This window comes from Microvirgula aerodenitrificans DSM 15089 (genome assembly GCF_000620105.1).
Taxonomy (GTDB): Bacteria; Pseudomonadota; Gammaproteobacteria; order Burkholderiales; family Aquaspirillaceae; genus Microvirgula; species Microvirgula aerodenitrificans.
On the sequence record NZ_JHVK01000009.1, the window covers coordinates 57,102 to 113,110 of the forward strand.

The 56,009-nt window shown below is 64.4% G+C and carries 55 protein-coding genes (2 of these 55 cut by a window edge); 36 read left to right on the plus strand and 19 right to left on the minus strand.

Annotated features, from left to right (window positions below):
• On the plus strand, positions 1-2,310 hold the 3' portion of the coding sequence (gene acnB / locus Q352_RS0109355) for a bifunctional aconitate hydratase 2/2-methylisocitrate dehydratase (protein WP_028499116.1). The gene continues 276 nt to the left of window position 1, outside the view; only the last 2,310 of its 2,586 coding nucleotides appear in the window; its start codon lies off the left edge, out of view; the stop codon is at positions 2,308-2,310.
• A gap of 146 nt (positions 2,311-2,456) precedes the next feature.
• Positions 2,457-2,912 carry an SgcJ/EcaC family oxidoreductase gene (locus tag Q352_RS0109360; protein ID WP_028499117.1) on the plus strand — a complete coding sequence of 152 codons (456 nt, stop codon included), beginning with the start codon at positions 2,457-2,459 and terminating at the stop codon, positions 2,910-2,912.
• Between the two features lie 76 nt (positions 2,913-2,988).
• Here Q352_RS0109360 and loiP read toward each other — a convergent pair whose 3' ends face one another.
• On the minus strand, positions 2,989-3,750 hold the full coding sequence (loiP, locus tag Q352_RS0109365) for a metalloprotease LoiP (protein ID WP_036385846.1): 762 nt from the start codon (positions 3,748-3,750) through the stop codon (positions 2,989-2,991).
• Positions 3,751-3,963: 213 nt separating this feature from the next.
• Between loiP and Q352_RS0109370 the strand changes: the two genes are divergently transcribed.
• From Q352_RS0109370 to Q352_RS0109380, 3 genes are read left to right on the plus strand one after another with little or no spacing between them, the layout of a single operon-like run.
• Positions 3,964-5,391: a coniferyl aldehyde dehydrogenase gene (locus Q352_RS0109370; protein ID WP_028499119.1), complete on the plus strand. Its 1,428-nt coding sequence runs from the start codon at positions 3,964-3,966 to the stop codon at positions 5,389-5,391.
• A gap of 8 nt (positions 5,392-5,399) precedes the next feature.
• A complete protein-coding gene (locus Q352_RS20495; RefSeq protein ID WP_036385848.1) occupies positions 5,400-5,951 on the plus strand; it encodes a twin-arginine translocation signal domain-containing protein in 552 nt (183 codons plus the stop codon).
• Positions 5,948-7,558: a GMC family oxidoreductase gene (locus Q352_RS0109380; RefSeq protein ID WP_028499120.1), complete on the plus strand. Its 1,611-nt coding sequence runs from the start codon at positions 5,948-5,950 to the stop codon at positions 7,556-7,558. Before Q352_RS20495 ends, Q352_RS0109380 begins: the two co-directional genes overlap by 4 nt.
• On the opposite strand, the gene Q352_RS0109385 is transcribed toward Q352_RS0109380, so the two are convergent.
• Genes Q352_RS0109385 through Q352_RS0109395 form a run of 3 tightly spaced genes read right to left on the minus strand, consistent with a single transcriptional unit; the run spans position 7,536 to position 10,621 of the window.
• Positions 7,536-8,201: a hypothetical protein gene (locus Q352_RS0109385; protein WP_028499121.1), complete on the minus strand. Its 666-nt coding sequence runs from the start codon at positions 8,199-8,201 to the stop codon at positions 7,536-7,538. The genes Q352_RS0109380 and Q352_RS0109385 overlap by 23 nt on opposite strands.
• A gap of 6 nt (positions 8,202-8,207) precedes the next feature.
• On the minus strand, positions 8,208-8,711 hold the full coding sequence (locus Q352_RS0109390; RefSeq protein ID WP_028499122.1) for a C40 family peptidase: 504 nt from the start codon (positions 8,709-8,711) through the stop codon (positions 8,208-8,210).
• A complete protein-coding gene (locus tag Q352_RS0109395; RefSeq protein ID WP_028499123.1) occupies positions 8,708-10,621 on the minus strand; it encodes an ATP-binding cassette domain-containing protein in 1,914 nt (637 codons plus the stop codon). Before Q352_RS0109395 ends, Q352_RS0109390 begins: the two co-directional genes overlap by 4 nt.
• Positions 10,622-10,935: 314 nt before the next feature.
• Between Q352_RS0109395 and Q352_RS0109400 the strand changes: the two genes are divergently transcribed.
• From Q352_RS0109400 to Q352_RS0109435, 8 genes are all read left to right on the plus strand, one after another.
• A complete protein-coding gene (locus tag Q352_RS0109400; protein WP_028499124.1) occupies positions 10,936-11,286 on the plus strand; it encodes a hypothetical protein in 351 nt (116 codons plus the stop codon).
• 5 nt (positions 11,287-11,291) lie between these two features.
• Complete coding sequence (locus Q352_RS0109405; RefSeq protein ID WP_028499125.1) at positions 11,292-11,744, plus strand: protein YgfX; 453 nt, start codon at positions 11,292-11,294, stop codon at positions 11,742-11,744.
• Positions 11,741-13,015: a bifunctional tetrahydrofolate synthase/dihydrofolate synthase gene (gene folC, locus Q352_RS0109410; protein ID WP_028499126.1), complete on the plus strand. Its 1,275-nt coding sequence runs from the start codon at positions 11,741-11,743 to the stop codon at positions 13,013-13,015. The genes Q352_RS0109405 and folC overlap by 4 nt, the downstream gene beginning before the upstream one ends.
• A 22-nt stretch (positions 13,016-13,037) precedes the next feature.
• Positions 13,038-13,874 (plus strand): SPOR domain-containing protein, encoded by an 837-nt coding sequence (locus Q352_RS0109415; protein ID WP_028499127.1) that lies wholly within the window; start codon positions 13,038-13,040, stop codon positions 13,872-13,874.
• Between the two features lie 9 nt (positions 13,875-13,883).
• Positions 13,884-14,435, plus strand: coding sequence for a CvpA family protein (locus tag Q352_RS20500; protein ID WP_051528822.1), 552 nt, complete (start codon positions 13,884-13,886; stop codon positions 14,433-14,435).
• 80 nt (positions 14,436-14,515) lie between these two features.
• Positions 14,516-16,048: an amidophosphoribosyltransferase gene (gene purF, locus Q352_RS0109425; RefSeq protein ID WP_028499128.1), complete on the plus strand. Its 1,533-nt coding sequence runs from the start codon at positions 14,516-14,518 to the stop codon at positions 16,046-16,048.
• 99 nt (positions 16,049-16,147) lie between these two features.
• Positions 16,148-17,320, plus strand: coding sequence for an O-succinylhomoserine sulfhydrylase (locus Q352_RS0109430; RefSeq protein ID WP_028499129.1), 1,173 nt, complete (start codon positions 16,148-16,150; stop codon positions 17,318-17,320).
• 2 nt (positions 17,321-17,322) lie between these two features.
• Complete coding sequence (locus tag Q352_RS0109435; RefSeq protein WP_084300023.1) at positions 17,323-17,664, plus strand: diacylglycerol kinase; 342 nt, start codon at positions 17,323-17,325, stop codon at positions 17,662-17,664.
• A gap of 48 nt (positions 17,665-17,712) precedes the next feature.
• Here Q352_RS0109435 and Q352_RS0109440 read toward each other — a convergent pair whose 3' ends face one another.
• Both Q352_RS0109440 and Q352_RS0109445 read right to left on the minus strand, forming a co-directional pair.
• On the minus strand, positions 17,713-19,140 hold the full coding sequence (locus Q352_RS0109440) for a heavy metal sensor histidine kinase (protein WP_028499131.1): 1,428 nt from the start codon (positions 19,138-19,140) through the stop codon (positions 17,713-17,715).
• Complete coding sequence (locus tag Q352_RS0109445; protein WP_444542978.1) at positions 19,121-19,846, minus strand: heavy metal response regulator transcription factor; 726 nt, start codon at positions 19,844-19,846, stop codon at positions 19,121-19,123. Before Q352_RS0109445 ends, Q352_RS0109440 begins: the two co-directional genes overlap by 20 nt.
• Before the next feature lie 121 nt (positions 19,847-19,967).
• Here Q352_RS0109445 and Q352_RS20505 point away from each other — a divergent pair, with 121 nt between their 5' ends.
• The 6 genes from Q352_RS20505 to Q352_RS0109475 all read left to right on the plus strand — a co-directional run bounded on the left by Q352_RS20505 (position 19,968) and on the right by Q352_RS0109475 (position 27,522).
• The gene (locus Q352_RS20505; protein WP_084300025.1) at positions 19,968-21,632 is read left to right on the plus strand and encodes a phosphoethanolamine transferase; all 1,665 of its coding nucleotides are present in this window, start codon (positions 19,968-19,970) and stop codon (positions 21,630-21,632) included.
• 361 nt (positions 21,633-21,993) lie between these two features.
• Entirely contained in the window at positions 21,994-22,713 is a 720-nt protein-coding gene (locus tag Q352_RS0109455) for a response regulator transcription factor (protein WP_199489814.1), read from the plus strand.
• A gap of 16 nt (positions 22,714-22,729) precedes the next feature.
• Positions 22,730-23,461, plus strand: a complete 732-nt coding sequence (locus tag Q352_RS0109460; protein ID WP_028499134.1) for a fimbrial biogenesis chaperone — start codon at positions 22,730-22,732, stop codon at positions 23,459-23,461.
• Positions 23,458-24,000 (plus strand): CS1 type fimbrial major subunit, encoded by a 543-nt coding sequence (locus Q352_RS0109465; RefSeq protein WP_156952515.1) that lies wholly within the window; start codon positions 23,458-23,460, stop codon positions 23,998-24,000. The genes Q352_RS0109460 and Q352_RS0109465 overlap by 4 nt, the downstream gene beginning before the upstream one ends.
• A gap of 90 nt (positions 24,001-24,090) precedes the next feature.
• The gene (locus tag Q352_RS0109470) at positions 24,091-26,577 is read left to right on the plus strand and encodes a CS1-pili formation C-terminal domain-containing protein (protein WP_084300027.1); all 2,487 of its coding nucleotides are present in this window, start codon (positions 24,091-24,093) and stop codon (positions 26,575-26,577) included.
• Positions 26,578-26,820: 243 nt separating this feature from the next.
• Positions 26,821-27,522 (plus strand): response regulator transcription factor, encoded by a 702-nt coding sequence (locus Q352_RS0109475; RefSeq protein ID WP_051528823.1) that lies wholly within the window; start codon positions 26,821-26,823, stop codon positions 27,520-27,522.
• Positions 27,523-27,535: 13 nt separating this feature from the next.
• Here Q352_RS0109475 and Q352_RS0109480 read toward each other — a convergent pair whose 3' ends face one another.
• Complete coding sequence (locus tag Q352_RS0109480) at positions 27,536-27,991, minus strand: MarR family transcriptional regulator (protein WP_028499138.1); 456 nt, start codon at positions 27,989-27,991, stop codon at positions 27,536-27,538.
• Complete coding sequence (locus Q352_RS0109485; protein WP_028499139.1) at positions 27,988-28,386, minus strand: DUF488 domain-containing protein; 399 nt, start codon at positions 28,384-28,386, stop codon at positions 27,988-27,990. Before Q352_RS0109485 ends, Q352_RS0109480 begins: the two co-directional genes overlap by 4 nt.
• A gap of 305 nt (positions 28,387-28,691) precedes the next feature.
• Here Q352_RS0109485 and Q352_RS20510 point away from each other — a divergent pair, with 305 nt between their 5' ends.
• Both Q352_RS20510 and Q352_RS0109495 read left to right on the plus strand, forming a co-directional pair.
• Complete coding sequence (locus Q352_RS20510) at positions 28,692-29,345, plus strand: ureidoglycolate lyase (protein ID WP_199489813.1); 654 nt, start codon at positions 28,692-28,694, stop codon at positions 29,343-29,345.
• 95 nt (positions 29,346-29,440) lie between these two features.
• The gene (locus Q352_RS0109495; protein WP_028499140.1) at positions 29,441-29,905 is read left to right on the plus strand and encodes an HIT family protein; all 465 of its coding nucleotides are present in this window, start codon (positions 29,441-29,443) and stop codon (positions 29,903-29,905) included.
• Here Q352_RS0109495 and Q352_RS0109500 read toward each other — a convergent pair whose 3' ends face one another.
• The 3 genes from Q352_RS0109500 to Q352_RS0109510 are packed head-to-tail and all read right to left on the minus strand — an operon-like array spanning position 29,906 to position 32,482.
• Entirely contained in the window at positions 29,906-31,240 is a 1,335-nt protein-coding gene (locus tag Q352_RS0109500) for a sensor histidine kinase (RefSeq protein WP_028499141.1), read from the minus strand.
• 1 nt (position 31,241) lies between these two features.
• Positions 31,242-31,901: a response regulator gene (locus tag Q352_RS0109505; RefSeq protein ID WP_028499142.1), complete on the minus strand. Its 660-nt coding sequence runs from the start codon at positions 31,899-31,901 to the stop codon at positions 31,242-31,244.
• A 20-nt stretch (positions 31,902-31,921) separates the two neighbouring features.
• Complete coding sequence (locus Q352_RS0109510) at positions 31,922-32,482, minus strand: undecaprenyl-diphosphatase (protein WP_036385850.1); 561 nt, start codon at positions 32,480-32,482, stop codon at positions 31,922-31,924.
• A gap of 237 nt (positions 32,483-32,719) precedes the next feature.
• Between Q352_RS0109510 and Q352_RS20515 the strand changes: the two genes are divergently transcribed.
• The 4 genes from Q352_RS20515 (at position 32,720) to typA (ending at position 39,905) form a co-directional block, all read left to right on the plus strand.
• Positions 32,720-34,408, plus strand: a complete 1,689-nt coding sequence (locus Q352_RS20515) for a SulP family inorganic anion transporter (RefSeq protein WP_036385852.1) — start codon at positions 32,720-32,722, stop codon at positions 34,406-34,408.
• 12 nt (positions 34,409-34,420) lie between these two features.
• On the plus strand, positions 34,421-36,127 hold the full coding sequence (locus Q352_RS20520) for a SulP family inorganic anion transporter (RefSeq protein ID WP_156952516.1): 1,707 nt from the start codon (positions 34,421-34,423) through the stop codon (positions 36,125-36,127).
• Between the two features lie 116 nt (positions 36,128-36,243).
• Positions 36,244-37,941 carry a glutamine--tRNA ligase/YqeY domain fusion protein gene (locus Q352_RS0109525; RefSeq protein WP_028499144.1) on the plus strand — a complete coding sequence of 566 codons (1,698 nt, stop codon included), beginning with the start codon at positions 36,244-36,246 and terminating at the stop codon, positions 37,939-37,941.
• Positions 37,942-38,087: 146 nt separating this feature from the next.
• Entirely contained in the window at positions 38,088-39,905 is a 1,818-nt protein-coding gene (gene typA, locus Q352_RS0109530; RefSeq protein ID WP_028499145.1) for a translational GTPase TypA, read from the plus strand.
• A 99-nt stretch (positions 39,906-40,004) separates the two neighbouring features.
• Here the strand turns inward: typA and Q352_RS0109535 are convergent, their stop codons facing one another.
• The 3 genes from Q352_RS0109535 to Q352_RS0109545 all read right to left on the minus strand — a co-directional run bounded on the left by Q352_RS0109535 (position 40,005) and on the right by Q352_RS0109545 (position 43,464).
• The gene (locus Q352_RS0109535; RefSeq protein ID WP_199489812.1) at positions 40,005-40,682 is read right to left on the minus strand and encodes an alpha/beta hydrolase; all 678 of its coding nucleotides are present in this window, start codon (positions 40,680-40,682) and stop codon (positions 40,005-40,007) included.
• 156 nt (positions 40,683-40,838) lie between these two features.
• Positions 40,839-42,035: a branched-chain amino acid ABC transporter substrate-binding protein gene (locus Q352_RS0109540; protein ID WP_028499147.1), complete on the minus strand. Its 1,197-nt coding sequence runs from the start codon at positions 42,033-42,035 to the stop codon at positions 40,839-40,841.
• 229 nt (positions 42,036-42,264) lie between these two features.
• Positions 42,265-43,464 (minus strand): branched-chain amino acid ABC transporter substrate-binding protein, encoded by a 1,200-nt coding sequence (locus Q352_RS0109545; RefSeq protein WP_028499148.1) that lies wholly within the window; start codon positions 43,462-43,464, stop codon positions 42,265-42,267.
• 348 nt (positions 43,465-43,812) lie between these two features.
• On the opposite strand from Q352_RS0109545, the gene Q352_RS0109550 reads away from it, so the two are divergent.
• On the plus strand, positions 43,813-44,274 hold the full coding sequence (locus Q352_RS0109550; RefSeq protein WP_028499149.1) for a YaiI/YqxD family protein: 462 nt from the start codon (positions 43,813-43,815) through the stop codon (positions 44,272-44,274).
• 9 nt (positions 44,275-44,283) lie between these two features.
• On the opposite strand, the gene Q352_RS0109555 is transcribed toward Q352_RS0109550, so the two are convergent.
• Positions 44,284-44,544 carry a hypothetical protein gene (locus tag Q352_RS0109555; RefSeq protein WP_028499150.1) on the minus strand — a complete coding sequence of 87 codons (261 nt, stop codon included), beginning with the start codon at positions 44,542-44,544 and terminating at the stop codon, positions 44,284-44,286.
• Positions 44,545-44,795: 251 nt separating this feature from the next.
• Between Q352_RS0109555 and Q352_RS0109560 the strand changes: the two genes are divergently transcribed.
• Positions 44,796-45,077: a DUF1883 domain-containing protein gene (locus tag Q352_RS0109560; protein WP_028499151.1), complete on the plus strand. Its 282-nt coding sequence runs from the start codon at positions 44,796-44,798 to the stop codon at positions 45,075-45,077.
• Positions 45,078-45,111: 34 nt separating this feature from the next.
• The gene (locus Q352_RS0109565; protein WP_028499152.1) at positions 45,112-45,459 is read left to right on the plus strand and encodes a nucleotide pyrophosphohydrolase; all 348 of its coding nucleotides are present in this window, start codon (positions 45,112-45,114) and stop codon (positions 45,457-45,459) included.
• Between the two features lie 16 nt (positions 45,460-45,475).
• On the opposite strand, the gene Q352_RS0109570 is transcribed toward Q352_RS0109565, so the two are convergent.
• Positions 45,476-45,670 carry a hypothetical protein gene (locus tag Q352_RS0109570; RefSeq protein WP_028499153.1) on the minus strand — a complete coding sequence of 65 codons (195 nt, stop codon included), beginning with the start codon at positions 45,668-45,670 and terminating at the stop codon, positions 45,476-45,478.
• Between the two features lie 52 nt (positions 45,671-45,722).
• Complete coding sequence (locus Q352_RS0109575; RefSeq protein WP_028499154.1) at positions 45,723-46,703, minus strand: pepsin/retropepsin-like aspartic protease family protein; 981 nt, start codon at positions 46,701-46,703, stop codon at positions 45,723-45,725.
• 314 nt (positions 46,704-47,017) lie between these two features.
• On the opposite strand from Q352_RS0109575, the gene Q352_RS0109580 reads away from it, so the two are divergent.
• Positions 47,018-47,707: a helix-turn-helix transcriptional regulator gene (locus Q352_RS0109580; RefSeq protein WP_028499155.1), complete on the plus strand. Its 690-nt coding sequence runs from the start codon at positions 47,018-47,020 to the stop codon at positions 47,705-47,707.
• A gap of 103 nt (positions 47,708-47,810) precedes the next feature.
• The gene (locus tag Q352_RS0109585) at positions 47,811-48,176 is read left to right on the plus strand and encodes a VOC family protein (protein WP_028499156.1); all 366 of its coding nucleotides are present in this window, start codon (positions 47,811-47,813) and stop codon (positions 48,174-48,176) included.
• A gap of 20 nt (positions 48,177-48,196) precedes the next feature.
• Here the strand turns inward: Q352_RS0109585 and Q352_RS0109590 are convergent, their stop codons facing one another.
• Positions 48,197-49,831 carry a methyl-accepting chemotaxis protein gene (locus tag Q352_RS0109590; RefSeq protein ID WP_028499157.1) on the minus strand — a complete coding sequence of 545 codons (1,635 nt, stop codon included), beginning with the start codon at positions 49,829-49,831 and terminating at the stop codon, positions 48,197-48,199.
• 214 nt (positions 49,832-50,045) lie between these two features.
• Positions 50,046-50,384 (minus strand): zinc ribbon domain-containing protein YjdM, encoded by a 339-nt coding sequence (locus Q352_RS0109595; protein ID WP_028499158.1) that lies wholly within the window; start codon positions 50,382-50,384, stop codon positions 50,046-50,048.
• Between the two features lie 120 nt (positions 50,385-50,504).
• On the opposite strand from Q352_RS0109595, the gene Q352_RS0109600 reads away from it, so the two are divergent.
• The 6 genes from Q352_RS0109600 to Q352_RS0109620 all read left to right on the plus strand — a co-directional run.
• Positions 50,505-50,966, plus strand: coding sequence for a MaoC family dehydratase (locus Q352_RS0109600; RefSeq protein ID WP_028499159.1), 462 nt, complete (start codon positions 50,505-50,507; stop codon positions 50,964-50,966).
• A gap of 119 nt (positions 50,967-51,085) precedes the next feature.
• Positions 51,086-51,598 carry an extracellular solute-binding protein gene (locus Q352_RS24070; RefSeq protein ID WP_244879570.1) on the plus strand — a complete coding sequence of 171 codons (513 nt, stop codon included), beginning with the start codon at positions 51,086-51,088 and terminating at the stop codon, positions 51,596-51,598.
• Positions 51,561-52,097, plus strand: coding sequence for an extracellular solute-binding protein (locus Q352_RS24075; protein ID WP_244879571.1), 537 nt, complete (start codon positions 51,561-51,563; stop codon positions 52,095-52,097). The genes Q352_RS24070 and Q352_RS24075 overlap by 38 nt, the downstream gene beginning before the upstream one ends.
• A gap of 64 nt (positions 52,098-52,161) precedes the next feature.
• Positions 52,162-53,256, plus strand: coding sequence for a putative 2-aminoethylphosphonate ABC transporter ATP-binding protein (locus Q352_RS0109610; RefSeq protein WP_051528824.1), 1,095 nt, complete (start codon positions 52,162-52,164; stop codon positions 53,254-53,256).
• The gene (locus tag Q352_RS0109615) at positions 53,253-54,944 is read left to right on the plus strand and encodes a putative 2-aminoethylphosphonate ABC transporter permease subunit (RefSeq protein WP_036385855.1); all 1,692 of its coding nucleotides are present in this window, start codon (positions 53,253-53,255) and stop codon (positions 54,942-54,944) included. Before Q352_RS0109610 ends, Q352_RS0109615 begins: the two co-directional genes overlap by 4 nt.
• Before the next feature lie 39 nt (positions 54,945-54,983).
• Positions 54,984-56,009 carry the 5' portion of a 2-aminoethylphosphonate--pyruvate transaminase gene (locus tag Q352_RS0109620; protein ID WP_028499162.1) on the plus strand. The gene runs 75 nt beyond the window's last position, so the window shows 1,026 of its 1,101 coding nt (coding positions 1-1,026); it begins with the start codon at positions 54,984-54,986; its stop codon lies beyond the right edge, outside the window.

Sequence of the window (56,009 nt, forward strand, 5' to 3'; positions counted from 1 at the left end):
ATGCTGGGTGGCTTCAACATCAAGCCGCTGATCGACCTGCTCGGCGATGCCGAAGTGGGCGTCGTCGCTGCCGACGGGCTGAAAAAGACCCTGCTGATGTTCGACTACTTCCACGACGTCAAGGAACTGGCCGACAAGGGCAATGCCAATGCGCGCGGCGTGATCGAATCGTGGGCGAACGCCGAATGGTTCACCAGCCGTCCGTCCGTGCCGGAAAAGATCACCGTGACCGTGTTCAAGGTGACCGGCGAAACCAACACCGACGACCTGTCGCCGGCGCCGGATGCCTGGAGTCGCCCGGACATCCCGCTGCACGCGCTGGCCATGCTGAAGAATGCGCGTGACGGCATCACCCCGGACCAGCCGGGTACGGTCGGCCCGATCAGCCTGCTGGAACAGCTGAAGGGCAAGGGCAACCTGGTCGCCTACGTCGGTGACGTGGTCGGTACCGGTTCCAGCCGCAAATCGGCGACCAACAGCGTGATCTGGCACACCGGCGAAGACATTCCGTTCGTGCCGAACAAGCGCTTCGGCGGCGTCTGCCTCGGCGGCAAGATCGCCCCGATCTTCTTCAACACCCAGGAAGACTCGGGCGCGCTGCCGATCGAAGTCGACGTGTCGGCGCTGAACATGGGCGACGTGGTCGAGATCTACCCGTACGACGGCAAGATCGTCAAGAATGGCGAAACCGTTGCCAGCTTCGCGCTGAAGAGCGACGTGATCCTCGACGAAGTGCGCGCCGGCGGCCGCATCAACCTGATCATCGGCCGTGGCCTGACCGCCAAGGCCCGCGAGTCGCTGGGCCTGCCGGCCTCGACCACCTTCCGTCTGCCGAAGGACCCGGCTGCAGCCAGCAACGGCTTCACCCTGGCGCAGAAGATGGTCGGCCGCGCCTGCGGCCTGCCGGAAGAGCAGGGCGTCCGCCCGGGCACCTACTGCGAACCGCGCATGACCTCGGTCGGCTCGCAGGACACCACCGGCCCGATGACCCGTGACGAACTGAAGGATCTGGCCTGCCTCGGCTTCTCGGCCGACCTGGTCATGCAGTCGTTCTGCCACACCGCTGCCTACCCGAAACCGGTCGACGTGAAGATGCACCACGAGCTGCCGGAATTCATCCGCAACCGCGGCGGCGTCAGCCTGCAGCCGGGCGACGGCGTGATCCACAGCTGGCTCAACCGCATGCTGCTGCCGGATACCGTCGGCACCGGCGGCGACAGCCACACCCGCTTCCCGATCGGCATCTCGTTCCCGGCCGGCTCCGGTCTGGTGGCGTTTGCCGCTGCCACCGGCGTGATGCCGCTGGACATGCCGGAATCGGTGCTGGTCCGCTTCAAGGGCAAGATGCAACCGGGCATCACCCTGCGTGACCTGGTCAATGCCATCCCGCTGTACGCCATCAGGCAGGGCCTGCTGACCGTGGCCAAGGCCGGCAAGAAGAACATCTTCTCGGGCCGCATCCTGGAAATCGAAGGGCTGCCGGACCTGAAGGTCGAGCAGGCATTCGAACTGACCGACGCCTCGGCCGAGCGTTCCGCCGCCGGTTGCACGGTGCAACTGAACGAAGCGCCGATCGCCGAGTACCTGACGTCGAACATCACCCTGCTGAAGTCGATGATCGCCAACGGCTATGGCGATGCCAAGACGCTGGGTCGCCGCATCAAGAGCATGGAAGCCTGGCTGGCCGCGCCGAAGCTGCTGAAGGCCGATGCCGACGCCAGCTACGCCGCCGTGATCGAGATCGACCTGGCCGACGTGACCGAGCCGATCCTGGCCTGCCCGAACGACCCGGACGACGTGAAGATCCTGTCCGAAGTGGCCGGCACCAAGATCGACGAAGTGTTCATCGGTTCGTGCATGACCAACATCGGTCACTTCCGCGCTGCCGGCAAGCTGCTCGACGGCAGGACCGACATCCCGACCAAGCTGTGGATCGCCCCGCCGACCAAGATGGACGAGAAGCAACTGACGGAAGAAGGCTACTACGGCATCTTCGGCCGCAGCGGCGCCCGTACCGAAATGCCGGGCTGCTCGCTGTGCATGGGCAACCAGGCCCAGGTGCGCGAAGGCGCGACCGTGGTGTCGACGTCGACCCGCAACTTCCCGAACCGTCTGGGCAAGAACACCAATGTGTACCTGAGCTCGGCCGAACTCGCGGCGATCACCTCGCGCCTGGGTCGCATCCCGACCGTGGCCGAGTACATGGCTGATGTCGGCGTGATCGATGCCAAGGCGGCGGAAGTCTATCGCTACCTGAACTTCAACGAGATCGAGTCGTACCAGGAACAGGCCGACAGCGTGAACGTGTGATGCCTGCCGTCAGCTGACGGTAGCGTCACCCCGGAACTGCCCCGCTTCTGCGGGGCAGTTTTTATTTTAAAGTCATTGTTTGGCGGAAAAATTTCCTTGTGTCATATTGAGGGTGTCGCCTTTCACCCCGGTCAAGGATATCTTTCATGAAATTCCGCCTGTTTTATGTTGCTCTCACCCTCGGTCTGGTCTCCGGCCCGGTCCTTGCCCGTTCCGTGGTCTGCCACAAAGCGGGGGAGCGGGAAGTGGCCGCGCTGTTCGATCGCTGGAACGACTCGTTGAAGACCGGCGATCCGGCCAGGGTGGTGGCCAATTACGCCACGAATTCCATACTGCTGCCGACCCTGTCCAACCAGCCCCGGCTGACACCGGAAGCCAAGGCCGACTACTTCGAGCATTTTCTGGCGAAGAAGCCGGACGGGAAAATCGACAGCCGCTGGATCGAGGTCGACTGCAATACGGCGGTGGATGCCGGTCTGTACACCTTTACCTTCGGCGATGGCAGCGTGGCTCACGCGCGCTACAGTTACAGCTACAAGTGGAATGGAAAAAAATGGCTGATCACCAGCCACCACTCATCGCTGATGCCGGAGAAAAACTGATCGCAAGACCGCCGGTTTCCGGCATGACAATAAAAACGCCCCGGACCATGCCGGGGCGTTTTTGCTGGTGCCAGGCTTACTTGCCGCTGGCGAGGCGGTCCTGGATATGCTTGGCGCGTGCGGCCGAACCCGGGTGCGAGCTCATCATGCTGCTCTGGCCGCCGTCCATGTCGGCCAGCTTCTGGAAGGCGGTGACCAGGCCTTCGCGCTTCATGCCCTTGCGGGTCAGCAGATCGAACGAGTAATCGTCGGCGGCGCTTTCCTGCGACTGCGAGAACTGGGCATTGATCAGCTTCTCGGTCAGATCGCCGAGTTGCGACGTGCTCAGCGCGGTCACGGTGGCATTGCCGGAGGCAGCGGCGGCGCTGCGGGCGGCGGAGACGGCATAGGCGGTTTGCATCGCCTTCTTGCTGTGGCCGAGCGCCACGTGGCCGATTTCATGGCCGATGACGCCGCGCAGCTCGTCGTCGTTCATCTTGTCCATCAGGCCGCTGTACACGCGCACGCAGCCATTGGCCATGGCCCAGGCGTTCACATCACTGGTCAGATAGACCTTGAAGTTCAGCGGCTGGCCGTCCAGATTGTTGCCGAACGGCTTGACGACCTTGACCAGACGCTTTGCATACTTGTTGCCGGCCGGTGCAATCTTCGACTGCTTGTCGCTCTGGGCGCAGGCCTGGGCCGACAGCGACTTGACGTCGGCGTCGCTGAGCGTTGCCGCCTTCATCGCCAGGCTGCCGGTCTGGACCAGTGCGTCCGGGTTGAGCTTGCCGCCGGCGCAGGCGCCCAGGGCAAGGGCGAGGGTAATCGGGGTGAGGATCGTGAGTGTCCGCTTCATGTTGGGCTCCATGGGGTTTTTGTAATACTTAGTGGGTCATAATTGTATAAGGTTAATTTGATGTCGTTGTCCATGTTGTCCGGCACTTCAATGACACTGGCTATCGATCATACGTTTGAAATTCGTTGCCGGTTACGATTAGAGTTGCTACTCTAATCGCATGCCGCATGGGCCGCACCGTACCGGGGCGAATGGCAACACAAGGAAGCTGTCATGGACAGGGAAACGACCGATCCGGCACTGCCGGCGGTGATGCTGGAACCTTTTGCGCATCTGCGCGCGCAGGCGGTGCACACGCCGTACCCGGCGCTGGCCGAACGGCTGCAGTGGCTGTCGGCACTGCGGGCGATGGCGCTGGATGGCGAGGCGCGCTGGGTCGATGCCGTCGCCAGCGATTTCGGGCATCGCTCCCCGGTCGAGACCCGCATGCTGGAGCTGTTTCCGGCCGTGGCCGGGCTGCGCCATACCCAGCGGCACCTGATGCGCTGGATGCGGCCGCGCCGGCGCGGGGTTGACCTGCTGTTCATGCCGGCGCGCAACCGGGTGATACCGCAGCCGAAGGGCGTGGTCGGCATCATGGTGCCGTGGAATTACCCGATCTATCTGACCCTGGGGCCGCTGACCGCCGCGCTGGCTGCCGGCAACCGGGCGATGGTGAAAATGAGCGAGTTCACGCCGGCCACCGGTGAACTGATGCGCGAACTGGCCGACAAGTATCTGGGCCGCGACGTGATCAGCGTGCTCGACGGTGATGCGCAGCAGGCCAGCCAGTTTTCCCGGCTGCCGTTCGATCATCTGCTGTTTACCGGTTCGACCGCCGTCGGCCGGCTGGTCATGCGCGCGGCCAGCGACAATCTGACCCCGGTCACGCTGGAGCTTGGCGGCAAGTCGCCGGCGCTGGTCCTGCCCGGCTACCCGCTCGAGAAGGCGGCCGAACGCATCGCCTTCGGCAAACTGATCAACGCCGGCCAGACCTGCATTGCGCCCGACTACGTGCTGGTCCACACGTCACAGCGCGACGCGTTCGCTGCAGCCTATGCGTCAGCCGTCGCACGGGCTTACCCGACACTGGTCGCCAATCCGGATTACAGCGCCGTGATCAATGACCGTCACCGGCAGCGGCTGGGCGAACTGCTCGACGATGCCCGCGCGCACGGCGCCGTGGTACGCGAGATCAACCCGGCGGGAGAAGACCTGGCCGGCAGCGGCAAGCTGGCGCCGGCACTGCTGCTGGAGGTGGCCGACACGGCACGGGTCCTGCAGGAAGAGATCTTCGGCCCGCTGCTGCCGGTCGTCAGCTATGACAGCCTGAACGATGCCGTCGACTACCTGAACGCCCGGCCGCGGCCACTGGCCATGTATGTCTTCGACGAGGACAACCGCCGCCTGTCGCAGATTCTGGCCTGTACCCATGCCGGCGGGGTCACGCTGAACGACACCATGCTGCACATTGCCCAGGACGATTTGCCATTCGGCGGCATCGGTCCGTCCGGCATGGGCAGCTACCATGGCCGTGACGGCTTCGACACCTTCAGCCATCTGAAGGCAGTGTGCACGCAGGCACGTCTGAACGGCACCGGGCTGATCCGGCCACCGTATGGCCGGGCGGTCAGCGCGCTGCTGCGCTTCATGCTGCGCTAGGAGCGGGCATGCCATCCCGACGCACGGTACTCAAGGTGGGAGCGGCCGGCGGCGTGCTGCTGGCGCTGGCCGGCCTTGGCGCGGATCTGCTTGCCACCGATGACGGCCCGCTGCCGTCCGGTCCGGCGCTGGCGAACGTGCCGGCCGATGCGGTCATTGCGCTGGCCGCCATCGTGCCGGTCATGCTGGGCGGCGTGCCGGCCGGACTGACGGCGGCCGATTTTTCCCGCATCGTGCTGGCCGGTATCGACACGGCGCTGGCGGGCCTGACGCCGGCGCAGCGCAACGAGGTGACGCAGCTGTTCTCGCTGCTGCGCCTGCGTCCGGCCCGGCGCTGGCTGCTGGGACTGCGTGCGCCCTGGCATGCTGCCGCGGCCGCCGATATTGCCGCCACGCTCGACCGCCTGCGCCATAGCCGCCTGCAGGTACTGCGCGCGGTCTACCAGGGTCTGCACCAGCTGATTGGCGCGGCCTGGTACGGCAACCCGGCCGCATGGCCGGCGATCGGCTACGGTGGTCCGCCGGCCACGGTACTGGCCGCACTGGGGAGGACCGCATGATTGCCGACCCGATTGTCGACGGCCTGGCCCGCGGCTGGAAAGTTACCGATGCCGCAACCCTGAGCGGCGATCTCGACCTGACGGCGGACGTGGTCATCGTCGGCAGCGGCGCCGGTGGCGGCATTGCCGCCCGGGTGCTGAGCGAAGCCGGCCACGACGTCCTGCTGCTGGAGGAGGGCGGACTGTGGTCATCGCGTGATTTCGACCTGCGCGAAGCGACTGCCTACCCGCGCCTGTACCAGGAATCGGCCGCGCGCCAGACGCGTGACAAGGGCGTGACCATTCTGCAGGGACGCGCCGTCGGCGGCTCGACCGTGGTCAACTGGACCAGCTCGTTCCGCACCCCGACCGATACCCTGGCCTGGTGGCGCAGTGAGCTGGACCTGCCGTTTACCGCCGAGTCGATGGCGCCATGGTTCGAGCGTGCTGAAGCGCTGGTCGGCGTGGGCGACTGGCTGCCGGCGCCGAACGGCAACAACGAGGTGATTGCGCGCGGCTGCCACGCGCTCGGCCTGTCATACGGCCATATCCGTCGCAATGTGCGCGGCTGCTGGAATCTCGGTTACTGCGGCATGGGCTGTCCGACCAATGCCAAGCAGTCGATGCTGGTGACGGCCATTCCGGCCGCGCTGGATCGCGGCCTGCGTCTGGTGCACCGGGTGCGGGTCGAGCGGCTGCGGTGGCGCGACCGGCAGGCGGAGTGGCTGGAAGGGGTGGCGCTGGCCGCCGACGGGCTGACGCCGACCGGGCACCGGGTGCGGGTGCGCGCCCGCCATGTGCTGCTGGCCGCCGGGGCGATCAATACCCCGGCCCTGCTGCTGCGCAGCGAGACACCGGACCCGTTGCGGCTGATCGGTGCCAATACCTGCCTGCACCCGACCGTGTTGTCCGGCGCGCTGTTCGCCCGCGAGATTCATCCGTATGACGGTGCCCCCCAGTCGATTTATACCGACCATTACCTGCATGCGGGGCCGGTCGATGGCGAACCGGGATTCAAGATTGAAGCGCCGCCGGTGCATCCGCTGCTGGCTGCCGTGACCCTGACCGGCTTCGGCCCGTCCTATGCGTCCACGCTGCGGGCGTTGCCGAGACTGAACGTACTGATCGCGCTGGTTCGCGACGGTTTTCATCGCGAACTGCCCGGCGGCCGGGTGTCACTGCGCAGCGATGGCTCGCCATTGCTCGATTACCCGCTGAGCGAGACCTTCTGGCGCGGCGCCCGCCACGCCTTCGAGGCAATGGCGGAAATCCAGTTTGCAGCTGGTGCCGGTCGGGTCATGCCGCTGGATGAGCGCGCCGGTTTCTGCCGCAATCTGGCCCAGGTCCGCGAGGCGACCCGGGTGCTGTCACCGGTGGCGACCCGGGTCGTCAGCGCACATGTGATGGGCGGCTGCCGGATGGGACGCGATGCCGGCAGCGGCGTGACCGACAGTGACGGCCGGCTGTACGCGGCCGACAACGTGACCGTGTGCGACGGATCGCTGTTGCCGACCAGCCTCGGCGTCAATCCACAGCTGACGCTGTATGCACACGCATGGCGGATTGCCGACGGGGTGTCGAAACGCTTGTCGTCGGGGGGGCGACCTACTTCATCCAGCCCAGCTTGACGCGGATTTCGTCGTCGGCCGTCCGCAGTTCGCGGATGCCGACGTAGTCGAATACCGGATAGCCGGCGACATTGCTTTTCATCTTGTCGGCCAGCGACGGTACCTGGTCGAGCCGTACCGACAGCACGTCGCCGTCGACCTTCGCCCACGGTTGCTTGTCGGCGAGTTTCTCCACCGGGTTACCGACCGCCAGCCCCATGATGCCGATGGTGATATTGCCGAGCGTTTGCGCGATCAGGCCATTGTCGGCCGCCGTGGTATGGCGCTCGAAGCGGATCTTTATCGTCCGGTTCGGCCAGTCGACCGGCAGGAAGCAGAAGTCGACCGTGTGCAGCGCGCTGACGCCGGACGTGGTCTTGAGCAGCAGCGTGCCCTTTTCCGGTGTCAGCTTCAGGTCCTCGACGCTGACATCCTTGCGGTTGATGTCCTTGCGCAGCGTGTCCAGCAGCCAGTCGCGCTTGATGGCGATGCCGTCCTTGCGCACGCCCGGCATCTTGCCGACGCTGTCCTTCAGCTGCAGGTAGAGCAGGATGGCCTTGTCGCTGGACAGTTCCGGCGGCAGTTTTGCCGCACTGTCGGCGAAGGCGGGCAGGGCGGCCGCCGCCAGCGTGGCGAGCAGCAGGGTGGTCGGGATCAGTCGCATGAGAACTCAGTTCAGAACGGCACGCGCGCCATCGTAGCGGGCGGCGAAATAGCTGTTGTCGAGGCTGTCGACGCGGATGACGCTGTTGGTGCGTGGTGCGTGCACGAACTTGTTGTCACCGATATAGATGCCCATGTGCGAATAACGGCGATTCATGGTGTTGAAGAACACCAGATCGCCGGCCTTCAGCGCACCGCGGTCGATCTCGCGGGTTCGCGACGCGATTTCGGCGGCATTGTGCGGCAGTGCCACGCCGACGGCATTCTTGTAGATGAAGGCTGCCATGCCGGAACAGTCCAGCCCGGCATCCGGATTGCTGCCGCCGAACTGGTAGCCGACGCCGAGCAGACCGAGCGAGTACATGACGATCTCGCGTCCGTCGCCGCTGGCCTGGATGCGGGACAGCGACACGTCCGGTCGCGGGCGGGCGGGTTTCCGGGTCGGCGCCGTCGAGCACGCGGCAATGGCCGCGACCAGTCCGAGTACGATCCAGCGGCGAACGTGTGTCATCCCTGTTTGCTCTCCAGTTCTTCCCAGCGCGCGAGCTTGTCCAGCAGCAGCCCGTCGATGGCTTCGATCCGCGCCTGCCAGGCGCCGGCCTCGGCAGCGCGGTCCTTCCACACCGACGGGTCGAGCAGGCGTTCGTTCAGCGCGGCCTGTTCGGTTTCCAGTGCGGCGATCTGGTCGGGCAGTTGCGCCAGTTCGCGGGTTTCGTTGAACGACAATCGGGTGCGGGCCTTGTCCCGCGCCGGCTTCGCGGGCGCCGCTGCCTGGGGCGCCGGCTGCGAAACTGCCGGTGCGGGTGCCAGTTCTGCCATCCGTGCCCGCGCGGCGACCCAGTCGGCATAGCCGCCCGGGTATTCCTCCAGCTTGCCGTCGCCCTCGAATGCAATCACCTGGGTGACGACGTTGTCAAGGAAGGCACGGTCATGGCTGACCAGGAAGACCGTGCCGTTGTATTCGGACAGCAACTGCTCCAGCAGTTCCAGCGTATCGATATCGAGGTCGTTGGTCGGTTCGTCCAGTACCAGTACATTCGCCGGCTGGGTAAACAGTCGCGCCAGCAGCAAGCGGTTGCGCTCGCCCCCTGACAGAGAACGGACCGGGCTGCGTGCACGGGCCGGCGCAAACAGGAAATCTTCCAGATAGCTCATCACATGGCGGCGCTGTCCGCCGACATCGACATAGTCCTTGCCGTCGCCGATCACGTCGACGATGGCCATGTCTTCCGGCAACTGGGTACGGAACTGGTCGAAATAGGCGATCTGCAGATTGGTGCCGCGCCGCACGCTGCCGCGATCCGGCTCCAGCTCGCCGAGAATCAGTTTCAGCAGCGTGGTCTTGCCGGCGCCATTCGGGCCGATCAGACCGATCTTGTCGCCACGGATCAGGCGGGTGGTGAAATCGCGAATCAGCGTGCGGCCGTCGAAACCCTTGTCGACATGTTCGAGCTCGGCCACCAGCTTGCCGGAGCGGTCGCCGGCATCGAGTTTGAAATTGACCTGGCCGACGCGTTCGCGGCGCGATGCGCGCTCGCGGCGGATCTGCTCGAGGCGGCGGACCCGGCCTTCGTTGCGGGTCCGGCGTGCCTCGATGCCCTTGCGGATCCAGACTTCTTCCTGGGCATGGAATTTGTCGAACTTGCGGTTCTGTTCGGCTTCGGATGCCAGCTCGTCGGCCTTGCGCGTCTGGTAGGCGGAGAAGCTGCCCGGGTAGCTGCGCAGCATGCCGCGATCGAGTTCGATGATGCGGGTGGCGACATTGTCAAGGAAGCGCCGGTCATGGGTAATCAGCAGCACGGCGCCGCTGAAGCCGTTCAGCAGGCCTTCCAGCCATTCGATAGCCGATACGTCGAGGTGGTTGGTCGGTTCGTCCAGCAGCAGCACGTCCGGGGCGCTGGTCAGGGCGCGCGCCAGCGCGACACGCTTCTTCCAGCCACCGGACAGCTCGGTGATGCGCGTGTCCGGCGACAGACCGAGATGCGACAGGGTGGTGGAGATGCGGTTCTCGAAACTCCAGCCGTTGCTGGCCTCCAGCGCCGACTGGATCGCCTGCATGCGGGTCAGCAGCTCCTCGTGATCGGCATCGGGGCTGGCCAGCGCCTGGCTGATGCGGTGGTAGTCGCCGAGCAGGTCCTTCAGTTCGCCGAGGCCTTCGGCCACGGCGTCGAACACGGTCTGGTCCGGATCGAACTCCGGCTCCTGCGGCACGTAAGCGACGGTGATGCCGCTCTGCTGCAGGATGCGGCCGTCGTCGAGACGGACGGTACCGGCGATGGCCTTCAGCAAGGATGACTTGCCGGCGCCATTGCGGCCGATCAGACCGACGCGCTCGCCCCCGTCAAGGGCAAAATCGACGGCGTCGAGCAGGGCGACGTGCCCGAAGGCGAGGGAGGCTTTTTCTAAAGTCAGGAGCGGCATGTAGGCAGACTGAAAACGGCAACAAAACCGGTAGATTCTAGCATGCGACCGCGCAGTGCCCCGAACGGGCTGATACAATCGTTTCAATAAGCCAATAACAAGCCTCGCATTGCGGGGCCTCAGACTGTTCATGAAGGCGGGCACCGGTGGTCATCGCGGCGTCGGTGCGCGCCAGACAGCATCTGCCGGTAAGCACGGCACCTGCCTGATTGAATCCTGCCCCTTCCGTTCCCGCCGCCGCGGAGTATGGACAGTCTGACGCCTCGCGTTGCGGGGTTTTTATTTTGATGATCCGCATTATCCAGGAGCCAGCCATGTACTTCGTCGATCGTTCCGTCGCCGTCATCAAGCCCAAACAACCGTTTGCCGACTGGCTGAACGGGGTGCCTGACAATGATATGGAGCTGTCGCTCGACAGCCTGCGCGCCGACTGCACCGTTATCCTGATTCCCGAGTTTGACGAGCCGGAAGAAGGCGTCAGCCATATTGACGACATTGCCCAGCGCCTGTTCGAAATGGAACTCGCTACCTGGTACGAAGACAAGAGTCTGTGGCCGACCGACCGCTCGCTGAAGACGTTCTGGGAATGGTTCGATGTCGAGATCCACTCGATGGTGATCGACACTGTCGACGACGAGCTGGAAAACACGCCGCTCGACGACTGAATCCGGTGCGCACACGCCGTTTCGCCCCGCTGCGCATCGTGCCTGTCCCCAGCCGCTGCGGACTGGCCCTGACCCTGCTCGCCGCACTGGCGGCGGCAGTGGCGCTGTGCGCGACCGATGGTCTGCATGCCGGTCTGCTGCTGTTGCCGCTGCCGGTGCTGTGGCAGGGCCGGCAGTTCGGCGGCTTCGGCGCGACGCTGCCGGTGCTGGATATCGATGCCGCCGGCCGCCTGCTGCTGAACGGTCAGCCAGTCCGGCTGGCCGCGTCCACCGTGGTGCTGCCGTGGCTGATCGTGCTGCGCGGCCGGGCCGCCGGCCGGCGCTTCAGCATGGTACTGTGCGCCGATTCCGCGCCGGCCGCCGCACTGCGGACCCTGCGCGTGCTCTTGCATTGGCATGTTTCGCCCCGACTTGCCCCCCGTCCCCCCGACCTGGAAAGCCTCAAGACGTCATCATGAGTCAAGACCGTACGCTTGCCGACTGGCTGCACTATCTCGAAACCCTGCATGTCTCCACCATCGACCTCGGCCTCGACCGGGTCCGCGTGGTCAAGGAGGCAATGGGGCTGGACCCCGACTTCCCCGTCATCACCGTCGGCGGTACCAACGGCAAGGGCTCGGTGTGCGCGATGCTGTCGAAAACCTTTGCCTGTGCCGGATTCCGGGTCGGCACCTATGCGTCGCCGCACCTGCTGCGCTACAACGAACGCATCGCCATCGATACCGTCCCGCTGGACGACGCGGCGATCTGCCGTGCCTTTGCCGCCATCGAGGCCGCGCGTGGCGATACGCCGCTGACCTATTTCGAATTCGGCACGCTGGCGGCAATGTGGAACTTCATCGACGCCGGCGTCGATGTCGCGGTGATGGAAGTCGGCCTCGGCGGCCGGCTGGATGCGGTCAACCTGTTCGAGCCCGACTGTTCGCTGGTGGTGTCGGTCGACCTCGACCACCAGGACTGGCTCGGTGATACCCGTGAGCTGATCGGCTTCGAGAAGGCCGGCATCTATCGCGCCGGCCGGCCGGCCATCTGCGCCGACCCGAATCCGCCGCAAAGCCTGCTTGACCATGCTGCCGCCATCGGCGCCGACCTGCGCTGCATCGGTCGCGATTTCGGCTTCACCCGCACCGACTCGCTGCAGTGGGAGTTCTGGCATGGCGACGCGCGCCGCCATTGCCTGCCGACGCCGGCGCTGCGCGGCGGCTACCAGATGATGAACGCGACCGCGGCACTGGCGGTACTCGAAGCCATGAAAACCGCACTGCCGGTCGGCGCCGGTGCGATCCGCCGCGGCCTGCTGGAAGTCGAATGGCCGGGGCGGTTCCAGGTCCTGCCGGGACGCCCGGTCACCGTCATGGACGTCGGCCACAACCCGCATGCAATGCGGGCGATGGTGGCCAGCCTGCAGACGCTGTCTTACGCGGAAAACCGCTATGCCGTGTTTTCGATGCTGGCCGACAAGGACATCGACAGCGTGATCGAACTGGCGAAATCCGAATTCGACGTGTGGTATGTTGCGCCGATTCTGGACACGCCGCGCGGTCTGCCGCTGGCCGAACTGCAGGCGCGGCTGGCCGCCCACGGCATCAGCCAGGTGAAGGCGTTCCCCGACCTGGCTGCCGCCTGGAGCGCCGTCAGCGAGCGGGCGGGGGAAAATGATAGAATCGCCGTCTTCGGATCTTTTCATACCGTCGCCGCCGTGATGGCGGCGAGGGAGCAGGCCGCCTGACGGCCTGGTGACAGGGCAGCACATGAACGAACCCAAGAGCCAACAGGAGCTGATCCAGCTTCGCAAGCGAGCCCGCCGCCGCCTGGTCGGCGCCGTCGTCATCGTGTCGGCAGCCACGCTGGTGTTGTGGAATGTGATCGACGGTCAGCCTCAGACGGAAATGCACCCGGAAAAGGTCGACATCGTCGCCAGCGGTGCCGTGGGTGGCGTGCGTGCGCCGGCGCCGGAGCCCGCACCGGTCGCGGCTGTCCCCGGACCGGCCACGAGTCCGGCCGATGCACTGCCGCCGACGGTACCGGCGGCCGAGCCGGTTTCGCCGGCGCCGGCCACGCCGACCGCCGAACCGGCACGTCCGGTCCCCGCTGCACCGGAGGCGACAGCGCCGAAGGTCGCCGAACCGAAACCTGTCGAGCCGAAAGAGGTCGAACGCAAGCCGGACAGCAAGCCTGCGGCCAAACCGGCGGACAAGCCGGCCGAACCGGCAAAGGAAAAGAAAAAGCCGGACCCGGCCGCGATCCTGAATGACATGGCGGATGCCGATGTGCCGGCGCCGAAACCCAGGGCCAAAGCCGACAAGCCGGCCCAGGACAAACCCGCACAGGACAAGGCAGACGACAAATCAGCGAAATCCGGCCGCTACCTGATCCAGGTGGCCGCGCTGTCCGACCCGGCCAAGGCCGCCGAGCTGAAGGACAAGCTGGCCGGTGCCGGCGTCAGCGCCAGCGTCAGCCAGGTCAGTACCAGCAAGGGAACGGTCAGCCGGATCCGCGTCGGGCCGTTCGCCAGCGAGGCTGAAGCCCGCACGGCGCTGACCAAGATCCAGAAGGCCGGCCTGTCCGGCATTCTGGTACCGCAATAGCAGGGTGCAATGACCACATTTGACTGGATACTTGTCGGCCTGATTGCGGCGTCGACCCTGCTGGCGCTGTGGCGCGGCGTGGTGCATGAAGTCCTGTCGCTGGCCAGCTGGATCGGCGCTTTCTGGGTGGCCAGGCAGTATGCGGCCGACTTCGAACCGATGCTGCCGCAGTCGGTACCGACGGCCGACCTGCGCTGGCTGCTGGCGTTTGCCGCCGTGATGGTCGGTGTGTGGATCGTGCTGGCCATCGGCCGCCGGCTGGCCAGCCGGCTGGTATCCGGCGTCGGTCTGGGCGGGCTGGACCGCACACTTGGCGGCGCCTTCGGTCTGGCGCGCGGGGTGTTGCTGTCGACCGTGGTGGTCATGCTGGGTGGATTGACCCACATGCCGTCGGAGCCGTTCTGGCAGAATGCGCTGCTGGTGACGCCGTTCGAGCGGCTGGCCGTCGACCTGAAACCCTGGCTGCCGGCCGATATGGCCGACCGCATCAATTTCCAGCGTGATGGCAACAGTGGCGGCGAGACGCTGCCGCTGCCGATCCGCAACAGCATCAAAACCTGATCACAAGTCAAAGAGTCTCTCTGCAAGCCGGCCGGGTGGCGGTTTGCAGAGATGTTCTAAAAGAGCGGAATGAGCAAACCATGTGTGGAATTATTGGCGTAGTCAGCGGTTCTCCCGTCAACCAGTTGCTGTATGACGGGCTGCAAGTCCTGCAACACCGGGGACAGGATGCCGCCGGCATCGTGACCGCGAACGGAAACAGCTTTCACATGCACAAGGGCAGCGGCATGGTGCGCGACGTGTTCCGCACCCGCAACATGCGGTCGCTGCTGGGGCAGGCCGGCATCGGCCACGTGCGCTACCCGACTGCCGGCTCCGCCAGCAATCTGGCCGAGGCGCAACCGTTCTACGTCAACTCGCCGTACGGCATCGTGCTGGCGCACAACGGCAACCTGACCAACACCGCCGAGCTGAAGGAGGCGATGTTCCGCCAGGACCTGCGCCACATCAACACCAACTCCGACTCGGAAGTCCTGCTGAACGTGTTCGCCCATGAGCTGCAGAAGCAGATCTACGGTCGCGAGCTGTGCGAGGACGCGATCTTCAACGCGATCATCGAGGTCAACAAGCGGGTGCGTGGCGCCTACGCCGTGGTGGCGCTGATCGCCGGCTTCGGCCTGGTCGCCTTCCGCGACCCGTACGGCATCCGCCCGCTGGTCATGGGTCGCCACGACGGTCCGAACGGCACCGAATACCTGCTGGCCAGCGAGTCGGTCGCCCTCGACTGTCTGGGCTTCCGGCTGGAACGCGACGTGCTGCCGGGTGAAGCGGTCGTGGTCCGCATGGACGGCGCGCGCTCGACGCGCATGTGCGCCGAGTACCAGCCGCATACGCCGTGCATCTTCGAGTACGTGTACTTCGCGCGCCCGGATTCGATCATCGACGGCGCCAGCGTCTACCAGACCCGCCTGCTGATGGGCGAGAAGCTGGGCGACAAGATCCGCCGCCAGATGCCGGACCTCGACATCGACACGGTGATCCCGATTCCGGACACGTCGATGCCGATCGCGCTGCAGCTGGCCAAGCACCTCGACCTGCCGTTCCGCATGGGCTTTATCAAGAACCGCTATGTCGGCCGCACCTTCATCATGCCGGGCCAGGCGACGCGGAAGAAATCCGTGCGCCAGAAGCTGAATGCCATCGGCAGCGAGTTTGCCGGCAAGAACGTGCTGCTGGTCGACGACTCGATCGTGCGCGGCACCACCAGCCGCGAGATCGTGCAGATGGCGCGCGATGCCGGGGCCAAGAAAGTCTATTTCGCCAGCGCCGCGCCGGAAGTCCGTTATCCGAACGTCTACGGCATCGACATGCCGACCCGGGCCGAACTGCTCGCAACCGGTCGCACGGTCGAGGAAATCGCCCGCGAAATCGGCGCCGACGGCGTGATCTACCAGGATCTTGGTGCGCTGCGCGATGCGGTGCATGAAGCCAACAACGCGCTGAACGACTTCGAGATGAGCTGCTTCGACGGCCGCTACGTGACTGGCGACATTACCGACGAATACCTGGCCGAAATCGAAGGCGCGCGCGGCGAGAGCAAGCCGCAGCGCGAAGAGGCACTGGGCGGCGGCGCCGACCTGAACCTGAACGTGGCCGAACAGAACCTGATGTAAGTGGCAACAACGCTATAAGCGTATTGCCAATGATGCGCGCCGAAAGGCGCGTTTTTCATTACCATGTACCGCACTGCAAAACACACGGTAGTTCTCACCATGACGACCCCGCTGCACCCCGAAACGCTGGCCATCCGTGCCGGCCGCGACGTGACCGAATTCAACGAGCACAGCCTGCCGCTGTTCCTGACTTCCAGCTTCATGACCGACAGCGCGGAAGAGGCCCGGCAGCTGTTTGCCGGCGAGCATGACGGCTTTACCTATTCCCGCTTTACCAACCCGACCGTCGATGCGTTCCAGCGCCGGCTGGCGGCGCTGGAAGGCGGCGAGCGCTGCCAGGCGACCGCCAGCGGCATGGCCGCCATCCACGCGGCCATTTTCACCCTGCTGTCGTCCGGTGATCACATTGTGGCGTCGCAAAGCCTGTTCGGCGCCTCGTACAACATGCTGGCGACACTGCTGCCGCGTTTCGGCATCGGGGTCACCTTTGTTTCCGCGACCGATCTCGGCGCCTGGAAGCAGGCCATCCGCCCGAACACGAAGCTGTTCTTCCTGGAAACGCCGTCGAACCCGCTGACCGAACTGACCGACATCCGCGCCGTGGCCGACATCGCCCATGATGCCGGTGCCATTCTCGCGGTCGACAACTGCTTCTGCTCGCCGGCGCTGCAGCGTCCGCTGGAACACGGCGCCGACCTGGTCATCCACTCGGCGACCAAGTTCCTCGATGGCCAGGGGCGCGTGCTCGGCGGTGCGGTGGTCGGCAGCAATGCGCTGGTCGAACCGATCTACGTCTATGTGCGCTCGACCGGGCCGACCCTGTCGGCATTCAACGCCTGGCTGCTGCTCGGCGGCATGGAAACCCTGTTCGTGCGCATGGAACGCCAGTGCGCCAGTGCGCAGAAACTGGCCGAGTGGCTGCAGAACCAGCCGTCGGTGCGCCGTGTCCACTATCCGGGCCTGAGCAGCCACCCGCAGTACGAACTGGCCCGCCGCCAGCAGAGCGCGCCTGGCGCGATCGTGTCCTTCGACGTCGAAGGCGGCCGTGAAGCCGCCTGGAAGATCATTGACAGTACGCAGCTGATTTCGCGCACCGGCAACCTCGGTGACGTCAAGACCACCATCACCCACCCGGCGACCACCACCCACGGCCGCCTGTCGCAGGAAACCCGGGATGCGGCCGGCGTCGGCGAGGGGCTGCTGAGGCTGTCGGTCGGCCTTGAGCATCCGGATGACCTGATCGCCGACCTGGCCCGCGGGCTTGAGGGCTGATCGTGCGCGTCATCAAGGCATTCGGTTTTTCCCTGGACGGTTTGCGCGCCGCATTCGGTGACGAGGCGGCGTTCCGCGAAGTGGTGCTGATGGCGCTGGTGGGCGTGCCGCTGGCGCTGTGGCTGTCGCTGTCGCCGCTGGCGACCGTGCTGATCGTGTTCACGCACGTGCTGACGCTGGTGGTCGAACTGCTGAATACCGGCATCGAAGCGGCCATCGACCGTATTGGCCCGGAAATTCACTCCGAGTCAAAGAAAGCCAAGGACTGCGGCAGTGCTGCCCAACTGGTCATGCTGGTCTGGCTGGTCGCGCTGTGGGGGATGGCACTGGCCGGCCGGATCTGAGCCTGCAGGTTCCTCCCTGTGCATTGCCGGGCCTGGTGCCCGGCAATGTCACGTCTGCAGGTCCGCTACCGGCTTGCCCGGCAAGCGGATGTGGAAGCGGGCGCCACCCCGTTCGCCGTTTTCGACCCCGGCCGTTCCGCCATGTCGTTCGGCAATGGCCTTGACGATGGACAGGCCGAGGCCGGTGCCGCCAGGGCGGCTGCGGCTTTCGTCGCCCCGGTAAAAGCGCGCGAACATGAACGGCAGCTGTGCCGCCGCCACGCCGTCGCCATCGTCCTCGACCGTAAACACGCTGTCCGTCCCGTCTTGCACCACGGACAGACTGACCCGGCTGTGCGCATACTGCAGCGCGTTCGAGACCAGATTGATCAGCGCACGACGCAACAGGTCGCGATTGGCGTATACCGTTCCCGTCCCGCTGAACTGCAGGCCGATCTGCCTGGACTCGGCCAGCGCGTCGAACAGATCATACAGCCCGTCCAGCAGCGGATGGATGTCGAACGCGACCCGGTCCAGCGGCTGGTGCTCGGCCTGCTCGGTGCGGGCGATAAACAGCATGTCGTCACTCAGGCGCTGCAGATGGCGGAACTCATCGAGATTGGCCTCGAGCGTGGCACGGTATTCCTGCTCGTTGCGCGGGCGGTTCAGCGTGACCTCGGTCACGCTGACCAGCGCATGCAGCGGTGAGCGCAGCTCATGCGCCAGATCGGCCGAAAACTGTGCCTGGCGGGCGAACGAAATCTGCAGGCGATCGAGCAGGCTGTTCATGGCACTGACAATCGGCAGCAGTTCACGCGGCCAGGCCGGCGAAATGCGCCGGTCAAGCTGCCCGGCGTCGATGTCGCCGACCTGCCGGCTCAGGGAATGGATCGGCATCAGCACATAGCGCATGGTCATCTGGCCGATCAGGGCGAACAGGATCACCGCCAGCACCACGCCGAGCAGCATCGCATGCAGATAGCCTTCCAGCAGCTCATGCTTGTATTCGTTGTCGTAGGCGAAATCCACCCGCCAGCGCGCGCCATCCAGCCGGTCGATATAGACCGAGCTCAGCAGCCAGTGCTGCTCGACGTGGCCGGGCGCCTTGACCGGATGCAGCGCGCGCAGGGCCGGGTCCCTGGCCGGGGCCGGAAAATCACTGGCGGACAGGGCGGCGATGCGCGGACTCTCGAAGACCAGATGGCCGTCCTCGTCATACAGCCGGCACGCATACAGCGAGTCCGGGCGGGTGAACTCGGTCAGCGCCCGCTGCCAGTGGGCGCGGCTTTCCTGCGCGACCGGCTGATCATGAATCCGCGCGCGCAGCAGGTGCAGGCCGTCGTCCAGTCCGCTGATGGCCTGGTTGGCCAGTCCGGCGCGCAGGAACAGATACAGTGCGCCGCCGCCCAGCAGGATGACCAGCACGGTGGCCAGGGTAAAAATGATCGTCAGCCGGACCGCCAGCGACGCATGCGGTCTAGCGGGCTTCGAGGACATAGCCGCTCCCGCGCACGGTATGGATCAGGGCGGACGGGAACGGATCGTCGACCTTGCGCCGCAGCCGTGCCACGGCGACATCGATCAGGTTGGAGTCGAAATCGAAGTGCATGTCCCAGACCTGCTCGGCGATGTCCATGCGGGTGACGACCTCGCCGCAGCGGCGTGCCAGCAGCGAGAGCAGGGTGAACTCGCGTGCGGTCAGATCCAGCGGCCTGCCGGCACGGCAGGCCCTTTGCCGCAGTGGCTCGATATCGAGGTCAGCGATGCGGAGGTGGCCGTCGCCGCTGTCGCCGGGCCGGGCCGACGTGCGGCGCAGAATGCTCTTGACCCGGGCCAGCAGCTCCGAGAACGCGAACGGCTTGATCAGGTAGTCATCGGCACCGGTTTCGAGTCCGCGCACCCGGTCCTCGACCGTATCGCGCGCCGTCAGCAGCAGCACCGCGACCGGCTGGCTGGTGGCCCGCAGCGCAGCCGTGACGGCAAAACCGTCCAGGCCCGGCATCATCACATCGAGCAGCAGCAGGTCGTACTGCCCGGTCAGCGCCAGGTGCAGGGCGTCGGTGCCGTTCTGCGCGGTATCGACGACATAGCCATGTTCGATCAGACCCTTGCGGATATAACCGGCAGTTTTTTCGTCGTCTTCGGCAATCAGGATTTTCATGGTGCGGCGTGGTGCTTCGTCAACGGCAATCAGGACTGCCATTGTACGCGGACAACCTGTCAGGACTGAAAGGGTAGCGTCAGCTTGGGGCAGGGCGCCGGACACCAGAATGGCGGCATCTGATTTATTTGTGGCCGTTGCATGCGGCCACGCCGGGGAATCCATGTCCGAGAGTCGTGCCCTGTTCCTGTCCAGGCCCTTGTTCCCGCTCACCACACTGCGCACCCGTCCGGTGTGGATGACGCTGATCGTCGCCATCCTGCTCGGCACGGTCTACAACATCCCGCTGTGGCGCTACCTATTGGGCCTGCTGCCACAGGAGCGCGGGCTGCAGAACGGACTGTTTGTCGCCGCGTTTTCGGTGTTCCTGATCGCGGCGTTCAATCTGATCCTGTCGCTGGTGACCGTACGCTGGATCCAGAAGCCGGTGCTGGCCCTGCTGCTGCTTGGCGCGGCCTCGGCCGCCTATTTCATCCAGGGCTACAACGTGCTGCTCGACGCCGGCATGATGCAGAACCTGTTCGAAACCGACCCGCGCGAAGCCGGCGAATACCTGAACCTGAACTTCATCCTGTTCATGCTGCTGTTCGGCGTGCTGCCGGCGGTCCTGCTGCTGCGTACCCGGCTGGAGCGCGGACCCTTCGGGCGCGAGCTCCGCCTGCGCCTGCTGGTCATCGTGCTGAGTCTGGCCGCCGGTGGCGGCGCATTGATGGGCTACTATCAGGACTTTGCCTCGCTGTTCCGCAACCACCGCGAGGTGCGCTACCTGATCACGCCGTCCAATTACATCTCGGGTACCTACAAGTACCTGCGTGGCAATACGATGGTGGCGAAGAACGTGGCGCCGCTGGGCACCGATGCCCGGCTCAATGCCGCCGCCGGCAAGCGCGGCAAGCCGACCCTGCTGGTGCTGGTGGTCGGTGAGACCGCGCGCGCCGGCAACTTCTCGCTGAACGGCTACGGGCGCGACACCAACCCCGAGCTGGCGGCGCGTGGCGTTGTCAGCTTCACCAACGCCTATTCGTGCGGCACGGCCACCGCGCTGTCGGTCCCGTGCATGTTCTCGCGCATGAACCGCGAGCAGTACGATGCCGACAAGGCGTCCTCGCAGGAAAACCTGATGGACGTGCTGAAGCACGCCGGCGTGAACATCCTGTGGCGCGACAACAACTCGGGCTGCAAGGGGGTGTGCAACCGGGTGCCGAACGAACTGCCGGCCCAGTTCAGCGACCCCGGTCTGTGCAAGGATGGCGAGTGCCACGATGAGGCCATGCTGGGCGGGCTCGAGCGCTATCTGGAGAAGACCGGCGGCACGACCATCATCGTGCTGCACCAGCTGGGCAGCCATGGCCCGGCGTATTACAAGCGCTATCCGGCAAGCTTCGAGCAGTTCAGGCCGGTGTGCAGGAGCAGCGAGCTGCAGACCTGCCGCCCCGAAGACATCGTCAATGCCTACGACAACTCGATCCGCTACACCGATCATTTCCTGGCCAGGGTCATCGACCTGCTGAAATCGCAGCAGGACAGATTCAACGGCGGCATGCTGTATCTGTCCGACCACGGCGAGTCGCTGGGCGAAAACGGGGTGTACCTGCACGGGATGCCCTATTGGCTGGCTCCGGACAACCAGAAGCACATCCCGTTCATTACCTGGCTGTCGCCGGGCCTGCAGCACGAAACCGGTGTCAGCCAGGACTGCCTGCAGGCACGCCGTGGCGAGGCCATCAGCCAGGACAACCTGTTCGACTCCGTGCTCGGACTGCTCGACGTCGATACATCGGTGTACCGGTCGTCGCAGGACTTCTACCTGGCGTGCAGAAAACGATAGCCGGTCCAATGCGCTCCCCGCCGCCGCGGGGGCATGATCCGCTCCCTTCCCACCGGACAAGCCTGGCTTGTCCGGTGGCGTCGTTTACAGCCGGTCTGGCATGTAAATCAGATTTTTCTATTTTGCCAAGACTATTCTGTATGTAATAGAAGCATATTCTTGGGTAAATTTGAGAGGCTGGCGTATTCACAGCGTGGATGGTCGGTGCGTTAATATATTAGCGCACATATGAACCCGGCCCAGCCCTGTATCAGGGGTTTTTTTATTTATCCTGCGTTGAGAGGTGATTCTTGAAAGTCACATGGCGCAACCCGAACTATATTGGATTTCTTGATTGGAACGGCTCATTTAAGGAGAAAGAATGAAACCCGGGGACGCCATCAGGGGAGGGGATATCAATGAATCGAAGGAAACGATGACGGCGGAAAGCCCCAACCTGCTGATCAGCGTCATTCTGATCGACGACCATCCGGTGATGCGTTATGCGCTGAGGCACATGATCGAAGAGCAGGGGCGGTTCAATGTCCTTGGCGAGGCCGAGGATGCTTCCCGCGGATTTGAACTGATCCGGACGCATTTTCCCGATGTGGTGCTGCTGGACCTGTTCCTGCCGGACATCAACGGCCTTGACCTTATCTACAAAATATCCGTCCTGCCACGACCTCCGAGAATACTGGTGCTGTCCGGGCAGGACGAACGCCTGTATTCGAACCGGGTGATGAGCGCCGGTGCACACGGTTATGTCAGCAAGAGCAAGGGCATCCAGGAAATCAAGAATGCGCTGGTGATGGTTGCCGGCGGTTATTCATGCTTCCCGATCGCTTCCCTGTATGTCGGCCCGGAGCAGAAGGCCGACCGGGATCTGCTGTCTTGTCTGACCAAGCGTGAAATGACCGTGCTGATCGGGCTGGTTCGAGGGCAGTCCAACAAGGAAATCGCCGACAGCCTGTTCCTCAGCCAGAAAACCATTAGCTCATACAAGGTGCGGATACTGGAAAAGCTGCACCTGCACACGCTGGCCGACATGATCAATTTTGCCATCAAGAACAAGCTTATCGAGTCCGAACGCTGGCAGCGATAGCAGGACAGGACCTGAGATGAATACCGCATTGCCCGCTTTGCTGGGCATCCTGCTGGCCGTGGCCAGCACTTCCGCCGCTCATGCCCAGCCCGATATCGGCATCGGCAGTCTGTACGACTACCTGCCGGGGGCATCATCGTCGATCGTCAAGCCGATACGGAACAGCGGCAGCAGCACCGGTTTCGTCAGGATTGACGTCAGGCGGATCCAGGTGGACGACGCCGGAAACAGCACCGAAACCGAACTGACGGAAGGTGAAGGATGGCGTAACCGGCTGATCGTGAGCCCCAGCCGCCTGATCGTGCCGCCAGGCGGCATGCGCAGCGTGCGCGTCCTCTATGTCGGGGAGCGCAGCCGCGAACACGTGTTCCGGGTCCGGTTTACGCCGGTGGAACCGGGGCGCGGAGACGGTTTTGGCCAGGAGGAAGACGCGGGCGCGACCACGGCCGGGGTCAGAATGCTGGTCGGCTATGGCGGCATCGTCATCGTCCGGCCGGAGCAGGAACAATACCGGACCGATTTCATACAGCGGACCGACGGGCTGGATGTCGTCAACCGCGGCAATACCACCCTGATTCTGGATAATGTCTATGCGTGCAAGACCGATGAGCACTGCCTTGCCCCGGTAAAGAAACATGTATTGCCGGGACGGACACAGTTTTTCAAAAGAGAGGGATTGTCTGAAATACGTTTCGACGTCGTTGAAGGAGAAAAGGTGAGCTATAAAGAATTCAGGTTTGCCGGTTGAAATGGCAAATCTCCTTTTCTTTTTTCTGCTCAAGTGATGTCACGATGAAATTCAGCAAAAAACATATTGCAGGTGTTATTTTTTTCCTGGCTTCGGCCACAAATGCGGAAACGCTGCTGCAAAATATCCAGGTCCGGGCCGTTGTGCCATCCGGCAGCTTTTATGTGAATGCACTTGAAGGGTGGCCCTCCGGCCCTGTCCAGATCGGCTACGATTCCAACCGGCATGTATTCAATCATCACCATCTTGGTTTGCGGATGAAAAACAGCATCCAGTCCGGTGCTACCGGCGGGAAAATCATGGCAAGACTGGCTTATCCGCCAGTCATGCGCGGTGTGCGCGGGCAGATGAGCGTGGATGTCGGCATCAAGACGGAAAATACCGATGTGATACTGGGTACAACGCCGACACTGATTTATGAGGATGCCGCCGGAGACGAAATCATGGGGCACCTGCATATCAAGGTGAAAGATGCCGGTCCCTATGCACCGGGCAATTATATCGGGACCGTGGCGCTGGAGTTCGATTCCGTGCTGTAGCACGGTCGATATCCGGTTCTGGAGCCTTGACGTCCTCGTCCGGGCAAAGGCGCTTCCCGCTACGGGTCTTCATACGGGCACACCAATCGCATGGTGACTCTTATTCCCGCGCCGTCAGTCATGCGGGGCATGATGGCGGCCGGCCTGCTTGCCTGCACCATGCTTCCGGCCTGGGCCGATGATGCCGCTGCGGTGGCGCTTGATGCGGCGCAGCTGCGGCAATCCGTTCCGGACGCTTTTGCCGACGTGCTGTTCGATACGCCGGTTGCCGTTCGCATCGAACTGGATGGGAAATACATGGTGGATGCGCTGGTGCGACTCGGGCGTGATGGTCAGGTTGGCTTGCAGGAAGTCCTCGACGGGGTTGCCAGCGAAGTCCCGGCGCAGGAACGGAACCGCTATGTTTCCCTGTTGCAGACAGGGGGCGGACTGGGGGATTGCACCGGCCTGCTGTGCGAGGGACTGGTCCGGGTCGCCTACGGTGTCGCTGACTCCAGGCTGGCCCTGTTCACGGATCGTGCGCAGCGGGAATACCGGCCGGACCGGTATCTCGCCTTGCCGGGGCGCGGTGGCAACGGCGCCTTGCTCGGCAACCAGCTGACCTATGTGCGGCGTGGTCGGGATCTGCCGTCCAGCGGCTCGTATCAGTTGTCGCTGATTACCAGCCTCGCCCCGTGGAGCGCGTACTCGGATCTGCAGATTTCCTATGCGGATGCCGGGCACTGGCAGCGCGGCAGCCGGGTCAGAAAGTACCTGAACAATGCCTATATGCAGCGCGACTGGCATGGGCTGTACGCCCGCATCGGCTACCTGTCGCCGGACCTGTCTACCGGGCAGGGCAATCTGGCCCCGATTCCGTTCAGTCACTACAACCCCATTCTGGGATTCGCTTTCGGATCATCGGACAGCCTGCTCAAGCGCAGCAACAAGCCGAGCATGGTGCCGCTGACCGTCAGCGCCAGCAAGGCCGGCCATGCGGAGATCTCCCGTGACGGGCGTCTGCTCGCAACCTATGCCGTTCAGCCCGGCCTGCAGGTATTGCCGACCGAGGGATTGCCGGATGGCATCTATCCGGTCACCGTCCGTGTCTTCGAGGATGGCCGGATGGTGTTCACGACCCGTGAGTCGATTTACAAGCCGGGCAACTGGAATGGCACCGACCGCTTCCGTTTCCGCCTTTATGGCGGGCGCCGCCAGTCGGTGTGGGACTATCGTGCCGGCGCCCATGCCGACGGCGGCATGCTGGGCGGGGTCCAGCTCGGCTACCTGCTGCATCCGCAATGGCGAGCCGGCATCAGTGCGCAGCAGGGTGGGGGCGACCGGCAGGTCGGCCTGTTCAGCAGTTTCAGTCCGCTCAATGCCCTGCAGCTGTATGTGAATCCGTATTACTCGAAGCGGAGCGGGCAGGGGTATGAGCTGCAGGGGATCGGCGCGTTTTCCCGCCTCAGCCTGGCCGTCAGTCACCGGCAGTCGGCGCGGCCGGCCCGCTATGGCCGGTCACGCCATCTGCGCCAGCGCCATACCACCGTCAGCAGCGACTGGCAGCTCAGCGACCAGGACCGGATCAGTGCCCGCTTTGGCCACGCGCACGACGACCGGCAGTCAACGTCGGACCTGTCCTATTACCGCGATATCCGCCAGTGGACCGATGTGGGGGCCCAGGCGTATGTGAGCCTGTCCGAGCGCTTGCAGGGCTATCCTGGCCGGCGTTCGCGCGGCATGGCCGTCGGCATGAGTTTCTCGCTGGGACGGGCGGCGTCCAGTCTCGGCATGGGGCTGGGCTCGCGCACCGACGGTGGTGCCGGGCGCGAGTCATCGGCCCAGCTCCATTACCAGCGCACCTTCGACGAATCGCCACTGCAGGCGGTGGCGGTCAATGCCAGCCATGCCAGCCATGGCAGTTCGGGCACGCTGTCGGCCCGTCTGTCGCAGCGCTATCTGTCCGGAGACGGCTATCTGCAATCGCACGGCGGGGGTGGCGCCATGCTGGGCGTCAACCTGGAGAGTACCGTTGTCATGGGCGGCGGTGGCGCGCTGATCGTGTCGCGGCCGGCATTCGGCAGCAGGATGCGCGCCGGGGTAGTGGTCGACCTGAAGTCGGAAACCCTGCCGGATAGCGAACGCCTGATTGCCAGGCTGGATGACGGCCGCCAGTTCCGCTTGCGGCGTGGCGAAAATTTCATTCCACTGGCGCCGTTCCGGCCGCAGCACCTGAGTTTCGATCTGGCGGCGGGCAGCCGGAAAGGGGCGAAGTTCCTGCCCCAGAGCCTGTCCGTGCATCTGCTGCCCGGCGGCATCAGCCGGCAACGGGTCGAGGTCATCCGTACGCAAACCGCAATCGGGCGTCTGGTCGGTCCGGACAGCCGGCCGCTGGCCGGGGCCAGGGTCCGGCACCAGACCATGCAGGCCGTGGCCGAATCCGATGGTCTGTTTACGCTGGAGCTGAGCCAGGCGCACCCGGTTCTCGAGGTCGTGCAGGCGGACGGGCGCGTCTGCCAGGTCGATTTGCAGGATCGGCTGATCAAGGGGTACAAAGACCGTGATCTGGTCTTGCTGGGCGATGTCGGCTGTCATTAGCCGCGGGGAAACAGGATGTTTCCCTGATTGCCGAATGGCGCCTGCCCGGGCCTGTCCTGTCTGACGATCCCCCGTTATTCAATTGGCAGAATAGACTTTTCATATGTGCCTGGGTGGATATGGCGCAGGTATATTGTTCATGATACTTGCCAAATATACGGTAGTGCATGACTGCGAATCTTTTTATCCGATCAGAACCATTCATGCGCTGCTTAAACTCCTTGTGCTAAATGGTTATTCAATATGAATATTGTCAAGCGTCTCCCGGTTTCGGTCGACCGTGCTCATGGTTCGCAGGGAACAGCCGAGGCGCCGCACGAGGCCGTACGCATTGTCCTGATCGAAGACCATCCGGCCGTCCGCTTTGCCGTCCGGCACATGGTCGAAGAGGGCGGCGAGTTCAGCGTTGTCGGTGAAGCGGATACCGGGGCCGGCGGCCTGGACCTGGTCAGGGGCGTACAGCCCGACATGGTCGTGGTGGACCTGAATCTGCCGGATATCGATGGCCTGCAGTTGCTGAACAGCCTGGTGTCCCTGCCGCTGCCGCCGCGGGTACTGGTCCTGTCCGGGCTGGACGAGAGAATTTACGCTCCCCGGGCGATGGGCCTCGGCGCCAGCGGTTTCATCAGCAAGGGGAAGGGCATGGAGGAGCTTCTCCATGCTGTCCGCATGGTGTCCGGCGGCTACATCTGCTTCCCGCTGGTCGCCATGCAGGTCGGTCCGGAGGGGCTGGCCGGCGATGCCGGCCAGCCCAGCCTGACGCGCCGGGAAATGTCGGTTTTGCTCGGACTGGTCAAGGGGCAGTCGAACAAGGAAATCGGTCAGACCCTGTTTCTGAGCCAGAAAACCATAAGCACTTACAAGATCAGGATCCTGGAAAAGCTCCATCTGGAAACGCTGGCGGACTTGATCAACTGGGCTCACCGCAACAATCTGGTCGAGTAGTCCGGCCTTGCCGCTACTTGCCCGACAGGGCCTGCTGGGTATGCAGCAGCAGGTCCAGGGACAGGTGGCCGCTATCGGTCTTCAGCGCCAGCAGCTCGTCGCGATGCGCCTGCGCCAGCTGCTCGACCAGCGCCTCTCCCTTGGGCAGCAGCGTGATTTCCACGCAGCGCTTGTCGTCACGTCCCGCGCTGCGCCGAACCAGTCCCTGTGTCACGCAGCGCGTCACCAGACCGACCACGCTGTGGTGGTGTGACTGCAGGCGTTCCGCCAGCTCGGCGACCGTTGCCCATTCCCGCCCCGGGTAACCGCGGATCTGCAGCAGCAACAGATATTGCAGCGGGGTGATGTCATGGGCCTGGGCCTGCTCTTCGCTGAAGCGCAGGAAGCGGCGCAGCCGATAGCGGAAATCCGCCAGGCGTTCAAAATCGTTTTTGCTCAGCGGGGGTGAGGCAGGAGAGGCAGGAATCACGACAGGGCCTTGTTGGCTTGCGGGGTGGAGTCATCCGGCGTTGCCAGCTGTTGCTCGATAAAGCGTGCCAGCGCCATGGCCGGATTGTACCTGTCGCTGTCATTGGCATGCACCAGGATAACGGGCTGCCGGGAGGCAGCCTCGCGCAGCGCTTCCCAGCGGTGCGGGTTGTTGGCCAGATCGCTCCAGTACACCTCACAGAAGGTCGGCCAGCGCAGCGGATCCTGTCGCAGCCAGGTGACCAGTCCTTCGGCCGGCGCGGCCGCTTTCAGCCACTGGGTCACGCCTGAAGCATAGCGTGACAGCTCTTTTGGCCATTTGGCATCGACGATGTACAGATTCTCCATGTCGGGACTGAGATTGGCGACATGGACGACAGTAATGGGGAACGTCACGGCAAGGGTCTCCTTGGAAAGGGGGCGGCTGGATGTCGCGAATCGGGTGCACGACGGGCGGGTACTGGTAAATATATCGCATTGCGATCTATTTGCAAGCCATTCCGTCGCCGTCGCCCGATGACAATGACTTGGCACGCAATCCCAATCCCGCCGGGGGCGGGGCGGGGTACAACAGTCCTGCGGCCCGCGAGGACCGTCGACGTTTCTCCTGCTGCAATACCTTTGCCCGCCCTGACCGGGGCGGGTTCTTTTTGCCCAGGCGTCCGGTCGCTCCGTCTTTTAAATCGTATGAGGATGAGGAAATGAACACCCCGCTGCGCAATCTGCTGACCGTATGTGTGCTGTCGACCGGACTGGCCTCCCTGGCCTGGGCCGACGGCCAGCCCGTGCTGACCAAACCGATCCCGAAAACACCGATGGCCTGCGGGGTCTACGGACTGACGGTCGAACCGGCTGCGCGCGTGCCGCTGAAGGTGGAGCCGCTGACCAAGGCGGCATTTGCGCCGTATGGCGACGTGATCGAACCGGCATCGGCCAGCAAGACCTATCCGATCAACAATGGCGAGACCATGCGCTACCACGACATGGCCGCCATCCAGGCCAATGGCAGCAATGCCAGACCGATCGTCAGCATCTTCGAGTCGAAGCCGGTACGCGGCAGCATCAATGTCCACCTGCTGGAACGGCACCCGTATGGCAGCCAGGCCTTTGTTCCGCTGGACGGGCAGACCTTCCTGGTAGTGGTGGCGGCGCCGGGCGACAAGCTCGACCCGTCGACGATCAAGGCCTTCATCACCGATGGCAAGCAGGGCGTGAACTACCACGCCGGGGTCTGGCACCATCCGGTGCTGACGCTTGGCAAGACCACGAACTACCTGATTGTCGACCGCAGCGGCGATGAGCCGAACTGCCAGGAAATCGGCATGCCGAAAACCTACATGCTGGGTCGCTACTGAGCGCGGGCCGGTTGGTCGGGCGGTTTTCCCGTCCACCGGCGCCCGGCTTCCTGCTATGGTCGGGACGTTTCTTCACCCACAGAGAGGACGTCCCGATGTCGCAGCCCGAACCGCATGATCCCGATTGCCTGTTCTGCCGTGTCGCCCGTGGCGACATCCCGGTGCATACCGTGTACGAGGATGAACAGATCCTGGTCTTTCCCGATCGCGCGCCGATCGGTCCCGGCCATCTGCTGATCCTGGCCAAGGGCCACTATCCGTATTTCGAGGACCTGCCGCCGGCGCTGGCGGCGCATATCGTGCAGACCGGCCAGCACTATGCGCGGTGGATGAAGACGCACTACGGTGTGGAACGGGTCGGCTTCTTTTTTACCGGCATTCACGTGCCGCACACCCACGGCCACGTGGTGCCGATGTTTACCCGCAATGACCTGACCTCGCCGGCCTATATCGTCGAGCGCGACCTGACGTTCAGGACGCCGGACATTCTCGATGACGGCGCGCTGGCGCAGACCGCCGCCCTGTTGCGCGGCGCCGGCGACCCGCCTGTCTCATGCTAGTCACGCCGGCGGGAAACGCACGCTGACACACAGGCCGATGCCGTCTGTACCGCTGTCCAGGCGCAGGCTGGCCTGGTGCAGCGTGGCGATGGTCTTGACGATGGCCAGACCGAGCCCGCTGCCGATGGTCTGCTGGCTGTGCGCGACCCGGTAGAAGCGGTCCAGCACGCGTTCGCGCTCGTCGACCGGAATACCGCAGCCGGTATCGCGCACGACCAGCTGCGGGCAGCCGTCGACCCGCTCGGCGGCGACATCGACCCGGCCGCCGGGCGGGGTATGGTGCAACGCGTTGTCGACCAGATTGTTGAGCAGGATGCGCAGCTGTTGCGGGTCGGCCTGCAGCGTGACCGGTTCCCGGACCTCGGCGCCGAGGTCGATCCCGGCCTGCACTGCCTGTGCGCTGGCCATGGCGACGACCGAACGCGCCAGCTCGGCCAGGTCGACGGTTTCCAGGCGCAGGCTGCCGCCGTCGGGTTCCAGCCGTGACAGATCCAGCAACTGGTTGACCAGATGGCCGGCCCGGGCGACGCCGGCGGCCAGATCCTCGGCCGCTGCCTGCCGGTCGCCGGCACTGTGCGCCTGCTGCAACAGGCGAAGTTGCAATTTCATTGCGGTAATCGGCGTGCGCAGCTCATGCGCGGCATCGGCGATAAAACAGCGCTGCCGGTCCAGCACCTGGTCCAGCCGTGCCATCAGACTGTTGATGGCGCTGACCAGCGGATGGACCTCGTGCGGCAGCTCGTCCAGCGGCAGCGGGGTCAGCGAGGCGGCGCTGCGCGCGGCCACCTCGTCGGCGGTCTGCTGCAGCGGGTACAGGCCGCGGCGCAGCGACACGTACAGCAGTACGGCAATCAGCAGGACCAGCAGGATCAGGATGGCGATCAGCTTGATCGCCACTTCCACTGCCACATCGCTGCGCAGCGACACCCGCTGCGCCGCCTGGGCCACGCCACGCTCGGTGACGATGGTGTAGATGCGCCATTGCTCCCAGCCGAGGAAGGTGGTCGAGATGCCGTCGCTGTGACGCAGGGGGATATGGACGTCGGGTTCGGTACTGAAGATGCGGGTGCCGTCGGCGGCCCAGGCCTGGGTCACGAAGTCGAATTGCTGGTGCGCTTCGAGAATGGGCGCCAGCCGGATCGGCTGGCGCAGGTGTTCGGTGTTCGGCTGGTACGGATAGGTGGCGACGGCCAGCGCGACCTGCTTCAGGTTTTCGTCGAAGACCTCGTTCAGCTCCTCGAGCAGGAACAGATAGACGCTGAACAGCAGCAGCAGCGCGCCGAGGCTCAGCGCGCCCAGTACCCACAGTTGCAGATGGCGGTGCAGCGAGCGCACCTCAGACCTCCGCAACCCGGTAGCCGACGCCGCGCACGTTGACGATGATGTCCGGCCCGAGTTTCTTGCGCAAATGGTGCAGATAGACCTCGATCACGTTGCTGCCGATCTCGTCGCCCCAGCCGTAGATCGATTCTTCCAGCTTTTCCCGCGACAGGACCGCGCCCGGGCGCTGCATCAGCGCGGCCAGCAGTGCGTACTCGCGGGCGGACAGCGCAACCGGCTGATCGTGCAGGCGCACGGTCTTCTCGACCAGATCGAGGGTCAGCGCACCATGGCGGATGGCGGAGTCGGCATTGCCGGAATGACGGCGGTGCACGGCATGAATGCGGGCGATCAGCTCGTCGAGGTCGAACGGCTTCAGTACGTAGTCGTCGGCGCCGGCATTCAGTCCGGCGATGCGATCGGCGACCGCATCCCGTGCCGTCACCACCAGTACCGGCAGCTTGTTGCCCTGGCGGCGCGCGCCAAGCAGTACCGACATGCCGTCCTGCTGTGGCAGGCCCAGATCGAGCAGCATCAGGTCGTAGACCGGTTGCGTCAGCGCCAGTGCGGCGGCACGGCCGTCCTGCACCCAGTCGACGGCGAAGCCGGCATGCTCCAGTCCGGCCTTCACCGCCTTGCCAATCATGGCATCGTCTTCCACCAGCAGTATCCGCATACGCCCCTTTCCGGGCCGCTTCAGACCCTGACGGCGCTATCGTAAATCCTCAGCACGCGGCTGGATATACGCAGGTCACTCCAGGTGCGGCATTTCCATGCCAGGAAGGCGCCGGCAATCGACACCGGCAAGGCAGCGGCGATGTCGAACGGAAAGTGGACGCCAAGATAGACCCGGCTCCAGCCGACCAGCAGGCCCAGCGTCAGCAGCGGAAAGCCGAAAATGGCCAGCCGGCGGGTGAAGAAGGCGGCGACCGCAATGCTCCAGACGAAGGTGGTATGGCTGCTGGGCAGGCTGGAACTGGGACCGTGCGCCAGGTATTGCTGGCCCAGGTGCAGCACGAAGGGGCGCGGGTGCGGAAAGCTCAGGCGGACCAGATGGGCAATCAGCATCGAGATCGCCATCGCATACAGCATCTGCAGCAGGTCACGCCGGCCCTCGGTGCCTTCACGCATCCAGATAACTGCCATCAGCAGCGGCACCAGATAGCCGGCATAGCGGGCCAGGAACAGGGACAGCAGCAACGGAATGCCGTTCAGGCCGGGAGCGGCATTGATCAGCAGAAACAGGTGTTCGTTCATCCACGGCCTCGTGTCGTCGATAGTGGGGGGCCGGATTCGGGCCGCCCTGTGGACACATGCTCGTGAATATGTACTTAATCCGGACTTAAACGGATTGTCATTGCCCGCTGCGCCTGATTTGCCAGTGAAACAGGGCCACTCATTTGACCCTGCCCATGGTGCGGGAATGCGCACGGCGAGATAATCCCCTCTTTTTTGTGCGCGCCGCGCCCGAATGAGGTCACGCTAAGAACCGACATGTCCGACATCGCTTTATTGTTCCGTTTTCGTCCCCGCCTGCTTTCCACCCTGCGCGGCTACAGCCGCGCGTCGCTGCGCGACGACACACTGGCCGGCCTGACCGTCGGCATTGTCGCCCTGCCGCTGGCCATGGCGTTTGCCATTGCGTCCGGGGTCAGCCCGCAGTCGGGGATCTTTACCGCCATCATCGCCGGCTTCATCGTGTCCGCGCTGGGCGGGACCCGGGTCTGCATCGGCGGTCCGACCGGCGCCTACATCGTCATCCTGTTCGGCATCGTCAGCAAATACGGGTTTACCAACCTGATGCTGTGTACCTTCATGGCCGGCGTGCTGCTGGTGCTGATGGGCATGCTGCGACTGGGGCAGGTGATCAAGTACTTCCCGATGCCGCTGGTGATCGGCTTCACCAACGGTATTGCGGTGATGATCTTCTTTACCCAGCTAAAGGATTTCTTCGGCCTGCAGGTCGCGATGCCGTCCGGCTTCTTCCCGACCATGGCGACGCTGCGCACGCATATCCAGGACTTCCAGCCGGTCACGCTGGCGCTGGCCGGCGCCTCGCTGGCACTGATTCTGGCCTGGCCGAAAAAGCTGAACAAATACCTGCCATCGCCGTTCGTGGCGCTGCTGACGGCGACCGTGGTCGCTGCACTGTTCTCGCTGCCGGTGGAAACCATCGGCAGCAAGTTCGGCGGCATTCCGCAGGGGCTGCCGGACTTCCAGCCGCTGCATTTCGATCCGGCCAGCTTCTCCGAACTGCTGGCGCCGGCCTTCACCATCGCCCTGCTCGGGGCGATCGAGTCGCTGCTGTGCGCGGTGGCGGCGGACCAGATGATCGGCGACAAGCATGACTCCAACCAGGAACTGATCGCCCAGGGCATCGCCAATATGGTGGTGCCGTTCTTCGGCGGCATTCCGGCGACCGGTGCCATTGCCCGGACCGGTACCAATATCCAGAACGGCGGCCGCTCGCCGGTGGCCGGCATCGTGCATGCGCTGCTGCTGCTCGGTGTGGTGCTGGTGGCGGCGCCACTGGCGCAGTACATCCCGCTGGCGGTGCTGGCGGCGATCCTGATCGCGGTGTCACTGCGCATGGGCGACTGGAACTGGCGCGAATTCTCGACCTACCCGTGGCGCGACCTGGTGGTGATGGCCGTCACCTTCGTGCTGACCGTGGTGTTCGACCTGACCATCGCCGTCGAGATCGGCCTGCTGCTGGCAGCCGTATTCTTTATCCAGCGCATGGCCGGTGCCTCTGTCATCGCCCGACTGCGGCCCGAGCACGCGCGGCTGTTCGAGCGCCATTCGATCAGCGGCAAGACCCTGCCGGCAGGGGTGGCGGCATTCCGGGTCGAAGGGGCGCTGTTCTTCGGTGCCGCTGACCGGCTGGATGCGCTGCTGGCCGAAGCCGACGACGCGCAGATCATCATCCTGCAGCTGCACCGCATGGTGCTGCTCGATGCGACCGGCCTGATGGCGATCGGCGCGCTGAACGACAAGCTGGCCGAGGAAGGGCGCACGCTGATCCTGTGTGGCGCCGGCGGCGAGGCCGCGCGCCGGCTGACCCGGGCGCAGCCGCACATGCACATGCGCGACGACAATGTGCAGCCGGACCTGGTGGCTGCCATCCTGCGGGCGGAGGCCGTGCAGGCCGAGCAGCCCAAAGCCCCGCTGATGGCGGTCTGACCGGTGCTGGTCATGACCGGACGCCGCTGGCGAGTCAGGCTGTCCCGCTGGATGCCGGGCCTGCCCGAGCTGCTGGCTTACCCGCGTTCGGCCTGGCGTCAGGATCTGGCCGCCGGTCTGTCGGTCGCTGCCGTGGCGTTGCCGGTCGGCGTCGCCTATGCGCAGCTGGCCGGTTTCAGTCCGGTGGCCGGTCTGTACAGTTCGATGCTGCCGATGGTGGTGTATGCGCTGTTCGGTTCGTCGCGGCAGCTGATCGTCGGGCCGGACGCCGCCACCTGCGCGATGATTTCGGCCACGCTGATTCCGCTGGCGGCCGGCAATGCCGCGCTGTATCAGTCGCTGGCCATTTCACTGACGCTGTTTACCGGGCTGTTCTGCCTGCTGGCGAGCCGTTTCCGGCTCGGCTTTCTGGCGGATTTCCTGTCACGGCCGATTCTGGCCGGGCTGCTGAACGGGGTGGCGATCAATATCATCATCGGCCAGCTGGGCAAGGTCAGCGGCCTGTCGCTGACCGGCAAGGACGCGATCGGGCAGTTGCTGTCGCTGTACCGGCAGTGGTCATCGGCCAGCCTGGTGACGCTCGGGGTGTCGGCGTTCACGCTGCTGGTCTATGCGTGGGTGGCGCGGCGCTGGCAGCGCTCGCCGGCGGCGCTGGTGGCGATGGTGGCGGCGACCGCGCTGTCCTGGGGCATGGACCTGTCGCGCTACGGCGTGTCGCTGGTCGGCGTGGTGCAGGCCGGCTTCCCGCCGCTGCGCTGGCCGGCCATGCCGCACGAAGCGCTCGGCACGCTGGTCCCGGCCGCGGCGGCGCTGGCGCTGATCAGCTTTTCCAGCGCCATGCTGACCGGCCGCAGCTTTGCGGCCAAGAATGGCTACGACATCGACGCCGACCGCGAATTCCGCGCCCTTGGCGTGGCCAATGTGGTGTCGGCGATGTCGCAGGGCTTTGCCATCAGCGGTGCGGACTCGCGCACCGCCGTCAACGATGCGGCCGGTGGCCAGACGCGCATGGTATCGCTGGTGGCCGCTGCCGCCATTCTGGTAGTGCTGCTGCTGTTTACGCCGGTGCTGGCCTGGCTGCCGATCGCGTCGCTGGGCGCCATTCTGGTGGCGTCGGCGATCGGCCTGATGAACCTGCCGGGGCTGCTGCTGCTGCGACGCATCGACCGGGCCGAATTCCATATCGGGCTGATCACGCTGGTCGGCGTGCTGCTGATCGGCGTGATGCCGGGCATCGTACTGGCGGTGACGCTGGCGCTGCTGCGCTTTCTGCTCAAGGTGTCGCGGCCGGCCGATCACCTGCTGGGCCGCATGCCGGGCAGTGACGGCTTCTACGAACTGACCGACTATCCGAACGCGCGCAGTGTGCCTGGGCTGATGCTGTTCCGTTTCGAGTCGCCGCTGATCTTTTTCAATGCCGACTACTTCCGCCGCCGGGTGCTGGAGCTGGTCGAGCGGGCCGACGCGCCGGTGCGCTGGGTGGTGATCGACGCGCTGTCGATCGGCGATGTCGACTATACCGGGGCCCTGGCGGTCGGCGAGCTGTGCAAGGCGCTGGCCGAGAAGGGCGTAGTGCTGGCGATGGCCGGGCGCATGGGGGAATTCATGAGTCGCATGAGCACGCACGGCGTGACGCCGGACCAGACCGGCCTGCGCTTTTTCCCCAACCGCAGCGCGGCGCTGGCGGCGTTCCACATGGAGGTGGGCGCCGGCGACTGACCCCCCTTCCGGCACGGTCGCTCGCGCCGGAAGGGAATCCGTTACAATCACAGCCATTCCGTATTTCGCACAGCGCCACCCTGGCGCTGCGCCCATTGACGTTGATTATCGAAGCCATGAGCCACAATGACCATTCCGCCCCGGCCACGCCGGAGGTGAAGCATTTCATCAAATCCATCATCGAGGCGGACCTGGAAAGCGGCAAGCGTGACCATGTCGCCACCCGTTTCCCGCCCGAACCGAACGGTTATCTGCACGTCGGGCACGCCAAGTCGATCTGCCTGAACTTCGGCATTGCCGACGAGTTCGGCGGCAGCTGCAAGCTGCGCATGGACGATACCAATCCCGAGAAGGAAAACGACGAATACGTGCAGGCGATCCAGCGTGACATCACCTGGCTCGGTTTCCACTGGGACGGCGCGGTCCGGTTCGCTTCCGACTATTTCGAGCAGCTGTACCAGTACGCCGAAGCGCTGATCATGGCCGGCAAGGCGTTTGTCGATGACCTGAACGCCGAACAGATGCGCGAATACCGCGGCTCGCTGACCAGCCCGGGGCGCGAAAGCCCGTACCGCACGCGTTCGGTCGAGGAAAACCTCGACCTGTTCCGTCGCATGCGGGCCGGCGAGTTTGCCGATGGCGCCAAGACGCTGCGGCTGAAGATCGACATGGCGTCGGGCAACGTGAACCTGCGCGACCCGGTGATCTACCGCATCCGTCGTGCCCACCATCACCGGACCGGCGACACGTGGTGCATCTACCCGATGTACGACTACACGCACTGCATCTCCGACGCGATCGAAGGCATTACCCACTCGCTGTGCACGCTGGAGTTCGAAGACCACCGTCCGCTGTACGACTGGGTGCTCGACAATCTCGATATCGAACATCACCCGCAGCAGATCGAGTTCTCGCGACTGGAACTGCTGTCGACCATGACCTCCAAGCGCAAGCTGAACCAGCTGGTGACCGAAGGCCTGGTCGGCGGCTGGGACGATCCGCGCATGCCGACCATTTCCGGCATGCGTCGCCGTGGCTACACGCCGGGCGGGATTCGCCTGTTCGCGCAGCGGATCGGCATTTCCAAGAGCGAGAACGTGGTCGACCTGTCGGTGCTGGAAGGCGCCGTGCGGGAAGACCTGGAAAATGCGTCGCCGCGGGTGATGGCGGTGCTGGACCCGATCAAGGTCACGCTGAGCAATTTCCAGGACGGCGTGACCGCATCGCGCAGCGCACCGTTCCATCCGCATCACCCCGAGTTCGGCGAGCGCGACGTGCCGATCTCGCGCGAGATCTGGATCGACCGCGACGATTTCGCCGAAGTGCCGCCGCCGAAGTGGCAGCGGCTGACGCCGGGCGGCGAAGTCCGCCTGCGCTACAGCTACGTGATCAAGTGCGACGAGGTGATCAAGGACGCCGACGGCCGCGTGGTCGAACTCAAGTGCTCGATCGACCCGGATACGCTGGGTCAGAACCCGGTCGGTCGCAAGGTCAAGGGTGTGATCCACTGGGTCAGCGCCGGGCACGCGGTCGAGGCCGAGGTGCGGCTGTACGACCGCCTGTTCACCGAAGAGCGTCCGGATGCGGTGCGCGGCGAGGACGGCCAGTATGTCGATTTCACCCGGTTCCTGAATCCGGCATCGCTGCGCACGGTGACCGGCTTTATCGAAGCCTGCGTGAAAACGGCCGAGCCGGAGACGCGTTACCAGTTCGAACGCGTCGGTTATTTTGTTACCGACCGTATCGACCATGTACCGGGTGAGCGCGTGGTGTTCAACCGCACCGTCAGCCTGCGCGATACCTGGTCGAAATAGGCCGGAAAAGCGGGATACCCGGGCGGGCGGCGGGCCCGCCCGCCCGGGTAACATGCATAGCCAATATAAAACAATCAGTTATGAACCTGCGGGGCAATGCTGATACAATTCCTGTCTTTCCGAGACCGAATTGCTCCTTAAAACCCATGTCCCGCAATCTCCGCAACATCGCCATCATTGCTCACGTCGACCACGGCAAAACCACGCTGGTCGACAAGCTGCTGCATCAGGCAGGCACCTTCCGCGACAACCAGCACATCGCCGAGCGCGTCATGGACTCGAACGATCTCGAGCGTGAACGCGGCATTACCATTCTGGCCAAGAACACCGCCGTTGATTACAACGGCACCCATATCAATATCGTCGACACCCCGGGACACGCCGACTTCGGTGGTGAAGTGGAACGCGTGCTGGGCATGGTGGACGGTGTCGTGCTGCTGGTCGACGCGCAGGAAGGCCCGATGCCGCAAACGCGCTTCGTGACCAAGAAAGCGCTGGCACTGGGGCTGAAGCCGATTGTGGTGATCAACAAGATCGACCGTCCGGGCGCCCGTCCGAACTGGGTGATCGACCAGACCTTCGACCTGTTCGACAAGCTCGGCGCGACCGAAGAACAGCTCGACTTCCCGGTGGTGTATGCCTCGGGCCTGAACGGCTTCGCCAAGCTGGAACTCGCCGACGAGTCCGACGACCTGCGTCCGCTGTTCGAAACCATTCTGCGCCACGTCGAACCGCCGAAGGGCAACCCGGACGAACCGCTGCAACTGCAGATCTCCGCGCTCGACTACTCGACCTACACCGGTCGCATCGGTGTGGGCCGCATCGCCCGCGGCCGCGTCAAGCCGGGCCAGCAGGTCGTGGTCATGGCCGGTGTCGACGGTACGCCGAAGACCGCCAAGATCAACCAGGTGCTCGGCTTCCAGGGCCTCGAGCGCGTGCTGGTCGATCAGGCTGAAGCCGGCGACATCGTGCTGATCAACGGTATCGAGGATATCGGTATCGGCGTCACCCTGTGCGACCGGGAAAACCCGGAAGCGCTGCCGATGCTGAGCGTGGACGAACCGACGCTGACCATGAACTTCCAGGTGAACTCCAGCCCGCTGGCCGGCACCGAAGGCAAGTTCGTGACCTCGCGCCAGCTGCGTGACCGCCTGCAGAAGGAACTGCTGACCAACGTCGCGCTGCGCGTCGAGGACACCGGCGATGCCGACGTGTTCCTGGTTTCCGGCCGTGGTGAACTTCACCTGACCATTCTGCTGGAAAACATGCGTCGTGAAGGTTACGAACTTTCGGTGTCCAAGCCGCGTGTTGTGGTCAAGGAAATCGACGGCGTGAAGTGCGAGCCGTATGAAATGCTGACCGTGGATGTCGAAGACGACACCCAGGGTGGCGTGATGGAAGAACTCGGTCGCCGTCGCGGCGAACTGCAGGACATGGTCAGTGACGGCAATGGCCGTACCCGCCTCGAATACCGCATCCCGGCCCGTGGCCTGATCGGTTTCCAGGGCGAGTTCCTGACCATGACCCGCGGCACCGGCCTGATGGCCCACGTGTTCGACGAATACGCACCGATGAAGGCCGACATGCCGGGACGTCGCAACGGCGTGCTGATCAGCCAGGAAAACGGCGAAGCCGTGGCCTATGCGCTGTGGAACCTGGAAGATCGCGGCCGCATGTTCGTGGTCCCGGGCGAGCGCCTGTACGAAGGCATGATCATCGGCATTCACTCGCGTGAAAACGACCTGGTGGTCAACCCGATCAAGGGCAAGAAGCTGACCAACGTGCGCGCGTCGGGTACCGACGAAGCCGTGCGTCTGACCACGCCGATCCGCCTGACGCTGGAATACGCCGTCGAGTTCATCGACGACGACGAACTGGTGGAAATCACCCCGCAGTCGATCCGTATCCGCAAGCGTTTCCTGAACGAGCAGGATCGCAAGAAGTCGCTGCGCGGCCTGCTGTAAGCTGCTGGCCAGTGCCAGGCGCCTCCGGGCGCCGGCGACAGGCAAAATCCCCGTCACGGATCACCGTGGCGGGGATTTTTTCAGGCTGGCCGGGGGGAATCAGCGCAGCACGGCCAGCAGGAAGTCGGCAATGTCGTCCAGCTCTTCCGGGCAGACCGTGTGTGGCATCGGGTACGAATGCCATTGCAGCGGGTAGCCGGCCGCCTGCAGCGCGTCTGCCGCCGTGCGACCGAGGCTGGACGGGACGACATCGTCGTCGTCGCCATGGCCGGCGAATACCGGCGTGGACAGGTTCAGCGGGCTGCGGTTGGCCGCCAGCCAGCTGCGGTCGGGCAGGTAGGTCGACAGGCCGATGACGCCGGCCAGACGCTCGTCATGGCTGAGACCGGCCATGTAGGCAATGACGCCACCCTGCGAGAAGCCGGCCAGCACGATATTGCCGCTCGGCACGCCACGGGCCTTCTCCTGTTCGATCAGGGCATTGACCAGCTCGCGGGTGTGCAGGATGCCCTGCAGGTCGACCTGGCGCTGATCGCCATCAATGGACAGGATGTCGTACCAGGCGCGCATGACATGGCCGTTGTTCAGTGTGACCGGGATCAGCGGCGCATGGGGAAACACGAAACGGATCACCGGCAGGCCGGGGCGGATCAGCGCGGGCACCACCGGCTCGAAATCGTGTCCGTCGGCCCCCAGTCCATGCAACCAGATGACACTGTGCGCTGGCGACGGGCCAGTCAGGACTTCGACGCAATCCGGCAGTTCGATGGCAGACATCAGTTCTCCAGTCGGTAATGAAAACGGCGCCGGTTGCTGCCGGCGCCGTCGAACGGCGGGTTTCCGTTCGAAGGTCGGACACCGCATGCGTCATGCTCATGCCATGTCGACCTTATCTTACCTCAGTCAGCCGATGATGTCGGCTTCAGGCAACCCTTACTTGGCCGGGGCGTCGCCGCCCACGGTTTCCAGCGTTTCCCACTTGCCGCCCTTGACCTGGAACACGGTCACGGCGCCGTTCTTGATGTCGCCCTTGTCGTCGAAGGCGATGGTGCCGGTCACGCCCTTGTAGTCGGTCTTCGGCAGCTCGGCCAAGTACTTGGCCGGGTCGGTCGAGTTCGCGCGCTTCATGGCGGCCACCAGCAGCTTGGTTGCGTCATAGGCATACGGCGAGTAGATCTGGACTTCGCCATACTTGGCCGCGAACTTCTCGTTGAACGACGCGAAGCCCGGCATCTTGTCCTTCGGCATGCCGACCGACGACGCGTACACGCCCTCGGCGGTATCGCCGGCCAGTTTCAGGAACTCCGGCGACTGCAGGCCGTCGGCGCCGAGCAGCTTGCTCTTCATGCCGAGCTTGTTCATCTGCTTGGCCAGCGGGCCGCCCTGGGCATCCATGCCGCCGTAGAACACCAGGTCCGGCTTCGCCCCCTTGATCGAGGTCAGGATGGCCATGAAGTCGGTGGCGGTGTTGGTGGTGAACTCGCGCTTGACGACCTTGGCGCCCTTGGCTTCCGCCGCCTTGACGAACTCGTCGGCAATGCCCTGGCCATAGGCGGTGCGGTCGTCAATGACGGCCACGGTCTTGGCGGCCAGCTTGTCGACGGCAAATGCACCCAGCGCCTTGCCCTGCTGGACGTCGTTGGCGATGTCACGGTAGGTGGTCTTGAAACCCTGCGTGGTGTAGCCGGGGTTGGTCGAGGCCGGGGAGACCTGCGGAATGCCGGCGTCGGCATAGATCTTCGAGGCCGGAATCGACGTGCCCGAGTTCAGGTGGCCGATGATGCCGACGACCTTCTTGTCGACCAGGCGCTGGGCGACCTGGGTGGCGATCTTCGGGTCGGCCTGGTCGTCTTCCGATTCGACTTCGAACTTCACCTTCTTGCCGTCGATGGTCGTGCCTTCGGCATTGATTTCATCGACCGCCAGCTTGACGCCCGACTCGATGTCCTTGCCGAGGTGGGCGATCGGGCCGGTCAGCGGGGCCACGGTACCGATCTTGACGACGGTTTCTTCCGCTGCCGCCGGTGCGGCGCTGCCCTGGTCGGCAGCTTTCGGTGCTTCGGTCTTTTGACCGCAGGCGGCCAGCGTGGCAATGGCGGCGGCAATCAAACTCAGACGCGCATAGTTCATGAAAGTGTTTCCCCTGATCGTTTTGCAAAGTTTCTGATTTTGTCTAGGCGATGAATCGCGTGTTATTTACTTTTGGGTAACCGCGTTCTCACACCATAGCGTTTTTGATTATGGTTACGGCATTTGCGAGTGTCAACGCGCTTTTTGCACTATTTTTCAGCGATTCGAAAAAGAAAAAACGGCACTTTTATAGTGCCGTTTTTTTTCTTTAATTATCAGTATGGAACAGTTATTGGCTCTTTTCCGGTGCATTTGCTGCACTGCCGCCCACCACGTCCACCACTTCCCATTTGCCGGCCTTGACCTGATAGACGGTCACGGCAGCGTTCTTGCGGTCGCCCTTGTTGTCGAAGGCAATGTCGCCGGTGGCACCGCTATATTGGGTTTGTGCCAAGGCAGGCAGGTATTTGGCCGGATCGACCGAATCGGCTTTCTTCATCGCTTCGATCAGCACCTTGGCCGAGTCGTACGCATAAGTCGCGTACATCTGGATTTCCTGCTTGTACTTGGCCTTCAGCTTGTCGGCAAAGGCGGTATAGCCCGGCTGCTGGTCCTTCGGGGCACCGGCCTGGGTCGAGAACTGGCCTTCGGCTGCATCGCCGGCCAGTTGCAGGAACACCGGCGATTGCAGGCCGTCGCCGCCGATCAGGCGCGACTTGATGCCGAGCTTCTGCATCTGGCGCGCCATCGGGCCGCCCTGGGCATCCATGCCGCCGTAGAAGATTGCATCCGGGTTCACGCCCTTGATCGAGGTCAGGATGGCGGTGAAGTCGGTCGCCTTGTCGTTGGTGAACTCGCGTTTGACGATGTCGGCACCGAGCGCCTTGGCGGCTTTCTCGAACTCGTCGGCCAGACCCTGGCCGTAGGCGGTGCGGTCATCGATGATGGCCAGTTTCTTCATGCCGAGCTTGTTCACCACGTAATTGGCGATGGCCTTGCCCTGCTGGGAGTCGTCGGCGATCAGTCGGAACGCGGTCTTGAAGCCCTGGGCGGTGTAGGCCGGGTTGGTCGACGACGGCGTGATCTGCGGGATGCCGGCGTCAGCGTAGATCTTGGATGCGGTGATGGTCGGGCCGGAAGTCAGGTGGCCGACGATGCCGGCAATCTTCTGGTCTACAAAGCGCTGGGCAACCTGGGTGGCGGCCTTCGGGTCGCCCTGGTCGTCTTCGCTGACCATTTCGAACTTCACCTTCTGACCGCCAATGGTCAGGTGTTCGGCGTTGGCTTCGTCCAGCGCAATGGCGACGCCGTACTCGGTATCCTTGCCGATATGGCCGATCGGGCCGGACAGCGGGGCGGCATGGCCGATCTTGACCACGGTTTCGGCGGGCGCGGCGGCGGCCTGGTCCTTCGGTTGTTCGGCTTTCTGACCGCAGGCGGTCAAGGCGACCGCGACGGCGGACGCGAGCAAGAGGCGGCGTGCTTGCATGGGTACAACTCCTGATTATGCGAATCTTCGGGTTCTGCGGCCGGCTCTGAAAGGCCGGTCAGTATCAGCGAGTATCTGGAAGGCGGATTTCCATGTCAAAGTGCTGGCGCGGGATAAATCCGCGTACTTTCCGCCATTGATAATTGAATGTGCTGGCGTTGTTCCTGCTGGCGGCACGGACTGTCAATCCGGGACGTGATTTGGGGTGAAGACGTGCTTTCTGCATGAAATTCCGTCAATACTGGCATTTGATTGCGCCTGGCGTTGCCGGCGGCGGTGAAATTGGAACAAACAGGAAGCCGAAGCGTTCGGCGGTATCATGTCACTCTTTATAGACGAAAGTATGGCATGCAGATCTGGGTCGATGCGGATGCCTGTCCGGTCGTGGTCAAGGACATGCTGTTCCGGGCAGCGGAACGGTCGCAGGTGACGGTCACGCTGGTGGCAAACCGATTGTTGCGCACGCCGCCTTCACGCCATGTGCGGGCCATGCAGGTGCCGGCAGGCTTCGATGTGGCCGATCAGCGCATTGTCGAGCTGGCCGAGGCCGGCGATCTGGTCATTACCGCCGATATTCCACTGGCGGCCGGTGCGCTGGAGAAGGGCGCACAGGTGCTCGACCCGCGTGGAGAGTGGTTCGATGCCGGCACGATCGCCGAGCGGCTGACCCTGCGTGCGGTGATGGAGCAGTTGCGGGCAAGCGGTATCGAGACCGGGGGACCGGACCCGTACAGCGCCCGTGACGGCAAGGCGTTTGCCGGGCAGCTGGACCGCTGGCTCGCGCGGGTCAGCAAGCTGCCGCCCGCGTGATGAGAGTGCTTACTGCGGTGCTTCGTCTTCCGGCACGCCAAGGGCGAGAATCAGCTTGCTGCCATTGGACGTCAGTGCGAAGCGGCGTTCGACGACAATCAGTTCCACCGGCTGGTCATCCGGGTAGAAATACAGCAGGTCGCCCTGGGCCGGAACGGGGAAGCCTTCCGGCAGCAGGAAATCCTCGCCGAAGAGTTCGCTGAGTTCCTGCTTGCTGATGACTTCAAGGGCATCTTCCAGCAGCAGGAAGCTGATCGGGTTGCGGGTCATGTGGTGTCTTTCTTTTGCGTAAATGTTCGGGTACCTGGACAGGGTAGCACCTGTGCGTGCTCCGGTCTGGTGCAGACCCGGAAAATCGCTCGCGGCATGACTTTGTCACGGGCTTGCGCTGGCGCAGAACGTGGCGCAGCCAATGCCGGTAGAGTCCCGCCCCGCAGTACCGGAAAGCACTGATCCACTGCCGGTCAAAACAATGTGGCCGGTATTGTATTCGCGAGAAAACCTGTGGAAAGGAAGGCCAAATGGAGTTTTTTCATCAACGCCGCAGTCTGAATCAGGGGGACGCGGTCGTTGTTCGCTGCTCGCACAAGAGCAAGGTCAAACTCATTGACGATCCCAATTTTCGCGCCTTCGAATCCGGCCGGCGCTATCAGTATCTTGGTGACGAAACTGCACGACTGGAAACCCGCTTGGTAGTCCCGAACGGCGGTAACTGGAATATCGTCATCGACCTGAGTTTCCCCAATGTGCCGGTCACCCATTCGGTGCAGGTATTCCAGGCTGCCGCCAGCTATATACTGTAGCTTTATCCGCCGTCAGGCGACAGGGAATGGCAGCATGGACGTCGAAAAACTGCAGCGTGCGCTTGATGACTTTGCAGAAGCACGCAACTGGAGCCAGTTTCACAATCCGAAAAATCTGGTCATGGCCCTGTCGGTCGAATGCGCGGAACTGGTCGAGGAATTTCAGTGGCTGACGCCGGAGCAGGCTGAAAACGTGATGGCAGAGGCCGGGCAGGCCAGGCGGGTGCGTGAGGAAATGGCCGATATCACCCTGTACCTGCTGCGGCTGGCCGACCGGCTGGGGGTTGACCTGGAAGCGGCCTGCCATGACAAGATGGCAGGCAACGCCGCCAGGTACCCGGTAGATGCCTTCTATGGCTCGGCCCGCAAATACAATCGCTAGCGGGCGGGCAACCGGATCAGACGCGCGCCTTCGGCGTGCGGGCCTGGCAGGCTTCCAGCGCCGCGATGGTGCTGGGCTGCTTGCCGCTTTGCAGGCAGACCAGCTCGTCGGATTTCACCCGGACAAAGGCATTGGCAACCGGGATCACCAGCAGGCAGGATACGGAAACAACGGCGGCAATCAGAAGCTTCAGGACAGTCAGTGCGTTCATGGCTACACCTTAAATGAATGAAACGAGTTGTCGTGGATCAAATTTCGAGCATTCATTTTACTGCCTGAAGGCCGGCTGCGGGGAGTTTCTTCCCCGCGGCCCTGTTGTCGAGCTCCTGCTGTGACGGCAGCCGGTCGGGCATCGGTGTCGCTGGCGGGGTGAAGCAGAAGCGCTCGCCGGCGAAATCGAACAGTGCGCGCTCCAGCTTGTGCAGGAAGGCCAGGCCGAAGCGGGACGCACCGTCCGTTTCCTGAAACGCAAGGCCGTCAAAATGATGGCCGGCAATAACGATGTCCTTGACCCGGGCCAGCGCGCGCGGCCCCGCCGGCGCCCCGTCCTGGCCCAGGGTGCCGCGGTACACCACTTCCTTGCCGATCTGCTGCAGCGCACGCAGTTGATCGAGGTCCTGGCGCGACAGACTGCCGCTGAGGTCGCCGGTGTAGCCGGTATCCAGCGCGAACCAGCTCGGCTTGCCGGCGATCTCGACCCGCACGACCGCCGTACCGCTGGAACTGGTGCCGAGCGCCGTGCATGACATGCCGCCCGGCTGGCCTGCGAATGCCGGCGGCAGGCGGCGGTATCCCATCAGGCTGCCGAGCTGGCGTTCCCATACCCAGGTCTGCTTCGAGATGGCCGGCATGCCGATCACGCCGTCCACCGGGCGCCCCAGGGCGACGGCCGTTGCGCTCATGCTGATCGCCGGCGTGATGTCGGCCTGCGGGATGTCCCACTCCTGATAGCGGAGCGGCCGGGATCTGAAATAGGTGACCGGCAGCTCGCCATACAGACCGCCCACCGTGTCCGGCAGGCCGTCATGCTGCAGCCGCTCGCTGCCCGACAGCGGTTGCAGATGCCGGTGGGCAAGGTCCAGGTCCATGACCGTGCCGGCCGAGCCGGTATCGAACAGCAGGTGCAGTATTTTCTTGTCCCGCGCGACTTCCAGCATCAGCGGGTCATTCGGCGTCGTGCCGATGCGGATCACGGCGACCGGTTTGTCCGCGGAATCGCACGCGGACAAGGCGGGGCCGATCATGGCGAGGCCGCACGCCAAAGTGATTTTTCTCAGGCAGGCACTGCCCATTCGCAAGTTCTCCGTGACGGGTCATTCGCCCCGGGTGGGCCTGACCATCGATGGAGACAGGCTACGGGACGACTGTCGCCCGGCGCGAATCCCGCGACCGGGAACGGGCGCTGCTGTTGCGTCCTGCATACAGACGCGGCGGCTGGCAGGCGAGGGCGAGTGCAGCCAGCGCATGATGTACCCGGATATTGGATTGGCGGCTGGCGACAGCCTGCTGCGCTATCCTGCGATACTGTCGGCTGCCTTTCGCTCCGGAGAAATCGACCGTGTCCCGTTCCCAACGCCTGCTGGATCTGATGCAGTTATTGCGGCGGCACCGCTATCCGGTTACCGGCGCCGGACTGGCGGCGGAACTCGGCATCAGCCTGCGCACCCTGTACCGCGATATCGCCACGCTGCAGGAGCAGGGCGCCCATATCGACGGCGCACCCGGTCTCGGCTATGTGCTGCAGCCCGGCTTCATGCTGCCGCCCCTGATGTTTTCCGAGGACGAGGTCGAGGCGCTGGTGCTGGGGTCGCGCTGGGTTGCACAGCGCGGTGACAGGCGGCTGGGCGCTGCGGCCCGTGATGCCCTGGCCAAGATCGCCGCCGTCCTGCCGCCCGATCTGCGCGATACGCTGGATGCCTCCGCCCTGCTGGTCGGCCCTGGCCAGCCGACCGTGGCCGAGGACGGCGGGCTGGCGCTGATCCGGCAGGCCATCCGCTCCGAGCACAAGCTGGAGATCCGTTACCGGGATGTCGGCGGCGCCGAGTCGGTACGCACCATCTGGCCGTTTGCGCTCGGTTATTTCGATCGCGCCCGGGTCGTGGTCGCCTGGTGCGAGCTGCGGCAGACCTTTCGTCATTTCCGGGCTGACAGAATGATCGCGCTGGCCGACAGCGGGCAGCGCTATCCACGCCGGCGTCAGACGCTGTTGAAAACGTGGCGCGAGACCGAAGGCATTTCCACACAATGAGGTTTGCTGCTGACGGAAACTGTCAGCAGGGGGTGTTTACCATGGCGGACATCGGGCAGGGACATCGCCCTGCACCGATTTTTTCAACCCGTGGAGAATCCTCATGACCGACCCGAACCTTACCCTGCTGTACGTGGACAATCCGGCGGCCAGCGCCGGCTTCTATGCCGATCTGCTTGGCAAGCCCCCGGTCGAACAGTCGGCCACCTTTGCGCTGTTTGCGCTGGATTCCGGTGCCATGCTCGGGCTGTGGTCCCGGCACACGGTACGGCCCGCACCGGCGGCCGGGCCCGGCGCCGGGGAGCTGGCCTTCTCGGTCGAGGGCGTCGATGCCGTCCGCGCGATGCATGAAGACTGGATCCGGCGCGGACTGACCATCGTGCAGCCGCTGACCGACATGTCGTTCGGCCACACCTTCCTGGCGGTTGACCCGGACGGCCATCGGCTGCGGGTCTTCAACGCCAGTTGATGCCGGGGCCGGGCGCCGGTCTAGACGGTGAAGTGCGAGACGCTGCTGCGCAGGCCATCGGTCAGTTCGCTGACCCGCGTGACCGTGGTCGAGGCGAGGTTGGCGGAGTCGGCATTGCTGCTGGCGACCTGGGCGATCCGTTCCACGTTGCGGGCGATGTCCTGGCTGGCCGAGTCCTGCTCGTTCAGTGCCTGGGAAATGTCCAGCACGGCCGTCACCACCTGGCCGGCACTGGAACGGATTCTGGCGATCGCGTCACCGCCGGCCTCGGCCAGCTCGCGACCGGTGTGGACCCGGTTGACGACTTCGGCCATGGTTTCCTGCGACTGGCTGGATGTCTGCTGGACCTGATCGATCATGGCCGCGATCTCCTGCGTGGCCTTGCCGGTCCGCTCGGACAGCTTGCGGACTTCATCGGCGACGACGGCAAAGCCGCGTCCCTGTTCACCGGCACGGGCGGCTTCGATCGCCGCGTTCAGCGCCAGCAGATTGGTCTGGTCGGCAATATCGGAAATCACCTGCATGATGCTGGAGATGGTGCGGGTCTTGTCGACCAGTTCACCGATATGACCGGCAGCCTGGTCGACGACATCGCCGATTTCCTTCATTTCACCGACCGCGCGGGCGATCACGCTGCCGCCCTGTTCGGACAGCTGGCCCGACTCCTCGGAGACCTGGCGCGCTTCGCGGGCATGATCGGAAATCTGGCTGATGCTGACTGTCATCTGCTCGATAAAGGCCGCCATCGACGTCGCGCTTTCGCTCTGCTGCAGCGAGTTGTGCGCCACCGTGTCGGTATCGCTGACCATCTCGCCGGTCAGTGTGGCCAGCTCGTCGGCGCTGGACACGATCTCGCCAACCATGCTGCGCAGGCGATCACGCATGTCACTGATGCTGGCCATCAGACTGGTCCTGTCGCCGTCACGCAAGGGCACGCGGGTATCCAGCCGGCCGGACGCGATTTCACGCACCACCCGGGCCGCTTCGGCCGGTTCGGCGCCAAGCTGGCCCATCACGCTCTTCAGGATGTACAGGCCGAGCGCGGCAGTGACCAGCACGATCAGCAGCATCTGACCGCCCATGCTGAGCAACTGGCGCTTGAGCACGGTATTGATGTCATCGATATACAGACCGGTACCGACCACCCAGCCCCAGCGCGGGCTGGTCTGGATATACGACAGTTTCGGCTGCGGCGTGGACGAGCCCGGCTTGTCCCAGACGAAGGACACCAGACCGCGACCATTGCCATCGCGCAGGGTATTGTCGAACAGGGTGCCCATATTGGTGCCGTCGGCGGCGCTGACATCGTGCATGTTCTTGCCGATCAGCTTCGGATTCACGCCGTGGGCGATCCATTGCAGGCGCTTGTCGAGGATGAAGAAATATTCCTTGTCGTCAAAGCGCAGTCCGGTCAGCGCCCGCAGCGCATGCCGCTGGGCCTCGGCTTCATTCATTTCCTTTTTTTCCGCCAGGGCTTCATAACTGGCGACCAGGCTGATGGCATTTTCGACCTGGCCACGAATGGCCGTTTCTCGGTCTTCCATCATCTGTGCATGCATGCTGCGCAGCATCAGACCGCCCAGTATGCAGACCAGAATCGCGACGCTGACGATCATCAGAATCAGGCGGGCCTTGAGGGAAAGGCGGTGCGGCATGAATTTCTCTGTCATGACGTAAAAGTCATGCTTCTGTAATGAATTGTGAAATATTAAGAGCCTTTAACAAATTTCTCAAACTGGATGGACCGGGTTTGCGCCAGGTCAGGCGGGCGGTGCCCGCCAGCAAAGGCAGAAGAAGGCTCGGCAAAGGCCCAAACGGCAGGAAGGCACCAGAATGGTGCCTTCCGCAGGGAGACCGGCGCGCTGGCGGTCAGACTTTTTTCAGGTAGCAGGCCTTCAGCATGAAATTGCCGGCATCCATCCGGCAGTCGACTTCGTGGTCGCCATCGACCAGGCGGATGCTCTTGACCTTGGTGCCCATCTTCAGCGTAATCGACGAGCCCTTGACCTTCAGATCCTTGATCAGCACCACGGCATCGCCGTCGGCGAGCACATTGCCATTGGCGTCGCGGATGACGGCCGAGTCTTCCCCGGCGGACGCGGGCGCCACCATCGGCCACTCATGGCCACAGTCGGCACACACATAGTTGTCGGCGTCAGGGTAGGTGTTTTCCAGGGAACATTGCGGGCAGGCGGGCAGAGCGGACATGATTCCTTTCACGGCAGGGCATTGAAAGGGCGGCATTATAGCCGCCCGGACTGCCCTGCGACCCGGCAACCGGGAACGGATGCACGTTTCCGTTTCCTTTTTCCCTTATGGAGCCCCCCGATGACGATTCCGGACCCCGTAGCACTGCACCTTGAAGATCTGGCTGTCGGCGATCACTTCCGCAGCGGCGAACACGCGATCGATGTCGCGCAGATCAAGGCCTTTGCCGGTCAGTTCGACCCGCAGCCGTTCCATCTGGATGAAGAGGCTGCGCGACTGACCCTGTTCGACGGACTGGCTGCCAGCGGCTGGCATACCGCCGCCATCACCATGCGCCTGCTGGTGACCAGCGGGCTGCCGCTGTCCGGCGGCCTGATCGGCGCCGGCGTCGAGATCCACTGGCCGCAGCCGACCCGGCCGGGCGACGTCCTGCATGTCGACAGCACCGTGCTCGGGATTGTGCCGTCGCGTTCCCGACCGGACCGCGGCATCGTCACGGTCGAAAGCGTGACGCGGAACCAGCGTGACGAAGTCGTGCAGCGGCTGGTGTCGAAAATGGTGGTGATGCGCCGGGGCGACTAGTGTCTTTTCAATGAGATACACAAGTCATCTAGACGTCATGGCGATGTAACGCAACCCCTCTACAGTGCATCGCGCTGGCCAGGAAGACAGCCAGCCGATTCCACCCACGAGGAGTTCCCATGCCATTCCGCCCCGTCCTGATGCCGCTGGCCGCGCTGGTCGCCCTGCTTGCCGGCACCGCCCATGCCGCAACGACCCTGACCGTGTACACCGCGCTCGAAGCCGACCAGCTGAAGGCCTACCAGGCCCGCTTTGAAAGCGACTATCCCGATGTGAAGATCAAGTGGGTGCGCGACTCGACCGGGATCATCACCGCCAAGCTGCTGGCGGAGAAGGCGGCTCCGCAGGCCGACGTGGTCATGGGTGTGGCCGCCAGCTCGCTGCTGGTGCTGGAAAAGGAAGGCATGCTGCAGCCGTATGCGCCAAAGGGGATCGACAAGCTGACACCGCGTTATGTCGACACCAGCCGTCCGCCGAACTGGGTCGGCATGGATGTGTGGGGTGCGACGCTGTGCTTCAACACGGTCGAGGCGGCCAGGCTGGGCATCCGCAAGCCGACGCCTGCTGAAGCCGGAGTACAAGGGCAGGATCGTCATGCCGAACCCGGCCTCCAGCGGGACCGGTTACTTTGACGTGACCGCCTGGCTGAAGCTGTTCGGCGAGAAGGACGGCTGGGCCTATATGGACCGCCTGCACGACAACATCGCCCAGTACACCCACTCCGGTTCCAAGCCGTGCAAGCAGGCCGCTGCCGGCGAGTTCCCGATTGGCATCGCCTTCGAGTACCGCGCCGCCAAGCTCAAGGAGAGCGGGGCGCCGATCGACCTGGTGTTCCCGAAGGAAGGCCTGGGCTGGGATGTGGAAGCCACCGCCATCATGAAGGGCACCCGCAACCTCGAGGCCGCGCGCAAGCTGGCCGACTGGTCGGCGTCGCGCAGCGCCAACGAGTTGTACGAGAAAAATTTCGCCATTGTCGCCTATCCGGGCGTGGCCAGACCGAATCCGCTGATTCCGGCCAACTACGAGCAGTTGCTGGTCAGGCAGGATCTGAAGTGGTCGGCTGCCAACCGGGACCGGATCCTGACCGAGTGGACCCGCCGCTACGACGGCAAGTCGGAACCGCGCAAATAAGTCGTCCCGCCGGGCGCCGGGCGCCCGGCTTCGCTGACCGCTTGCCGGTGACAAGGATCCCTCCATGATTTTCCCGCCTCCCGCACCGCCGGCACACGACTGGCTGCGCTTTGCCGGTATCCACAAACGGTTTGGTGCGTTTCGCGCGCTTGACGGCATCGATCTGGGTATTCGCAAGGGCGAATTCGTCTGCCTGCTCGGCCCGTCAGGATGCGGCAAGACCACGCTGCTGCGCATTCTGGCCGGTCTGGAAAAGCACGATGCCGGCAGCCTGAGTCTTGGCGGACGTGATATCGGCCACCTGCCTGCCGGCCGGCGCGACTACGGCATCGTGTTCCAGTCCTATGCACTGTTTCCGAACCTGGATGTCGCTGCCAACATTGCTTACGGGCTGCGCACCGGCCGCATGGAAAAGGCCCGCCGGGTATCGGAGCTGCTTGATCTGGTTGGGTTGCCGGGCGCCGAGCGCAAGTATCCGGCGCAGTTGTCCGGCGGCCAGCAGCAGCGGGTGGCGCTGGCCCGGGCGCTGGCCACCTCGCCCAGCCTGCTGCTGCTCGACGAGCCGCTGTCGGCGCTCGACGCCCAGGTGCGCGAGCACCTGCGGCGCGAGCTGCGCCTGCTGCAGCAGAAGCTCGGCGTTACTACGCTGATGGTCACGCATGACCAGGAAGAAGCGCTGGCGCTGGCCGACACCATTGCCGTGATGCGTGCCGGGCGCATCGAGCAGGTCGGAACGCCGGAGCAGATCTACCGCGAGCCGGCCAGCCGCTTTGTTGCCGACTTTGTCGGCCATGCCAACTGGCTGCCGCTGCAGGTGGACGCGCAGGGCGTGTGCCGGATCGCCGGCGCGATGGCGATCAGCCTGCCCGCCGGCAGCGTGCCGACCGGACCGGCCAGCGTATTCTGCCGCCCGGAGGATGTGCGGGTGGCACCGAGCTGGCAGTCCGGCGACAACACCCTGCTGGCGCTGGTCGAGCGGGTCGATTTCCTTGGCGGGCTGCGACGCGCCAGCCTGTCGCTGTGCGGTGCCGGCGATCTTCGCCTGCTGGCCGATGTCAGCCCCAATGACGCCGGCTTTGCCGCGCTGGTGCCCGGCCAGCGGGTGCCGGTGTTTCTGCCGGCCGATCGCCTGCGGGTGTTTGCGGAGCCATCGGCATGAGTGCGACCCTCCTGGCCCCGATCCGGCTGCGGCGCAGTGGCGACGAATGGCTTGCCGCCGTGCTGACCTGGCTGCTGGCTGCTGCGCTGCTGGTGTTTCTGGCCTGGCCGCTGGCCAGCATCCTGGTCAAGGCCCTGCAGGCCCGCGACGGCAGCTTTGCCGGCCTGGGCAATCTGCTGGTGCTGGCTGCCGAACCGAGACTGCGTACCGCCACGGCCAACAGCATCAATCTGGCTGCGATCACCGTGGCCATCGTGCTGCCGCTGGCACTGACCTTTGCCTTTGCGCTGACCCGTTCACGGCTGTGGGGGCGGGCACTGTTCCGGCTGATCGCCGGCGCGCCGCTGCTGGCGCCGTCACTGATGCCGGCGATCTCGCTGGTCTACCTGTTCGGCAATCAGGGCCTGCTGAAGCACTGGCTGGGCGGGATGTCGATCTATGGTCCGCTGGGCATTGTGCTCGGTGAAGTGTTCTACACCTTCCCGCATGCGCTGCTGATTCTGGTCACCGCACTGGCGGTCGCCGATGCCCGGCTGTACGAGGCGGCCGAGAGCCTCGGCGCCAGCCGCCTGCGCCGCCTGCTGACGGTCACGCTGCCGAATGCCCGTTACGGCCTGATCTCGGCCGGCATGGTGGTGTTCACCCTGGCGGTGACCGATTTCGGCGTGCCGAAGGTGATCGGTGGCCAGACCAATGTGCTGGCACTGGAAGCGTACAAGCAGGTCATCGGCCAGCAGGATTTCGGCAAGGGGGCTGCGATAGGGCTGGTGCTGCTGCTGCCGGCGCTGCTCAGCTTTGCCGTCGAACGCTGGCTGGCACGCCGCCACGGTGGCGGCATGAGTGGCCGTTCGGTGGCCTACCGGCCGGGCCGCAATCCGTGGCGGGACAGCCTGCTGTGGGGATTCTGCGCGGTGGTGTCGGTGTTCCTGCTGGCCCTGCTCGGCGTGGCGATGGCAGCGTCGCTGATGACATTGTGGCCATACAACCTGGATCTCACCCTGGCGCACTTCGATTTCGACCAGGTCGATGGCGGGGGCTGGCTGGCGTTTGCCAACAGCCTGAAACTGGCGACGCTGACCACGGTGTCCGGTGTGGTGGTGGTGTTCGGCACTGCCTACCTGATGGCCAAAACGCCGGCGCCCCGGCTGGCGGCCGGACTGATTCGCGGGCTGGTGCTGCTGCCGATGGCCGTGCCGGGGCTGGTACTGGGCCTTGGCTACATTTTCTGCTTCAACGATCCCGGCAATCCGCTGCATGCCCTGTATGGCGGCATGACGCTGCTGGTCGCGGCGACCGTGGTCCACAGCTACACCACCGCCCATCTGACGATGGCCACTGCGCTGCGGCAGATCGATCCGGAAATCGAGGCGGTGGCCCGCAGCCTGAAACGGCCCTGGTGGACCTGCTGCATGCGGGTGACGCTGCCGATCAGCCTGCCGGCCCTGTTCGATGTCGCCCGCTATCTGTTCGTGTCGAGCATGACCACGGTCAGTTGCGTGATTTTCCTCTACACGCCGGACACCGTGCTGGCCTCGGTCGCGGTGCTGAACATGGACGACGCCGGTGATACCGCAGCGGCGGCGGCCATGGCCACACTGATCGTCGCCAGCTCGCTGCTCGGCACCCTGATCCTCAACGCCCTGGGCAGCTGGCTTGATCGCCGTGCCCAGGCCTGGCGCGGCGTCTGATGCGCCCGCCGCTTCCTCCCTTCCAACCGGACAGAATCCATGCGTGATCCCATCCTGCTGACCCCCGGTCCGCTGACCACCTCCCTGGCAACCCGCACCGCGATGCTGCATGACCGTGGCTCGTGGGACAGTGATTTCAACGCCATGACCGCCGATCTGTGCCGCCGGCTGGAGGCGCTGGTCGACGGCGGCGACGATATCGTCTGCGTTCCGCTGCAGGGCTCCGGTTCTTTTGCGGTCGAGGCCGCCATCGGCACGCTGCTGCCGCGTGACGGCAAGCTGCTGGTCCTGGCCAATGGCGCCTATGGCCAGCGCATGGCACAGCTGGCCGAGGTGATGGGCCGGGCCGTGGTGACACTGGACTTTGGCGAAACCGCACCGGTCGATCCGCAGCGGCTGGCCGAGGTGCTGGCCCGCGATCCGTCGATCAGCCACGTCGGCGTGATCTACTGCGAGACCAGCACCGGCATTCTCAATCCGCTGGATGCGATCGCTGACGTGGTGGACCGCGCCGGCCGCCGCCTGATCATCGATGCGATGAGCGCGCTGGGCGCGCTGCCACTGTCGGCGGCGACCCTGGCGTTCGATGCGGTGATCGCCAGCGGCAACAAATGCCTGGAAGGCGTGCCCGGCATGGGCTTCGTGCTGGCGCGCCGCGATGCACTGGTGGCCGGGGAGGGCAATTCGCACTCGCTGTCGCTGGATCTGCATGCGCAGTGGCGCTACCTGCAGCGGACCGGCCAGTGGCGCTTTACGCCGCCGACCCACGTGGTTGCCGCCCTGCTGGCCGCCCTGGACCAGTTCGATGCCGAGGGCGGACGTCCGGCCAGGCTGGCCCGCTACCGCGCCAACTGCGCGGCGCTGCTCGACGGTCTGCACGCGCTGGGCCTGCAGTCATTCCTGCCCGCCGACATCCAGGCGCCGATCATCGTCACCGTCAAGGCCCCGGCCCGCCCGGACTGGCATTTCGACACCTTCTACCAGCGGGTCAAGGCTCATGGCGTGGTGCTGTATCCGGGCAAGCTGACAAAGATCGAGACCTTCCGCATTGGCTGCATCGGCGCC

What these genes read in the sequence shown, in the direction of transcription:
- Q352_RS0109360 (WP_028499117.1), top strand. Translation starts at nt 2,457, where the DNA reads ATGAAATTCCGCCTGTTTTATGTTGCTCTCACCCTCGGTCTGGTCTCC.
- loiP (WP_036385846.1), bottom strand. Translation starts at nt 3,750, where the DNA reads ATGAAGCGGACACTCACGATCCTCACCCCGATTACCCTCGCCCTTGCC.
- Q352_RS0109370 (WP_028499119.1), top strand. Translation starts at nt 3,964, where the DNA reads ATGGACAGGGAAACGACCGATCCGGCACTGCCGGCGGTGATGCTGGAA.
- Q352_RS20495 (WP_036385848.1), top strand. Translation starts at nt 5,400, where the DNA reads ATGCCATCCCGACGCACGGTACTCAAGGTGGGAGCGGCCGGCGGCGTG.
- Q352_RS0109380 (WP_028499120.1), top strand. Translation starts at nt 5,948, where the DNA reads ATGATTGCCGACCCGATTGTCGACGGCCTGGCCCGCGGCTGGAAAGTT.
- Q352_RS0109385 (WP_028499121.1), bottom strand. Translation starts at nt 8,201, where the DNA reads ATGCGACTGATCCCGACCACCCTGCTGCTCGCCACGCTGGCGGCGGCC.
- Q352_RS0109390 (WP_028499122.1), bottom strand. Translation starts at nt 8,711, where the DNA reads ATGACACACGTTCGCCGCTGGATCGTACTCGGACTGGTCGCGGCCATT.
- Q352_RS0109395 (WP_028499123.1), bottom strand. Translation starts at nt 10,621, where the DNA reads ATGCCGCTCCTGACTTTAGAAAAAGCCTCCCTCGCCTTCGGGCACGTC.
- Q352_RS0109400 (WP_028499124.1), top strand. Translation starts at nt 10,936, where the DNA reads ATGTACTTCGTCGATCGTTCCGTCGCCGTCATCAAGCCCAAACAACCG.
- folC (WP_028499126.1), top strand. Translation starts at nt 11,741, where the DNA reads ATGAGTCAAGACCGTACGCTTGCCGACTGGCTGCACTATCTCGAAACC.
- Q352_RS0109415 (WP_028499127.1), top strand. Translation starts at nt 13,038, where the DNA reads ATGAACGAACCCAAGAGCCAACAGGAGCTGATCCAGCTTCGCAAGCGA.
- Q352_RS20500 (WP_051528822.1), top strand. Translation starts at nt 13,884, where the DNA reads ATGACCACATTTGACTGGATACTTGTCGGCCTGATTGCGGCGTCGACC.
- purF (WP_028499128.1), top strand. Translation starts at nt 14,516, where the DNA reads ATGTGTGGAATTATTGGCGTAGTCAGCGGTTCTCCCGTCAACCAGTTG.
- Q352_RS0109430 (WP_028499129.1), top strand. Translation starts at nt 16,148, where the DNA reads ATGACGACCCCGCTGCACCCCGAAACGCTGGCCATCCGTGCCGGCCGC.
- Q352_RS0109440 (WP_028499131.1), bottom strand. Translation starts at nt 19,140, where the DNA reads ATGTCCTCGAAGCCCGCTAGACCGCATGCGTCGCTGGCGGTCCGGCTG.
- Q352_RS0109445 (WP_444542978.1), bottom strand. Translation starts at nt 19,846, where the DNA reads ATGGCAGTCCTGATTGCCGTTGACGAAGCACCACGCCGCACCATGAAA.
- Q352_RS20505 (WP_084300025.1), top strand. Translation starts at nt 19,968, where the DNA reads ATGTCCGAGAGTCGTGCCCTGTTCCTGTCCAGGCCCTTGTTCCCGCTC.
- Q352_RS0109455 (WP_199489814.1), top strand. Translation starts at nt 21,994, where the DNA reads ATGAAACCCGGGGACGCCATCAGGGGAGGGGATATCAATGAATCGAAG.
- Q352_RS0109460 (WP_028499134.1), top strand. Translation starts at nt 22,730, where the DNA reads ATGAATACCGCATTGCCCGCTTTGCTGGGCATCCTGCTGGCCGTGGCC.
- Q352_RS0109470 (WP_084300027.1), top strand. Translation starts at nt 24,091, where the DNA reads ATGGTGACTCTTATTCCCGCGCCGTCAGTCATGCGGGGCATGATGGCG.
- Q352_RS0109475 (WP_051528823.1), top strand. Translation starts at nt 26,821, where the DNA reads ATGAATATTGTCAAGCGTCTCCCGGTTTCGGTCGACCGTGCTCATGGT.
- Q352_RS20510 (WP_199489813.1), top strand. Translation starts at nt 28,692, where the DNA reads ATGAACACCCCGCTGCGCAATCTGCTGACCGTATGTGTGCTGTCGACC.
- Q352_RS0109495 (WP_028499140.1), top strand. Translation starts at nt 29,441, where the DNA reads ATGTCGCAGCCCGAACCGCATGATCCCGATTGCCTGTTCTGCCGTGTC.
- Q352_RS0109505 (WP_028499142.1), bottom strand. Translation starts at nt 31,901, where the DNA reads ATGCGGATACTGCTGGTGGAAGACGATGCCATGATTGGCAAGGCGGTG.
- Q352_RS0109510 (WP_036385850.1), bottom strand. Translation starts at nt 32,482, where the DNA reads ATGAACGAACACCTGTTTCTGCTGATCAATGCCGCTCCCGGCCTGAAC.
- Q352_RS20515 (WP_036385852.1), top strand. Translation starts at nt 32,720, where the DNA reads ATGTCCGACATCGCTTTATTGTTCCGTTTTCGTCCCCGCCTGCTTTCC.
- Q352_RS20520 (WP_156952516.1), top strand. Translation starts at nt 34,421, where the DNA reads ATGACCGGACGCCGCTGGCGAGTCAGGCTGTCCCGCTGGATGCCGGGC.
- Q352_RS0109525 (WP_028499144.1), top strand. Translation starts at nt 36,244, where the DNA reads ATGAGCCACAATGACCATTCCGCCCCGGCCACGCCGGAGGTGAAGCAT.
- typA (WP_028499145.1), top strand. Translation starts at nt 38,088, where the DNA reads ATGTCCCGCAATCTCCGCAACATCGCCATCATTGCTCACGTCGACCAC.
- Q352_RS0109535 (WP_199489812.1), bottom strand. Translation starts at nt 40,682, where the DNA reads ATGTCTGCCATCGAACTGCCGGATTGCGTCGAAGTCCTGACTGGCCCG.
- Q352_RS0109540 (WP_028499147.1), bottom strand. Translation starts at nt 42,035, where the DNA reads ATGAACTATGCGCGTCTGAGTTTGATTGCCGCCGCCATTGCCACGCTG.
- Q352_RS0109545 (WP_028499148.1), bottom strand. Translation starts at nt 43,464, where the DNA reads ATGCAAGCACGCCGCCTCTTGCTCGCGTCCGCCGTCGCGGTCGCCTTG.
- Q352_RS0109550 (WP_028499149.1), top strand. Translation starts at nt 43,813, where the DNA reads ATGCAGATCTGGGTCGATGCGGATGCCTGTCCGGTCGTGGTCAAGGAC.
- Q352_RS0109555 (WP_028499150.1), bottom strand. Translation starts at nt 44,544, where the DNA reads ATGACCCGCAACCCGATCAGCTTCCTGCTGCTGGAAGATGCCCTTGAA.
- Q352_RS0109560 (WP_028499151.1), top strand. Translation starts at nt 44,796, where the DNA reads ATGGAGTTTTTTCATCAACGCCGCAGTCTGAATCAGGGGGACGCGGTC.
- Q352_RS0109565 (WP_028499152.1), top strand. Translation starts at nt 45,112, where the DNA reads ATGGACGTCGAAAAACTGCAGCGTGCGCTTGATGACTTTGCAGAAGCA.
- Q352_RS0109570 (WP_028499153.1), bottom strand. Translation starts at nt 45,670, where the DNA reads ATGAACGCACTGACTGTCCTGAAGCTTCTGATTGCCGCCGTTGTTTCC.
- Q352_RS0109575 (WP_028499154.1), bottom strand. Translation starts at nt 46,703, where the DNA reads ATGATCGGCCCCGCCTTGTCCGCGTGCGATTCCGCGGACAAACCGGTC.
- Q352_RS0109585 (WP_028499156.1), top strand. Translation starts at nt 47,811, where the DNA reads ATGACCGACCCGAACCTTACCCTGCTGTACGTGGACAATCCGGCGGCC.
- Q352_RS0109590 (WP_028499157.1), bottom strand. Translation starts at nt 49,831, where the DNA reads ATGCCGCACCGCCTTTCCCTCAAGGCCCGCCTGATTCTGATGATCGTC.
- Q352_RS0109595 (WP_028499158.1), bottom strand. Translation starts at nt 50,384, where the DNA reads ATGTCCGCTCTGCCCGCCTGCCCGCAATGTTCCCTGGAAAACACCTAC.
- Q352_RS0109600 (WP_028499159.1), top strand. Translation starts at nt 50,505, where the DNA reads ATGACGATTCCGGACCCCGTAGCACTGCACCTTGAAGATCTGGCTGTC.
- Q352_RS24070 (WP_244879570.1), top strand. Translation starts at nt 51,086, where the DNA reads ATGCCATTCCGCCCCGTCCTGATGCCGCTGGCCGCGCTGGTCGCCCTG.
- Q352_RS24075 (WP_244879571.1), top strand. Translation starts at nt 51,561, where the DNA reads ATGCCGAACCCGGCCTCCAGCGGGACCGGTTACTTTGACGTGACCGCC.
- Q352_RS0109610 (WP_051528824.1), top strand. Translation starts at nt 52,162, where the DNA reads ATGATTTTCCCGCCTCCCGCACCGCCGGCACACGACTGGCTGCGCTTT.
- Q352_RS0109615 (WP_036385855.1), top strand. Translation starts at nt 53,253, where the DNA reads ATGAGTGCGACCCTCCTGGCCCCGATCCGGCTGCGGCGCAGTGGCGAC.